The sequence below is a fragment of the Pseudomonas sp. zjy_15 genome (assembly GCF_043101865.1).
GTDB classification, from domain to species: Bacteria; Pseudomonadota; Gammaproteobacteria; order Pseudomonadales; family Pseudomonadaceae; genus Aquipseudomonas; species Aquipseudomonas putida_Y.
In genome coordinates, this window is the sequence record NZ_JBICII010000100.1 from 112,995 (window position 1) to 167,944 (window position 54,950).

Sequence of the window (54,950 nt, forward strand, 5' to 3'; positions counted from 1 at the left end):
CAGAGACGTTCGTGCAGGAAGCGCTGCACACCTTCCGCTGGCACCAGGACGCTACCGTCACGGCCGAGCAATACCAGCAACTGCACGACCAACACCGCCTGATCGCCGATGTGGTGGCCTTCAAGGGCCCGCACATCAACCACCTGACCCCACGTACCCTGGATATCGATGCAATCCAGCGCGGCATGCCGGCCAAGGGCATCCCGCCGAAGGCCGTGGTTGAAGGCCCGCCCACCCGCCGACACCCAATCCTGCTGCGCCAGACCAGCTTCAAGGCCCTGCAGGAAACGGTCGCCTTCAGCGACCAGCAAGGCAGCAAAGGCAGCCACACCGCACGCTTTGGCGAAATCGAGCAACGCGGTGCAGCGTTGACGCCGAAAGGTCGACAGCTCTACGACAAGTTGCTCGACGCTACCCGCGCTGCGCTGGGTGGCGCTCCAGCCGAAGCCAATGCCGAGCGTTACATGGCGCTGCTGAAGGCAAACTTTGCCGAATTCCCGGATGACCTGACGCAGATGCGCGAACAAGGCCTTGCATATTTCCGCTACTTCGCCACCGAGAAAGGCCTGGCCGCACGCGACCAGGAAGGCCGCCCGACCACCCTGCAAGGCTTGATCGACGCGGGCCACGTGCACTTCGAGGCGCTGGTGTACGAGGACTTCCTGCCAGTGAGCGCAGCGGGGATCTTCCAGTCCAACCTGGGCGACGATGCGCAGGCCGAGTACGGTAGCAACGCCAACCGCGAAGCGTTCGAAGCGGCGTTGGGGTTGCAGGTACAGGATGAGCTGGCGCTGTATGCGCAAAGCGAGCGCCGGTCGCTGCAGGCCTGCGCACAAGCGTTGAATCTGGGCTCGATGTAAATCTGTACCGGCCTCTTCGCGGGCTTGCCCGCTCCCACAAGACCTATGGGAGCGGGCGAGCCCGCGAAGAGGCCGGTGCAGGTGATCAAAGACGCGGCAAGATTTCCACATCCGGCAAATCCATCGCCGCCACCTCGTCTTCCAGAAACGCACTCAACCGCCGCAAACGCTCGCCACCCGGGCGGGTACGCGGCCACACCAGGTAGTAATCCATGCCGCTGGGCACCGCCGTCGGCCATGGCAGGCTCAAGCGCTTCTGCGCCACATCTTCGGCCACCATCAGCAAGTCGCCCATGGATATCCCGTAGCCACGCGCTGCGGCAATCATGCCCAGCTCCAGGGTGTCGAACACCTGGCCGCCCTTGAGCGATACCTTGTCGCCAAGCCCCATACGCTCCAGCCACTCCCGCCAGTCACGCTTGTCCACCGTGGGGTGCAGCAGTTCGACAGAGGCCAGCCTGCACACATTCCAGGGTTCCTCGTCGAGCAGGTCCGGCGCGCCGACCGGGATCAACAACTCAGGGAACAGCTTGCGCACCTCCCACTCCGGCGGGAATACCCCGTCGCTGAGCAACACCGCGCAATCGAACGGCTCCTGGTGGAAGTCCACATGGTCGACATCCATCCAGGCACTGGTCAGCTGCACCTCATTGCCCGGTTGCAGGTGGCGAAAGCGACTGAGGCACGCCAGCAACCAGCGCATGGTCAGGGTCGAGGGGGCTTTCATGCGCAGTATGTCGTCTTCACCACTCAAGGTTTCGCAGGCCCGCTCAAACGCCGCAAAGCCCTCGCGCACGCCCGGTAGCAGTACCCGCCCCGCTTCGGTAAGTTGCAGGCTGCGGCCACTGCGCACGAACAGGCGGCAGGCAAAATGCTCTTCCAACGTACGGATATGCCGGCTGATGGCGCTTTGGGTAATAGAAAGCTCTTCGCCCGCACGGGTGAAGGAGCTTAGCCGCGCGGCAGCTTCGAATGCGCGCAGTGCATACAGCGGTGGTAGCTGGCGTGGCATGAGGCACCTGCAATATAGGCGTGTGAGGCAAATCACCGAGAAACCTATATACATGAGTTCAACTCATGCCAACTATCGCTTTTATCCTTTTGTGCAAAGTTGACCGAAGCCTCAGAATCGCCGTTCGTTGATCACTCCAGAATGAAGGACCGCCCCATGCACGTCGCGCCCACCACAGAACTCAAGGCTTTGCTGCGCCTGGCCGGGCCGCTGATTGCCTCGCAGTTGGCGCACATGCTAATGGTGCTGACCGACACCCTGATGATGGCCCGCATCAGCCCTCAGGCTCTGGCGGGTGGTGGTCTGGGGGCAGCCAGCTATTCGTTCGTATCGATCTTCTGCCTGGGCGTGATCGCCGCAGTCGGCACGCTGGTGGCCATTCGCAAGGGTGCCAACGACATCGAGGGCGCTACCCGCCTGGCGCAGAACGGTCTGTGGCTGGCCTGGGGCCTTGCACTGTTCGCCGCGCTGGTGCTGTGGAACCTTGAACCGGTGCTGCTGCTGTTCGGGCAAAAGCCCGAGAACGTGGCCTCGGCTGCGCAATTCCTTACCCTGCTACCGCTGGCCCTGCCCGGCTACCTGACCTTCATGGCCTTGCGCGGCTTTACCAGCGCGCTGGGCCGCTCGACCCCGGTGATGGTCATCAGCCTGGTAGGCACGGTGCTCAACTACCTGTTCAACGTGGCGCTGATCGAGGGCATGTTCGGCCTGCCCAAGCTGGGGCTGATGGGCATCGGCCTGGTCACTGCAGTGGTGTCGATGGGCATGGCCATCGCCCTGGCGCTGTACATTCGCTGGCACCCGGCCTACGCCGCCTACCCGCTGCGCAAGGGCCTGTCACGCCCATCACTGGCGGCCTTGCGCGAACTGTGGCGGCTGGGCCTGCCGATTGGCGGCACGTACATGGTGGAAGTGGGCCTGTTCGCCTTCGCAGCGCTGTGCATGGGCGTGCTGGGCAGCACCGAACTGGCGGCGCACCAGATTGCCCTGCAGATCGTGTCCACGGCATTCATGGTGCCGACAGGCTTGTCCTATGCGGTGACCATGCGCGTAGGCCTTTACTACGGCGCCGGTAACCTGCTGGCAGCACGCAGCGCCGGGCGGGTGGGCATCGGCTTCGGGGCAATGATCATGTTTGCCTTCGCCGCCCTGTTCCTGCTGCTGCCCGAAGCGCTGGTAGGGCTGTTTATCGACCGCAATGACCCGGCCTTTGCCGCGATCTTCCAGGTGGCCGTGCAGTTGTTGATGGTAGCGGCGTGGTTCGAACTGTTCGACGGCATGCAGACGATTGCCATGGGCTCTATCCGAGGGCTGAAAGATGCCAAGACCACCTTCCTGATCGGGCTGGTGTGCTACTGGCTGGTGGGGGCGCCGAGCGCCTGGTTGTTCACCTTTACCCTGGGCGGTGGTGCAGTAGGGATCTGGTGGGGGCTGGCGCTGGGGCTGGCATGTGCGGCGGTGGCGCTGACCTTTGGCTTTGAGTGGCGGATGAAGCGGTTGCTGGGGAAGGCTTGGGCTACCGGAAAGGCGACGGCTTCGGCCTGACTTGGGGGCCTATTCGCGGGTAAACCCGCTCCTACAACGGCCTGTGCCCAACCCCCGGTGTGTGTCCACCGCAGATCAGTGTGTAGGAGCGGGTTTACCCGCGAAAACGATGGTGGCGGCAACGGTGAACGCCTGGTGGAGATTGGCCAGCAGGCCCGGCCCATTCGCGGGTAAACCCGCTCCTACAGGATTGCGCAGGCTCAAAACTGCGCGGTCCCTGTGGGAGCGGGCGTGCCCGCGAAGAGGCCCTAAAGGACAGCCTCCAACTGGCGGCCGGGCGCCTGCAGCAAATACGCCATCAATTCCTCTATCGGCAGCGGCTTGCTGACCAGGAAACCCTGCACCTGGTCGCAGCCAAACCCGCGCAACAACGCCAGCTGCTCTTCACTCTCCACCCCCTCGGCCACTACCTCAAGGCTGAGGTTGTGTGCCAGGTTGATCATGGCGTGCACCAGCTTGCGGTTCTCTTCACGCATTTCCATTTCCGCAACAAAGCTGCGGTCCACCTTGAGCAAGGCGATCGGCAGGCTGTTGAGGTGCACGAACGAAGAAAACCCGGTGCCAAAATCATCGAGCGAGAAGCGCACGCCCAGGCGACCCAGCGCGTCCATGGTCTGGCGCACCACCTCGTTGCGGCGCATCACCGCCGTCTCGGTCAGCTCGAACTCAAGCCAGCGGGCATCCACACCGTGCTCGAGGATCAGGCGACTCAAGGTGGCCAGTAGCTGGCTGTCCTGGAACTGGCGGAAACTCAAATTGACCGCCATGTGCAGCGGTTCCAGGCCGCGCTCGCACAGTGCCTGCATGTCACTCAAGGCACGGGAAATAACCCAATAGCCCAAGGGCACGATCAGGCCGCTCTGCTCGGCCAGTGGCACGAACTCGCTGGGCGGCAGCAGCCCGCGCTCGGCATGGCGCCAGCGCACCAGCGCCTCCAGCCCGACAATGCGCCCGTCGGCCAGGTTAAGGCGGGGCTGATAGTGCAGCTCCAGCTCGTCGCGGCGCAGGGCGCGGCGCAATTCGCTTTCCAGGTCGGCAAGGCTGCGGGCGTTGCGGTTGATGCGTTCATTGAACACATGGAAGGTGCAGCCTTGGCTGCCCTTGGCCTGACGCATGGCGATGTGCGCGTGCCACATCAGCGGATCGGCGCCGCTCTGTGCGCGAGCATGGGCCAGGCCCAGGCTGCAGCCCAACAACAGGCTTTCGCCGTCGATCCAATAAGGTTCGGCCAAGGCCTCGACGATGCGGTCGGCCATCCATTCGGCGCGGTTGGCATCGCGGCGGGTGTCGATCAGCAGGGCAAACTCGTCGCTGCCCAGTCGTGCCAACTGGTCGCCCGCTTCCAACTGATGCTTCAGCCGTGCCACGACCTGCAGGATCAACCGGTCACCGCACTGGTGGCCGAGGGCATCGTTGACGTGGCGGAAGTTGTCCAGGTCCAGGTGGCCAAGCGCAACACCACGGCCGTCGTTTTCGGCCAGGCGCGCATTGAGCAAAGCCTGGAAGCCCTGGCGGTTGGCGATGCCGGTCAGCGGGTCCTGCTCGGCCAGGCGCTGCAAGGTGGCGACCAGCACACCGCGCTCTCGCACATGGCGCAGTGAGCGGCGCAGGGTATCGGCGTTGAGCTGGTCGCGTACCAGCCAGTCGCTGACAGCGCTGGGCGCCGCCTCAGGCTCGTGGTCAAGCAGCAGGATGGTCGGCAGCTCGCAACGCCCGGCGGCGGGCTGCAAGCCTGGCGTTGCCAGTACGACGGCCTGGCGATCATGACTGAACAGGCTGTCGACCGCCTCCCAGTTTGGCGCAGTCAGTAGCACGGCGCTGCCACCCAGTGCAGGCATGCAGGCGTGCAACAAGGCGGCCCATTCCGGCTCATCGGCCAACAGCAGCAAACGCAAAGGTTCGACAGGCGTGGACAAGCGGGCTCCTTAGGGCTTCACGGTGCAACGAGACTGGCGGATATGCCACTGCGTTCAATGAAAATGATTTTCAATTTTATACATGTTTCTCGGGCGTAGCATCCCGACGTATTTTGTCGTGCATCCTGCGCGAAACGGCACAAACCGGCAAATATGATTTTTTCAGCCACTAGCATTAGTAGCACTAATAGTGAGACGGACAAAAGTCTGACTCAGACGTCAGACGGTCGCGCCACAACGGCCCCATGCCTGTTAGAATGCGCGGCTATTTTCTGGCGACCCCCGGTTTCTAGCATGTCCCGACTCAATCCCCGGCAGCAGGAAGCCCGTGACTATGTCGGCGGCCCTCTTTTGGTGCTCGCCGGTGCAGGTTCGGGCAAGACCAGCGTGATCACGCGCAAGATTGCCCACCTCATCCAGAACTGCGGCATCCGCGCCCAGTACATCGTGGCGATGACCTTTACCAACAAGGCCGCGCGCGAGATGAAGGAGCGGGTTGCCACCTTGCTGCGCCCGGGAGAAGGCCGTGGCCTGACCGTGTGTACGTTCCACAACCTGGGCCTGAACATCATCCGCAAGGAACACGAGCGCCTGGGTTACAAGCCGGGGTTCTCGATCTTCGACGAGTCCGACATCAAAGCGTTGCTGTCGGACATCATGCAGAAGGAATACTCCGGCGACGACGGCATCGACGAGATCAAGAACATGATCGGTGCCTGGAAAAACGACCTTATCCTGCCACCAGAGGCCCTGGAAAAAGCGCGCAACCCACGCGAGCAGACCGCAGCCATCGTCTACACCCACTATCAGCGTACGCTCAAGGCGTTCAACGCAGTGGACTTCGATGACCTGATCCTGCTGCCAGTCAAACTGTTCCAGGAGCACCCCGAGGTGCTGGAACGCTGGCAAAACCGTGTGCGCTACCTGCTGGTAGACGAATATCAGGACACCAACGCCAGCCAGTACCTGCTGGTGAAGATGCTGATAGGCATGCGCAACCAGTTCACCGTGGTAGGCGACGACGACCAGTCGATCTACGCCTGGCGTGGTGCACGCCCTGAGAACCTGATGCTGCTCAAGGAGGACTACCCCTCCCTGAAGATCGTCATGCTCGAGCAGAACTACCGCTCCACCAGCCGCATCCTGCGCTGTGCCAACGTGTTGATCGCCAACAACCCGCATGCGTTCGAGAAACAGCTATGGAGCGAAATGGGCGTGGGCGACGAGATCCGCGTGATCCGTTGCAAGAACGAGGAAGCCGAGGCCGAACGCGTGGCCATGGAAATCCTCACCTTGCACCTGCGCACCAACCGCCCGTACAGCGACTTCGCCATCCTCTACCGCGGCAACTACCAGGCCAAGCTGATCGAACTGAAGCTGCAGCACCACCAGGTGCCGTATCGCCTGTCGGGTGGCAACAGTTTCTTCGGCCGCCAGGAGGTCAAGGACCTGATGGCCTACCTGCGCCTGCTGGTGAACCCGGACGACGACAACGCCTACCTGCGTGTGATCAACGTACCGCGCCGGGAAATCGGCTCCACCACCCTGGAAAAGCTCGGCAACTACGCCACCGAGCGCGGTATATCGATGTACGCCGCCAGCGAGGAACTGGGCCTGGGCGAGCACCTGGACGCGCGCTACACCGAGCGTTTGCAGCGCTTCAAGCATTGGCTGGATGGGGTGCGCCACAAGGTCGCCCTGGAAGACCCGATTGCCGCGCTGCACGAGATGATCCGCGACATCGACTACGAGAACTGGATCCGCCAGCAGACCGCCAGCGACAAGGCTGCAGAATTCCGCATCAGCAACGTCTGGTTCCTGGTGGAAGCGCTGAAAAACACCCTCGAGAAGGACGAAGAGGGTGACATGACCATCGAAGACGCCATCGGTAAGCTGGTGCTGCGCGACATGCTCGAGCGCCAGCAGGAAGAAGAAGAGAACGCCGAAGGTGTGCAGATGATGACCCTGCATGCCTCCAAGGGCCTGGAATTCCCCTACGTGTTCATCATGGGCATGGAAGAGGAAATCCTCCCGCACCGCTCCAGCATCGAGGCCGACACCATCGAAGAGGAACGCCGCCTGGCCTACGTGGGCATCACCCGCGCGCGCCAGACCCTGGCCTTCACCTTCGCCGCCAAGCGCAAGCAGTACGGTGAAATCATCGACTGCACGCCCAGCCGGTTCCTCGACGAACTGCCTCCGGACGACCTGGCCTGGGAGGGCCTGGACGATGCGCCGGTCGAGGTGAAGGCCGCACGCGGCAACAACGCCCTGGCCGATATCCGGGCAATGCTCAAACGCTGATCAACCATTACTCTTTAACTTTGCCGCTTTTAGCGGCCACGGTGGTTTGTATGGCCGATTTGAGCTCACAGATCGGCCATACAGACCACTATCTACATCGAGGAAATCACAGTGGAAGCACTGCATCAGAAGATTCGCGAAGAAGGCATCGTGCTTTCCGATCAGGTTCTCAAAGTCGACGCGTTTCTCAACCACCAGATCGATCCGGCGCTGATGCAGCTGATCGGTGACGAGTTCGCTCGCCTGTTCGCCGACGCCGGCGTGACCAAGATTGTCACCATCGAAGCCTCGGGCATTGCCCCGGCGGTGATGACCGGTCTGAAACTGGGTGTGCCGGTCATCTTCGCTCGCAAGCACCAGTCGCTGACCCTGACCGAGAACCTGCTGACCGCCTCGGTGTATTCCTTCACCAAGCAGACCGAGAACACCGTGGCCATCTCGCCGCGTCACCTCAACAGCAGCGACCGTGTGCTGGTGATCGACGACTTCCTGGCCAACGGCAAGGCCTCGCAGGCGCTGATCTCGATCATCAAGCAGGCAGGTGCCACCGTGGCGGGCCTGGGTATCGTGATCGAGAAGTCGTTCCAGGGCGGCCGTGCCGAACTGGACAGCCAGGGCTACCGCGTTGAATCGCTGGCCCGGGTGAAGTCGCTGGAAGGTGGTGTAGTCAGCTTCATCGAATAAACGCGACACCTGCTTCGCGGGCACGCCCGCTCCCACAGGGACAGCACAGGTCTCGAACGCTGTGCCGTACCTGTGGGAGCGGGCGTGCCCGCGAATGGCCGCAACCCTTTTATCTGGTTGCCGCCAGCCCCGCCAACAACAAGCGCTGGTAAAGTTCTTCTTTAAGCCCCTGCGGCTGCCCCAACTGCATCCGCTCCAGGTGGCTTTCATACCCCTCCGGCCCCGGTGCATCCAACGCTGCCTTGCCCAGCTCCAGCACCTCGCTCAGCTTGAACTTGCTCTTCAACCAGTTCAGCGCCCGCAACAGATCCCGCTCTTCGGCCGTAAAGTCGGTGCCCATCGGATACTCCGGGAACAGCCGCGCATGCTGTGCCCTGATTGCCTCCAGACGTTGCGGGGTATTGTCGGTAAAGCGCGCCTCCAGCTGAAAGTCGTCGGCAAGCTTGCCAGCTTCTTTGGCCTGCTTGATCAGGCCCGGCTGGAACCGTGAATCGCTCACCGCCAACAACCGCGCTATCACCTCGCTGTCAGTCTGCCCACGCAAGTCCGCAATGCCGTACTCGGTCACCACGATATCGCGCAGATGCCGAGGAATGGTGCAGTGGCCATAGGTCCAGAACAGGTTCGAGGTCACCTCCCCGCCTGCCTCGCGCCAGCTGCGCAATAGCAGGATCGAACGCCCGCCCTCCAGCGCATGGCCCTGTGCAACGAAGTTGTACTGCCCGCCCACGCCACTGAGCACGCGGCCGTCTTCAAGCTGGTCGGCCACCCCGGCGCCGAGCAGGGTCATGCCGAACGCGGTGTTGATGAAGCGCGCATCACGACGTTGTCGGCGCTTGAGTGCCTCCTGCCCATAGAGCTCGTTGATGAAGCTGATACGGGTCATGGCAAACTGCGCGCGCTGCTCCAGCGGCATCTCGCGCAAGCGCTGGTAGAACGCTTGCGGGCCGAGGAAAAAGCCGCCATGCAGTATTGTGCCCTGCTCGTCCGCCGGGCGTCGTAGCAGCCCTGCTTCAGCCAGCACCAGCAGGCCGTTGACGAACATCTCGCTGCAGCCGTACAAGCCGTGGACAAAGGTGCCCAGGCCCCCTTCTCGCTCGATCAATGCCTGCCACGGTCCGACATCCAGCGCCTTGAGCACCGCACGGTAACCGGCGTTGTCGCCCTGACGCGCCAGCAATGCCGCGGCAACCGCATCGCCCATGGCACCAATGCCGATCTGCAGCGTACCGCCATCGCGTACCAGGCTGCTGGCGTGCAGACCGATGCAGTGGTCCTGGATGCCGACCGGCATATTTGGCGTGGAAAACAACCGGCGTTGCTCGGCTTCGTCGAGCAGCAGGTCGAAGGAATCGATGGGCAGCTCGGCATCGCCTGGCATGTAGGGCAGCTCGGCATGCACCTGCCCCAGCATAAGGATGGTTTCGCCAGCCGCGCGGCGCTTAGCGATCATCGGCAGCAGGTCGAGGGTGATGTCTGGGTTGCAGGCCAGGCTCAAGTGCACGGGCTTTTCGGGGGTGGCGGCCACCAACTGGGCGATCAGGTTCAGGCCTTTGGCGTTGATATCCCGTGCGGCATGGCTGTAGTTGCTGCTGATGTAGTCCTGCTGGGCCGATTCGCTGTGCAGCAGGCTGCCGGGTTGCATGAAGAACTGTTCGACCCGAATATTGGGTGGCAACGTGTCGTTGCGCAGGTCTGCGAGGTAACTGAGCTCTTCGTAGTCAGCGAAGACTCGCTCGACGAAGGGTTCGAGAAAGCGCCGCTGCAGGCCATCGCCCAGTGGCGGGCGGCCGAGGGAAAGTGCGGTATAGATGGTCAGGCGCCGTTCGGGCAGCTCGCGTACGCGGGCGTAAAGCGCGTTGACGAAGGCATTGGGTTTCCCCAGACCCAAAGGCAGGCCCATATGGATATGGGCTGGCAGCCGGGACAAGACCTGCTCGACAGCCTGGTCGATGGAGCAGAGGTGCATGGGGCCTCCTGAAACATCCGTGGGTTCAGGGGTTGGACATGAGCTCAAGCGGGTTGGTTGCCTAGGGCATACTCCGGTCAACCCCATCTTACTTTAAGCGTCTTACTAATTAAAAATGGAAATACCACTTCTTCGTTCACATGAACCTTGTGATACGCGCTCTTATCGATCGCTATCGCATTTTTATGAACATACCAATAGTCCTTACCGCGAACCCAGGACTCAGACTCATGCACGTAAAACCCTACTATAGATCCGTCCTGGCCTGTGTAGTTGCTGGCCGCATCAATATTCGTTGTGCCATAAACGTACGCGCCGTAGGATCCATTCTTTTTATAGCCAGGATCGAGCCCGCTCAACAATGATTGAACATGCTCTTCCTGAGTACCATGCACCATCCTCAATACATAGCCATTCGGCACACTTTTCGGCGATTTGACCACCTTGATCTTGGTATCGGAAGGTATATCACTGTAGGTCTTGGTAATTACTTCGGTTTCAACAACAATCGCCCGGTGCAACTTACCAGACGTCGTAGGCTTTTTCTTTGGAAAAAAATACCTGAACAATCGCGAGATAGGTTTGATTAAAGAGAAATAACCGCTCGGGTCTTCCCGGTTAACCGGGTCTCCTAGGCAGTAGACATAAGAGTTCAGACCACCCGCTGCGAACGGGCTCATGCTGTCCGGGCTAATAAAGCGCATCAATGATGGGTTAAATGCTCGACGACCGTTACCCAGTAGATAACAGCCGGTAACAGGGTCCTGTCGGCCACCATTAAAGCCGAGCACGGCCTGGAAAATCGAGAGATAGCCATAAGGCGAATAGGCCAGATGCCGAGGGGCGCTGCCGGGGATCAGCTTTTGCGGCTGTGTTCGACCGGCTGCATGTTGCTCGGGACAGTTATCGCCCAGATCCATTGTTAGCCACCACTGCAATCAGAAGCGTCAGTGTTCTTCAGAACCCTGAAAAATAGAACTGGTAAAAATGCTAGTTCTCATGGAATCAGGCTCAGCCCGATCGGGGCTTCTGGAGACATCCATGGACATGGCTCTAGCGGGTTGGTTGCCTGTACTGGACCTTTCGCGGGCACGCCCGCTCCCACAGGTTAACCATAATCCTCAGGTTCTGAGGGGGGCTTGTGGGAGCGAGTGTGCCCGCGAAAGGGCCAGCACAGGCACCACAAAAACAAAGCCCGCCATCAACGGCGGGCCTCATGCAATTCAGCTGTAAATCACAGCCCGGACATTTTCTTGATCGCTTCTTTCAGGTCTTCATCCGAGCAGTCTGCACAGGTCCCCTTCGGCGGCATGGCGTTGATGCCGGTAATGGCCTTGGCCAGGATGCCGTCCAGGCCGCCCTGATGGTCGGCGCGTTCTTTCCACGCGGCGGTGTCACCAATTTTAGGCGCGCCGAGCAAGCCGCTGCCATGGCAGGCATTGCAGTGCTTGGCGATGATTTCATCCGGCGTCTTGGCTCCCCCGCCACCTGCTGCAGCGGCCACTTCCATGCCTTTGCATTCCTGACCCTGGACGCATACCTGGCCAACCGGCTCCAGGCGTTTGGCGATGTCGTCATCGGTCGCAGCGGTTGCGCTCATTGCCCAGAGGGCGAATACGGCTGCTGGTACGGCCAGCATCTTCTTGATTTGATTCACGCGAACACCCTCATGGTGGCTAATCACGCTCGCGGCCACGGATCGGCGAGCGTTGAAAAGTATAGCGGGAACCCAGAAGCCGTGAAACGACCCCACACAGGAAAGGGGTATTGCCGAATCAATGCACTGCGCTGGATCAAAAGTTTGAAGGCGTCGCCGCACTGATCAGCCGCGCCGGCTGGTCGAATGGGTTGCGAAAGCGGTGCGGGCGGGTGCTTTCGAAGTAGTAGCTGTCGCCCTCTTCGAGAACGAAAATCTCGTTGCCGACCACCAGTTCCAGGCGGCCTTCAAGCAGGATACCGGTCTCCTCGCCGTCGTGGGTCAGCATTTCGGCACCGGTGTCGGCGCCTGGCGGGTACACCTCGGTCAGAAAAGCGATGGCACGGTTGGGGTGCGACTTGCCAACCAGCTTCATGGTTACCGCACCGTCCGAGATATCAATCAGCTCGTGGGCCTTGTAGACGATCTGAGTGGGGCTTTCGGGCTCCAGCTCGACCGAAAAGAATTCGACCATGGACATGGGAATGCCGCTCAGCACTTTGCGCAGCGAGCTGATAGAGGGGCTTACGCTGTTCTTCTCGATCATCGAGATGGTGCTGTTGGTCACGCCTGCACGCTTGGCGAGTTCGCGCTGGGACAGGCCCTTGAGCTTGCGGATGGCTTGCAGTCGTTCGCCGACGTCCAAAGCTGGAGCCTCCTGAAACAGTGGGAAAGGGGTGGTTGTGAACGATATCATGGCAATGCCGTTCAGTATTTACAACACACCGCCCCCAACCTGTCCGCTTCAGCGTGTCATTCGCCGATGTAGTCCCGTGGTACTCGCTTCAGGTTGCAGAAGATCTGGTACGGAATGGTGCCCGCATGCGCGGCCACCTCACTGGCCAGCACCTGCTTGCCCCATAGCTCTACCGGGCTGCCGACAGCGGCTTCCGGTACGTCGGTGAGGTCGATGCTGAGCATGTCCATCGACACCCGGCCGATCAGCTGAGTGCGCTTGCCGGCGACCAGCACCGGAGTGCCGTTGGGCGCCTGGCGCGGGTAGCCATCGGCATAGCCCATGGCAACCACACCCACGCGGGTCGGCCGAGGGCTGACGAACTTGGCACCATAGCCCACCGGCTCGCCGGCAGGCAGCTCGCGCACGCTGATCACCCGCGATTGCAGGGTCATCACCGGTTGCAGGCGTGCGGCCTCGGCCTGCGCCACTCCGAACGGCGTGGCACCGTACAGCATCAGGCCTGGGCGCACCCAGTCGCTGGGCGCTTGCGGCCAACCCAGCACGCCGGGCGAGTTACGCAGGCTGCATTCGGCGGCCAGGCCCTGTCGGGCAGCTTCGAACACGGCGATCTGCTGGGAGGTGGCGTCAGCGTCCAGTTCATCGGCGCGAGCGAAGTGGCTCATCAACACGATGCGCGAAACCTTGCCACTGGCCAGCAGTCGCTGGTAGGCGTCGTGGTAGTCCTTGGGGTGCAGGCCAACGCGGTGCATGCCACTGTCCAGCTTCAGCCAGGCGGTGAGCGGCTTGTGCAGCGGTGTTTTCTCGATGGCTTCCAGTTGCCACAGCGAGTGCACCACGCACCACAGGTCGTGCTCGGCGATCAGCGCCAGTTCGCTGGCTTCGAAAAAACCTTCCAGCAGCAGCACCGGGGCTTTGATACCGGCAGCGCGCAGTTCCAGCGCCTCTTCGATGCAGGCCACGGCAAAGCCGTCGGCTTCGGCCTCCAGGGCCAGGGCGCAGCGCACGGCGCCGTGGCCATAGGCGTCGGCCTTGATCACGGCGAGGGCTTTGGCACCCGTCAGTTCACGGGCCAGACGGTAGTTGTGGCGCAGGGCCTGGAGGTCGATCAGGGCGCGGGCGGGACGCATGGCGGCTGCCTTATGGTGTTCGGGTTGAAATCGGTGGTGGATTCTTCGCGGGCCTGCCCCTCCCACAGATAGCGCACAGCGTTGAAAAGCTGTGGTGTTCCTGTGGGAGCGGGCAAGCCCGCGAATGGGCCGGCACAGGCTATTACTGCTGGTGAGCCGGCGCGCTTTGCCTGTGCTTGGCCACTTCCCCGCTATTGCCATAACGAGAGATATCCAGGCCTTCGGCACTGATCTGCGGCTTCTTGCGCGCAATCAGGTCGGCCAGCAAGCGACCGGAACCGCACGCCATGGTCCAGCCCAAGGTACCGTGACCGGTGTTCAGGAACAGGTTGCGGAACGCCGTGGCACCCACGATAGGCGTGCCGTCCGGGGTCGCCGGGCGCAAGCCGGTCCAGAAGCTGGCCTGGCTCAGGTCACCGCCGCGAGGATAAAGGTCGTTGACGATCATCTCCAGCGTTTCGCGCCGACGCGGGTTCAGCGACAGGTCAAAACCAGCGATCTCAGCCATGCCCCCAACGCGGATGCGGTTGTCGAAACGGGTGATGGCAACCTTGTAGGTCTCGTCGAGAATGGTCGAAGTCGGGGCCATGTCGCTGTTGGTGATCGGCACGGTCAGCGAATAACCTTTCAGCGGGTATACCGGGGCCTTGATGCCCAGCGGCTTGAGCATCTGTGGCGAGTAGCTGCCCAGTGCCAGCACGTAGCGGTCTGCCGTCTCCAGCTTGCCGTCGATCCACACGCCATTGATGCGGTCACCCGCAACGTCCAGGCGCTGGATGTCCTGGCCGAAGCGGAACTCCACGCCCAGCTTCAACGCCATGTCGGCAAGCTTGCTGGTGAACAGCTGGCAGTCGCCAGTCTGGTCGTTCGGCAGGCGCAGGGCGCCGGCCAGGATGTCTTTCACGCCAGCCAGGGCAGGTTCGACGCGGGCAATGCCGTCGCGGTCGAGCAGCTCGTAGGGCACGCCGGACTGTTCAAGCACGGCAATGTCCTTGGCCGCAGCATCGACCTGGGCCTGGGTGCGGAACAGCTGGGTGGTGCCCAGGCTGCGGTTTTCGTAGTTGATGCCGGTTTCAGCGCGCAGTTCGTCGAGGCAGTCACGGCTGTACTCGGACAGGCGCACCATGCGTTCCTTGTTCACCGCGTAACGGCTGGCGGTACAGTTGCGCAGCATCTGTGCCATCCACAGGTACTGGTCAACGTCGCCCGTGAGCTTGATGGCCAGGGGTGCGTGCCGCTCCAGCAGCCACTTGATGGCCTTCAGCGGCACACCTGGGGCAGCCCAGGGCGAGGCATAACCAGGCGAGATCTGGCCGGCGTTGGCAAAGCTGGTTTCCATGGCCACCGCCGGCTGGCGGTCGACCACCGTGACTTCGAAACCTTGCCGGGCCAGGTAGTAGGCACTGGCGGTTCCGATTACACCGCTACCAAGTACCAGAACTCGCATCGTTTTATCCCTCACACGCGGCGCGCCGCACACTTTTATTGAAATGGCATGAATGAGCGCAGTATAGGAATTTGAGACCAGTGCAATTCACTATATAAAAGCCTATTATTGGCGAGAATTCTCGGCAAAAACGCCTTTCACGGAGGGGCATCCCCTATGAGAACCCAGCACCAGACCAAGCGTGAACTGGACAAGATCGACCGCAACATCCTGCGTATCCTGCAGAATGACGGGCGTATTTCCTTCACCGAACTGGGCGAGAAAGTTGGGCTGTCCACCACCCCTTGCACCGAGCGGGTTCGCCGCCTGGAGCGCGAGGGCATCATCATGGGCTACAACGCACGCCTGAACCCGCAGCACCTCAAGGGCAGCCTGCTGGTGTTCGTGGAAATCAGCCTGGACTACAAGTCGGGCGACACCTTCGAGGAGTTCCGCCGAGCGGTCTTGAAGCTGCCCCACGTGCTGGAATGCCACCTGGTGTCGGGCGACTTCGACTACCTGGTGAAAGCGCGTATTTCGGAAATGGCCTCGTACCGCAAGCTGCTCGGGGACATCCTGCTGAAACTGCCGCACGTGCGCGAATCGAAGAGCTACATCGTGATGGAAGAGGTGAAGGAGAGCCTCTGCCTGCCGATCCCGGACTGAGGCTAGACCAGCACCTGGCGGGTGGTGGCAATGAACTGGTGGACCAACTGTTCAGCGGCGGGGTCGATCATCGGGTCAGGGCCACGACCACGCGGGCAGGCCATACGCGGGGTGGTACCGAACAGCCGGCAGATCATCGGCCGCTCTTCATACACCGTGCAGCCGTTGGGGCCCAGGTGCACGCAGTCCAGGCGCTCCAGAGCAGCGTCCTGCTCCGCCTGGGACTTGCGCGGCAGGCGGGCCATTTCCTCCGCTGAGGTGGTGACCGGGCCGCAGCAGTCATGGCAGCCGGGCTCGCACTCGAATGAAGGGATGAGTTCGCGCAGGAAGTGGATCTTGTGGCGGTTGCAGGACATGGCTGTAATATTTGCGTAACGCTTGTGCTGGATGGAAGCAGTGGACCTGATAATTTTGGCAGTTGTGGGAAAGCCTACTCATTCTACAAACTGACGAGACATCCCCCTTCAGCTAAGCGAGCCCCAGCTGATGAAGAACCACATTCTGTTCTTTTACAGCGGACTGAAGCTTATCGTGCTGAAAAGCACTCGGGAAACACAACGCATCTTCCGGGCATCAGATTTCTCCCTCGCCGAAATTAAGCCCACAGTCACCAATCTGCAAGCTATTGATCATCGGAAAACACCTTTGATGGGAAACTCGGATGGTGCGGGTCGACCATTAACCTTTACTCCTTTTGGCCATATTTTCGCTAACTGCTCAACAAACATTGGCTTCACCGGGGAACGTTTGGATCTTGCCAGTGGATGCTATCCGCTCGGCGCCGGTCGCCGCAGCTATAGCCCTGTGTTGATGCGCTTCCTTAGCGGTGACTCACAGAGCCCGTTCTTCAAAGGTGGGACCAATGCTTATGCCTATTGTTTGAACGACCCCATCAACTACACCGACCCGTCGGGGTGCGCTGGAGAGTTCGGGAACTGGATCAGTTCAAAAGTCCTGCGCCGCCATCACCGGGCCCCGGCTACTCCGCCTCCCTACTCACCAACCCCTCCCGGCGTGCCAGCTCAACCGCTTGGGGCCGCAAACAATGAACAAGCTCCTCCTTCCTACTTTGGCTGGGGGGAAGCTCCCCCCCTGTACGATCAAGATGCGCCGCCCATCAACAGCAGCAATCGATCACGGCCATACAGCAGTACACCGCAGCCAAGGGAGTCGGTTCTGGAACTGCGTGAAGGCAAACTGATAATGGTCAACTCACTCGCCGAGATTACTCAGGCGAAGTCGCAAGCCAATGACCCAGCGCTTTCAGCGACTATCCGCCTCAGTGCATCAAACACGCTGATACGCATGAGTCGCAACAATCTGCCCACACAAACCGACAGCGGAATACTTGCCGCAATCCGTACCGCTCATCAGCTATACGACATTCGTGGTGCCGGCACTATGGATGCGCCTGAGCCAACGCAGGCCTTTGCCTTGCCGGTTGAGAGAGCCAGACGCCCCTGAATGGGCCGTTTGGTTGCCCCCTTCTTGATCCCGAGCTTATCCTCCATTTTTGGCCGATAACAACTCAGGACCTACCCAATGATCCACAGCGCGCAGCACGCCGCCTCCTATTACGCCGCCAGCAGCGCGCCACACCCCGACCACGCCTTCCTGCAAGGCGAACACAACGCCGACGTGTGCATCATCGGCGGCGGCTACTCGGGCCTGAACACCGCCATCGAGCTGGCCGAGCGTGGTTTCTCGGTCATCCTGCTGGAAGCGCGCAAACTTGGCTGGGGTGCCAGTGGGCGCAATGGCGGTCAACTGATCCGTGGAGTCGGTCATGGTCTGGAGCAGTTCCTCCCGGTCATCGGCGAGGAAGGCGTGCGCACCCTGAAGCTGATGGGCCTGGAGGCCGTACAGATCGTGCGCGAGCGGGTAGAAAAGCATGCCATCGCCTGTGACCTGGCCTGGGGCTACTGCGACCTGGCCAACAAACCCGCCGAGCTGCTGGGCTTCGCCGAAGACGCCGAGGAGCTGCGCAGCCTGGGCTATGCACATGAGTTGCGGCTGGTCGGCAAGGACGATATCCACAGCGTGGTCGGTGCCGACTGCTATGTGGGGGGGCTGGTCGACATGGGCTCCGGGCATCTGCATCCGCTCAATCTGGCATTGGGTGAAGCCGCCGCAGCCGCCCGCCTGGGCGTGAAGTTGTTCGAGCAATCCGAAGTCACCCGCATCGACTACGGCACTGAAGTGCAGGTGCATACAGCCCAAGGCCGGGTACGCGCAAAGACCTTGGTACTGTGCTGCAACGCCTACCACAACGACCTCAACCGCGAACTGGGCGGCAAGGTGCTGCCGGCCGGCAGCTACATCATCGCCACCGAGTCGCTGGGCGAAGAACGCGCACGCGCCTTGCTGCCGCAGAATATGGCGGTGTGTGACCAGCGCGTGGCGCTGGACTACTACCGCCTGTCCGCCGACCACCGCCTGCTGTTTGGCGGTGCCTGCCACTATTCAGGCCGCGACCCGAAGGACATCGCCGCCTACATGCAGCCGAAGATGCTCAAGGTGTTCCCGCAGCTTGCCAACGTGCGCATCGACTACCAGTGGGGCGGCATGATCGGCATTGGTGCCAATCGCCTGCCGCAGGTTGGCCGCCTGGCCAGCCAGCCGAACGTGTATTACGCCCAGGCCTACTCGGGCCATGGGCTCAACGCCACCCACCTGGCCGCGCGCCTGCTGGGTGAAGCCATCAGTGGCCAGGAAAGCGGGCGCTTCGACCTTTTCAACAAGGTGCCGCACATCACCTTCCCTGGCGGCAAGCACCTGCGCTCGCCATTGCTGGCGCTGGGGATGCTGTGGCATCGCCTGAAAGAGCTGGCCTGAAAGTCCCCATCCTTGTGGCAGCAACTGTCTTGCTTAAAATCTAAAAGCTGACTAGCCCCCTGTGGGAGCGGGCGTGCCCGCGAACACGGGCGAAGCCCGTGCCATCCTCCGCGACGCCTGCTTCGCGGGCATGCCCGCTCCCACAGGGTCGGTGCAAGTTTCAAGTCTGGGGCACAACAGGCCCTCCAGCGACCACCGTGTCAGTCCTTCCAGAAGGCTTTCCGCCCTTCGATCCGGGCCTGCTCCCAGCTCAGCCCGACATCGCGCAACTCGTCATCGGTCAGCTGCAGCAACGCCCTGCGGGTATGCCAGCGATGCAACATCAGCCCCCAACGCCCCAAACCCTCTGGCGCGTTGAACACCTTGGCCTGCTGCCCGGCTTCCAGTTCCTTGGCCAACAGTTGCAAGCGCACATCGCTCATGCCACCCATCACCGCATCCTCCCGTTCAGTTGTTACCGTGGAGAAAGCATGCGCGTCGGCACCCTCGACAATACAGATCCAATACAGCCTTATTATTCCCATACAGAATTGGCCGCTGGCCGACTGAATGCTGTATTTTCAGCCCAACTGTACCGGTCGCTATGCCAATGCAGCGCAGGAGTATGCCGTGACCCTCTACCTGAATCTCGCCGAAATACTCGGCGCCCGCATCGAGCAGGGCCTCTATCGCCCCGGCCAGCGCCTGCCGTCTGTGCGCGCACTGAGTGAGGAGCACGGGGTCAGCCTGAGCACCGTGCAGCAGGCCTATCGCATGCTCGAAGACAGCGGCATGGTCTTGCCGCGGCCCAAGTCCGGCTACTTCGTCAGCGACCAACGGCAGTTGCCGGCACTACCCGCAATCAGCCGCCCGGCCCAGCGCCCGGTGGACATCTCCCAGTGGGAGCAGGTGCTGGAACTGGTACGAAGCAACCCGCGCCAGGACGTGGTGCAGCTCGGTCGCGGCATGCCCGACATCGACAGCCCTACCCTGAAGCCGCTGCTGCGCAGCCTCGCCCAGTTGAGCCGGCGCCAGGACATGCCTGGCCTGTACTACGACAACATCCACGGTAACCTGGCCCTGCGCGAACAGGTGGCCCGGCTGATGCTCGACTCCGGCTGCCGCCTGGGGCCCGCCGACCTGGTGATCACCACCGGCTGCCATGAGGCGCTGTCATGCAGCATCCGCGCGGTCTGCGAGCCAGGCGACATCGTCGCAGTCGACTCGCCCAGCTTCCACGGCGCCATGCAAACCCTCAAAGGCTTGGGCATGAAGGCGCTGGAAATCCCCACCGACCCGGTCACCGGCATCAGCCTGGAGGCGCTGGAGCTGGCCTTGGAGCAGTGGCCGATCAAGCTCATACAGATCACTCCCAGCTGCAACAACCCGCTGGGCTACATCATGCCCGAAGCACGCAAGAAGGCCCTGCTGAGCCTTGCCCAGCGCTATGACGTGGCGATTCTGGAAGACGATGTGTACGGCGACCTGGCCTATACCTACCCACGCCCACGCACCCTGAAGTCGTTCGACGACGATGGCCGCGTGCTGCTCTGCAGTTCGTTCTCCAAAACCCTCGCACCCGGCCTGCGGATCGGCTGGGTGGCACCCGGGCGCTACCTGGAGCGAGTGCTGCACATGAAGTACATCAGCACAGGCAGCACCGCCAGCCAGCCTCAGCTGGCCATTGCTGACTTCATCGCAGGCGGGCACTACCAGCCCCATGTGCGGCGCATGCGCAGCCAGTACCAACGTGGCCGCGACCTGATGAGCGACTGGGTGACCCGCTACTTCCCGGCGGGGACCCGGATCAGCCGGCCCCAGGGTGGCTTCATGCTCTGGGTGGAGCTACCCGAACATCTCGACACGCTTCGGCTGAACCGCGCTTTACTGGAGCAGGGCGTGCAGGTTGCCGTGGGCAGCATCTTTTCGGCCTCGGGCAAGTTCCGCCACTGCCTGCGCATGAACTTCGCCGCCAGGCCAACGCCACAAATCGAAGCCTCCGTGCGCAAGGTCGGTGAAACCGCCCTTCGTCTACTGGATGAAGAAAGCGTCGACGCGTAACTTTGCGCCGCCCGTCACGGTCAAATCCCTAAAGCCCTTGCTGTACAGGACGGTTCACCTTTGAGACTCCAGCGAGCGTTGCCTCTGCTGCTGGTGTTGTTGCTCGGCCTTGCCGGTTGCACAAGCATCAGCGTGCCCCGCGAAACCAGTCAGGCGTTGCCTGCCAACGACTCGGCCTTTGGCCGCTCGGTGCTGCGCCAGGCCGCGCCCTATGGCGGCCGCTCGGGCTTTCGCTTGCTGCCCAACAGCAACGAGGCCTTTCGCGCCCGTGCTGAACTGATCCGCAACGCCCAGGCGAGCATCGACCTGCAGTACTACATCGTCCACGACGGCCTCAGTACCCGCGCCCTTGTGCATGAACTGCTACGCGCTGCCGACCGTGGCGTGCGCGTACGCATCCTGCTCGACGACACCACCAGCGATGGCCTGGACACCGTCATGGGCACCCTCGATGCCCACCCGAACATCCATATCCGTGTGTTCAACCCACTGCACCTGGGGCGCAGTACCGGCGTCACGCGCGCCGTGGGCCGGCTGTTCAACTTGTCGCGCCAGCACCGGCGCATGCACAACAAGCTGTTCCTGGTGGACAACAGCATGGCCATCGTCGGCGGGCGCAACCTGGGCGACGAGTATTTCGATGCCGAGCCCAACCTCAACTTCACCGACATCGACCTGCTGGGCGTGGGCCCGGTGGCCGAGCAACTGGGGCACAGCTTCGACCAGTACTGGAACAGCGCCCTCAGCCGGCCGATCACCGACTTCCTCTGGCATGACCCGGATGCCAACGACCTGCGTGCCAGCCGCCATCGTCTGGAAGTGTCGCTGGCCGAAGCAAGGACCCAGCGCAAGGCCCTGTACGACCGGTTGATGGCCTATCAGTCGCAGCCGCACCTGGATGTGTGGCGCAACGAGCTGATCTGGGCTCACGCTCAGGCGCTATGGGATGCGCCCAGCAAGGTGTTGGCCGAAGACGAGCCGGACCCGCAATTACTGCTGAGCCAGCAACTGGCACCGGACTTGGCTAACGTGCACCGCGAACTGGTCCTGGCATCGGCCTACTTTGTACCGGGTGAGCCGGGGCTGCTGTACCTGACCGGCCGCGCCGATGCAGGGGTTTCGGTAAAGCTGCTGACCAACTCGCTGGAAGCCACCGACGTGCCGGCAGTGCATGGAGGCTACGCACCCTACCGTCGTGCCTTGCTTGAACACGGTGTGCAGCTTTACGAGCTTCGCCGCCAGCCAGGCGACCCCAGCGCGGGACGATTGAGTTTCCGTGGCAGCTCGGATTCAAGCCTGCACACCAAAGCGATCGTGTTCGACCGACGCAAGACCTTCATCGGCTCGTTCAACTTCGACCCGCGCTCCGTGTTGTGGAACACCGAGGTCGGGGTACTGGTGGACAGCCCGGAACTGGCCGAATACACCCGCGAGCTGGCCCAGCAGGGTATGGCGCCTGCGCTGAGCTATCAGGTGAAACTGATAGGTGACAAGCTAGTGTGGGCGACCGAGGACAATGGCCAACGGCACGTGCTGACGTCTGAGCCGGGTGGGATCTGGCGGCGGCTCAATGCCTGGATCAGCAAGGCGGTTGGCTTGGAGAAGATGCTGTAACTGCGACTTCCGGGGGCCTTGCGCTCCAAAAACCATCAGGCAGAGACCGGCTCGAAGGCTCCGCGCCGCCGGGTCAATACCACCAGCCCTGCAGCCCCGGCCGCCATCAGGAACAGCAACGCATGCCCGCTGATCCACTGGCTCCCCGCACCCGCCAACAACGGCCCGAGCAAACAGCCGATACCCCACAGCTGTGCCACGTGGGCATTGGCACGCACCAACTCATCATCGCGGTAGCGCTCACCGATCAGCACCAGCGACAAGGTGAACAAGCCGCCGGCACTGGCGCCGAACAACACCCACAATGGCCAGATAACCGGCGTGTGCAACAGCAGCGGGATTGCCAGGCTGGACACCAGCAGCGTCACCGCACAGCCAGTGAACAGGGTGCGTCGCGACATATGGTCGGCCAGCGCGCCGATGGGCAACTGCAGCACCGCATCACCCACCACCACGGTACTTACCATGAACAAGGCGATTTCGGTGGTGAAGCCCTGCTGCAGGCAGTACACCGGCAGTAAAGTGAGGATCATCGCCTCGAACGAGGCGAACAGGGCAATGGCCCAGGCAATTACCGGCAAGCGTCGGCAGAAGGCGAACAGGTCGCCAAAGGTGACACTACAGGCCTCCGTGCTCGGTGCTCCACCACGCCCCAGCAGAACCAGCGGCGCGGCCAGCAGCAGACCGGTCGCTGCCCAGAAGCCGAAGTCGTCATCAGAGCCGAGGAAGCCCAGCACCAACGGCCCGGCCAACTGGCTCAGGGCGTAGCTGCTGCCATACAGCGCCACCAACCGGCCACGCCACTGTTCGACCACCAGTTGGTTGATCCAGCTTTCGCCGAGGATGAACACCACGGTCAGAGACATGCCGATCATCAGCCGCAGCAGCAGCCACAACGGGTAACTAGGCAGCAGCGCGAGCAGACCAATCGACATCGCCCCGCCCCACAGGCACAGGCGCATCGCCGAGGGCACGCCAACCCAGCCTGCCAGGCGGCTGGCCAGGCTGGCCCCGGCCAATACACCCAACGCCGGCATTGCCGCCATCACGCCGATGGCGAAGCTGCCGTAGCCCCAGGCCTCCAGGCGCAGGGACACCAGCGGCATGCTCACGCCGAGCGCCAGCCCGACACTGAGCACCGATGCCAGTACGGCGAAGTAGGTACCCCAACGCATTGCAGCCTCCCAGCCAATATTTCTAGAGGCCCATTCGCGGGCAAGCCCGCTCCTGCACGGTCGCGAAGACCTGCAGGAGCGGGCTTGCCCGCGAAAAGGACCTACTGGATTACAGCTTGATCCAGGTCGCCTTCAGCTCAGTGTATTTCTCCAGCGCGTGCAGCGACTTGTCACGGCCGTTGCCCGACTGTTTGAAACCACCGAACGGCGCGGTCATGTCGCCACCGTCGTACTGGTTGACCCAGACGCTGCCTGCACGCACGGCACGGGCGGTCTTGTGGGCCTTGGAGATGTCCGAAGTCCAGATGCCCGCCGCCAGGCCATACGGCGTGTCGTTGGCAATGGCCACAGCTTCTTCGGCAGTGTCGAAGGCAATCACCGACAGCACCGGGCCGAAGATTTCTTCCTGAGCAATGCGCATGGCGTTGGTCACGCCGTCGAAGATGGTCGGCTCGACGTAGGTGCCGCCGGTCTCTTCCAGGGTGCGCTTGCCGCCGGCCAACAGCTTGGCGCCGTCCTTGTGGCCAGCCTCGATGTACGACAGCACGGTGTTCATCTGCTGGGTATCGACCAGGGCACCGACAGTGGTCTGTGGGTCCAGCGGGTTACCTGGTTTCCAGCCTTTCAGGGCCTCTACAACCATCGGCAGGAACTTGTCCTTGATCGAACGCTCGACCAGCAGGCGGGAGCCTGCGGTGCACACTTCGCCCTGGTTGAAGGCAATGGCGCTGGCGGCGGCTTCGGCGGCAGCTTGCAGGTCCGGGGCGTCGGCAAAGACAATGTTCGGGCTCTTGCCGCCGGCTTCCAGCCAGATGCGTTTCATGTTCGACTCGCCCGCGTAAACCATCAGCTGCTTGGCGATCTTGGTCGAACCGGTGAACACCAGGGTGTCGACGTCCATGTGCAGGGCCAGCGCCTTGCCCACAGTGTGGCCGTAGCCTGGCAGCACGTTCAGCACGCCAGCCGGGATACCGGCTTCGATCGCCAGCTGGGCGATGCGGATGGCGGTCAGCGGCGATTTTTCGGACGGTTTGAGCACGACCGAGTTACCGGTGGCCAACGCTGGGCCAAGCTTCCAGCAGGCCATCAGCAGCGGGAAGTTCCACGGTACGATCGCACCGACCACACCCACTGCTTCGCGGGTAACCAGGCCAAGCTGGTCGTGCGGGGTCGGGGCGACTTCGTCGTAGACCTTGTCGATGGCTTCGGCAGTCCAGTGAATGGCATTGGCCGCGCCCGGGATATCGATACTGGAGGAGTCGCCGATCGGCTTGCCCATATCCAGCGTTTCCAGCAGTGCCAGCTCTTCGACGTTCTTGCGCAGCAGGTCGGCAAAGCGGATCAGCTTGGCCTTGCGCTTGGCGGGGGCCAGCTGCGACCACACGCCGGAGTTGAAGGTGGCGCGGGCGTTTTCCACAGCGCGGTTGGCATCGGCCAGGTCGCAGCTGGCAACCTTGGCCAGGAAGCGTCCGTCGACCGGGCTCAGGCACTCGAAGGTTTCACCGGATGCGGCATCGGTGTATTCGCCGTTGATGAAGGCACGGCCTTCGATCTTCAGTTGCTGGGCACGTTGTTCCCAGTCCGCACGGGTCAGGGTGGTCATACGAAACTCCTCCTCTTGTTTAGGTGCAACGCCGCACTGAGGACTCACAGGCGTTGTCAGAATTCTGGCCGGGCGCCGAGCGCACACTGGCAAGCGATACCCTAAACCAGCCGGTGTAAACTATCAATATATTTGACACGGAAGGCTCAAAAGCCTACTGATGTTCATTTTATTAAACAACAACAGGAGCCGAACCATGAGTATTGATAGCATCATCGACTTCGCGCAGGTCATCACCGAAGCTGAACGCTACCGCCCGGCAGCGGAGAAAATTCTCAAGGGCGAGCCGGACCAGGCTGTCTACAACCACTATTCCAGCCCGTGCGGGCAGTTTGCCGCTGGCGTATGGGAAGGTGAGGTGGGCCAGTGGACAGTGAACTACACCGAGCACGAATACTGCGAGATCGTCCAGGGCGTTTCGGTGCTGCGCGACGAGGATGGCGGGGCGAAAACCCTGCGTGCCGGCGATCGCTTTGTAATCCCCGCCGGCTTCAAAGGCACTTGGGAGGTGCTGGAGCCTTGCCGCAAGATCTATGTGATGTTCGAGCAGAAGTAACCACAGCAGTATCTATGTAGCGCAGGCAATTCGCAGGCATGCGTGAGGATGGCCCTGCCCATGTCGGGCCATCCAACTTCAACAGGAAGAACACCATGACCAACGAAGAAGTGCTGCGAACCCTCGCCCACCTGGTCGGCACCCCTTACGCGCCAGCGCTCAAAGACACCATCCGCACCCTTACCGGCCGCACCCGGGTGGTCGGCCCCAACGAAATGTGCACCCGCGAGTACGACGTCGAGCGCATCCAGATCAAGGCCGGTGCCGACCTGCTGATCCAGGGCTTCGACTTCAACTGACCCGGCAGCAGGCATAAAAAAACCCGCCTCCTTTCGGAAGCGGGTTTTTTCAGGTCGCCGATCAATTACTTGATCTTGGCTTCCTTGTACACCACGTGCTTGCGAACAACCGGATCATATTTCTTGATCTCGATTTTGTCCGGGGTGGTGCGCTTGTTCTTGTCGGTGGTGTAGAAGTGGCCGGTACCGGCACTCGAAACCAGACGGATCAATTCACGCATGATGCTCTCCCTTAAACCTTGGCGCCAGCTTTACGGATGTCAACCAGAACGGCGTCGATGCCGCGCTTGTCGATGATACGCATGCCTTTGGCGGAAACGCGCAGACGCACGAAACGCTTCTCGGATTCAACCCAGAAACGGTGGTGCTGCAGGTTCGGCAGGAAACGACGACGGGTTTTGTTGTTTGCGTGGGAAATGTTGTTCCCGGTTACTGGACCCTTACCAGTAACTTGACAGACTCTCGACATGACTCAGCCCTCTAAAACCACATGCCCAACCCGGCATGGGTTGGCCGCTTAATCTCTCAGTCTTTGGCGCCTGGGCGCCGTGATTCTGGAGGCCTTATCGACCGGATCCGCTTATGCGACAGGCCGAGCCCCTAGAAAAGAGCGCTGCTTTATACCAGAAAGACTTGGCTGCAACAACAGTAGATGCACATTGCCGCAAGCCAGAACGCGCCGGGCCAGCATAGCGGCAGGCCCCGCCAGTCGTCGACCGCTCGTCGCAACATTTGCAAAAAAGGGTGTGGTCATTTACCGGCGGGCGCACTAGGGTAGGCCTTTTCCAGACTGCACTGGCAGATGGGCCACTGACAGCCAAGGAGCCACCATGCGTGCCGCCGCACTTTCCTTATTGTTCACTTCCCTGTTCGCCGCCGGCGTTGCCCAGGCCGCTCCGCTGAGCGTTTGCAGCGAGGCCAGCCCCGAAGGCTTCGACGTGGTGCAGTACAATTCGCTCACCACCACCAACGCCACCGCCGACGTACTGATGAACCGCCTGGTGGAGTTCGACGCGGCGCAAGGCAAGGTGGTGCCGAGCCTGGCGACCAGCTGGACGGTATCGGCCGACGGCCTGGTGTATGACTTCACCCTGCGCGATGACGTGAAGTTTCACAGCACCGCCTATTTCAAGCCAAGCCGCAAGCTGAATGCCGACGATGTGCTGTTCAGCTTCCAGCGTATGCTCTACCCGGCCCATGCCTGGCACAAGACTGCGCCGGGCGGCTACCCGCATGCCCAATCGCTGCAGTTGGGCAGCCTGATCAAAGCGATCGATGCACCCGCGCCGAACACCGTGCGCTTCACCCTCAGCCACCCGGACGCCACCTTCCTGGCCACCCTGAGCATGGGCTTCGCCTCGATCTACTCCGCCGAATATGCCGACAAGCTGCTGAAGGCCGGCACGCCGGAGAAGCTGAACAGCCGACCGATCGGCACCGGGCCGTTCGTGTTCCAGCGTTTCCAGAAAGACGCCGTGGTACGCTACCGCGCCAACCCGGACTACTTCGCCGGCAAGCCGGCGGTCGACCCGCTGATCTTCGCCATCACAACCGATGCCAACGTTCGCCTGCAGAAGCTCAAGCGTGGCGAGTGCCAGGTTGCCCTGTCGCCCAAGCCGTTGGACATTGCCGAAGCGGGCAAGGACGGCAACCTCAAGGTGGCCGCTACACCGGCATTCATGACGGCCTTCGTCGCCATCAACAGCCAGCACCCACCCCTGAACAAGCCGGAAGTGCGCCAGGCCATCAACCTGGCCTTCGACAAGCAGGCCTACCTCAAGGCCGTGTTCGAAGACTCTGCAGTGGCAGCCAACGGCCCCTATCCGCCCAACACCTGGAGCTACGCCAAGGACCTGCCCGGCTACTCGCTGGATGTGAAGAAAGCCAAGGCCCTACTGGCCAAGGCCGGCCTGGCAGAAGGCTTCAGCACCACCATCTGGACCCGGCCCTCGGGTAGCCTGCTCAACCCCAACCCCAGCCTTGGCGCGCAGATGCTGCAAGCCGACCTGGCCAAGATTGGTATCAAGGCGGAAATCCGCGTGATCGAATGGGGCGAGCTTATCCGCCGCGCCAAGGCTGGCGAGCATGACTTGCTGTTCATGGGCTGGGCAGGCGACAACGGCGATCCGGACAACTTCCTCAGCCCGCAGTTTTCCTGTGCGGCGGTCGAGTCAGGGACCAACTTCGCACGCTTCTGCGACAGCCGCCTCGACCAGTTGATCAGCGCCGGGCGCACCACCAACGACCAGAGCGTGCGCAGCCGGCTGTACCAGCAGGCGCAGACGCTGATCCAGCAGCAGGCGCTGTGGGTGCCACTGGCGCACCCGACGGCGGCGACCTTGCTGCGCCAAGGCGTCGAGGGGTACCAGGTGAGCCCGTTCGGGCGGCTGGATTTCAGCAAGGTGTCGGTCACCAGGTAAGCCTGTACCGGCCTCTTCGCGGGTAAACCCGCTCCTACAGGACAGCGCCAGCCTGGCAGTTGACGCTACCCCTGTAGGAGCGGGTTCACCCGCGAAAGGGCCCGTACTGACCCTACAAGGCGCTCAGTACTCCCTCAGGCCACAATCCACCCATGCTCGACCATCGACAACGGCTCCCCGTCACCAATGATGATGTGATCCAGCACCCGCACGTCGATCAACGCCAACCCCCGCTTCAACGACAGGGTCAAATGCACATCGTCCTGACTCGGTTCACTGATCCCTGAAGGATGGTTGTGGCACAGGATCAATGCCGCAGCGTTGTGCACCAACGCCCGCCGCACCACCTCTCGCGGATAGACACTCGCCCGATCTATCGTGCCCCTGAACAGGATCTCAAATGCCAGTGGTCGGTGCTTGGTATCGAGAAACAGACACCCGAACACCTCGCTGGCCTCATGCCTGAGCATGGCTTTCAAGTAGCGTCGCACCGCTGCCGGGTTGTCCATGGCAGACTCCCGCTCAATCGACGTTGCAAGGTGCCTGCGGCCGATCTCAAGCAGTGCCTGCAGCTGGCTGTACCTCACCGGGCCCAACCCAAGCTCGCCGACGAAGGCCTCGCGGTCAGCCTCCAGCAACCGGCGCAAGCTGCCGAACTTCACCAACAAGCCTCGCGAAAGCTCCACGACATTACGCCCACGTACGCCTGAGCCGAGAAAAACGGCCAGCAGCTCCGTATCTGTCAGGCTCCCTGCCCCTCGCTGCAACAGCTTCTCCCTAGGCCGTTCTTCCGCCGGCCACTCCCTGATGTTCATTCCACCCCTGCCTTTGCTGCGGCCCATTTCGGCCCTGTGTTAATCTATTTCGCCTCGTACATGCGACGTTCCGCCGCAGGCATTTCAAACGTCGTCGCCCGCTCTCACTGGAAAAAGGCAAGCCTATGCAGCGGCTGTATCGCAAGCGCATCGTTCTCGGCGTGGGTGGCGGCATTGCCGCCTACAAAAGCGCCGAGCTGATTCGCCGTCTCCTGGAGCACGGCGCGCAGGTGCGCGTCGTCATGACCCGGGGTGGTGCAGAATTCATCACCCCGCTGACCCTGCAGGCACTGTCGGGCCACCCGGTACACATGGACCTGCTCGACCCGGCCGCCGAAGCTGCCATGGGCCATATCGAACTGGCCAAGTGGGCAGACCTGGTGCTGATCGCCCCAGCCACCGCCGACCTCATGGCACGCATGGCCCAGGGCATGGCAGACGACCTGCTGACCACGCTGGTGCTGGCCACTGACGCCACCGTCGCCGTGGCGCCGGCGATGAACCAGGCCATGTGGCGTGACCCGGCCACCCAGGCCAACCTCGAGCAGCTCAAGAGCCGTGGCATTCAGGTGTTCGGCCCGGCATCCGGCAGCCAGGCCTGTGGTGACGTCGGCCTGGGGCGCATGCTCGAAGCCACCGACCTGGCCTGGTGCGCCGCAGAAAGCTTCAAACGCCAGGCTCTGACCGGCAAGCACGTGCTGATCACCGCCGGGCCGACCCAGGAAAACATCGACCCGGTGCGCTACATCACCAATCATAGCTCCGGCAAGATGGGCTTCGCCTTGGCCGAAGCGGCCGCCGAAGCAGGAGCTCGGGTTACCCTCGTCACGGGCCCTGTGCACTTGCCAACCCCTGACCGGGTCAGCCGTATCGACGTCGTCAGCGCGCGAGACATGCTCGCGGCCTGTGAAGCGGCCATGCCGTGCGACCTGTTCATCGCCTCGGCAGCGGTTGCGGACTACCGCCCCGAAGTGGTTGCCACACAAAAACTGAAGAAAGATCCTACGACCGGCGACGGCATGCTGCTGCAGATGGTGCGTAATCCCGATATCCTTGCCACCATTGCTGGCCGCGCCGACCGCCCGTTCAGCGTCGGCTTTGCCGCCGAAACCGAACACTTGCTCGATTACGCCACGCGCAAGCTCAAGGACAAGAACCTCGACTTGATCGTCGCCAATGATGTGGCCAACCCCAGCATCGGCTTCAACAGCGAAGAAAACGCCTTGACCGTGATCGACCGCCAGCAGCACCAGACCCTCTTCGCGCAGACCAGCAAGGGCAAGATCGCCCGGCAACTGGTCGCCTTCATCGCCGAACGGCTCAACCAGGTTCAATAAGTTACATGCACGCTCTTCAAGCCAAGATCCTCGACCCACGCCTGGGTAGCGAATTCCCGCTACCCGCGTACGCCACCCCCGGCTCCGCCGGCCTCGACCTGCGCGCCCTGCTCAAGGAAGACACCGTCCTCGAGCCAGGCCAGACCATTCTGATTCCTACCGGCCTGTCGATCTACATCGGCGACCCAGGCCTGGCGGCAGTCATCCTGCCACGCTCGGGCTTGGGCCATAAGCACGGCATCGTGCTGGGCAACCTGGTCGGCCTGATCGACTCGGACTACCAGGGCGAGCTGATGGTGTCGTGCTGGAACCGCGGAAACACGCCGTTCACCATCGCGGTTGGCGAGCGCATCGCCCAGCTGGTGCTGGTACCGGTGGTGCAGGCTCACTTCGACATCGTCGAAGCGTTCGACGAAAGCCAGCGTGGCGCTGGCGGCTTCGGTCACTCCGGCAGCCACTGAGCCGGCAGATGACCGTTCAGGCCAAGGATGGCGAACTCTCTGGCGAAACCACCGTCCAAGCGTTCAGTTTGCGCCTGCCCAGAAAGCCTTTGACTAATGGAGCTTCCAGAGATGAACGACATGGCCCACCTGGTCCCCGCCGCATTGCCCGACAGCATTTTCCGCGCCTATGACATACGTGGTGTGGTCGGCAAGACCCTTCACGCCGAAACCGCCTACTGGATCGGCCGTGCCATCGGCGCGCAAAGCCTGGCCCAGGGCGAACCGCAGGTATCGGTAGGGCGCGATGGCCGCCTGTCGGGCCCGATGCTGGTGGAACAACTGATCAAAGGCCTGGTCGATGCGGGCTGCCATGTCAGCGACGTCGGCCTGGTGCCCACTCCGGCGCTGTACTACGCCGCCAACGTGCTGGCCGGCAAGTCTGGTGTGATGCTGACCGGCAGCCATAACCCGTCGGACTACAACGGTTTCAAGATCGTCATCGCCGGTGACACCCTGGCCAACGAACAGATCCAGGCCCTGCTGACCCGCCTGAAAACCAACGACCTGACGCTGGCCCAGGGCCGCGTGGAAAAGGTCGAGATCCTCGACCGCTACTTCCAGCAGATCGTCGGCGACGTGAAGCTGGCGAAAAAGCTCAAGGTGGTGGTGGACTGCGGCAACGGCGCCGCCGGTGTGATTGCACCGCAATTGATCGAAGCCCTGGGCTGCGAAGTGATCCCGCTGTTCTGCGAGGTCGACGGCAACTTCCCCAATCACCACCCGGACCCGGGCAAGCCAGAGAACCTCGAAGACCTGATCGCCAAGGTCAAGGAAACCGGTGCCGACATCGGCCTGGCATTCGACGGTGACGGCGACCGCGTCGGCGTGGTGACCAACACCGGCAGCATCGTCTACCCCGACCGCCTGCTGATGCTGTTTGCCCAGGATGTGCTGTCGCGCAACCCGGGCGCCGAGATCATCTTCGACGTCAAATGCACCCGCCGCCTGACCCCGCTGATCGAACAGCACGGTGGCCGCGCCTTGATGTGGAAAACCGGCCATTCGCTGATCAAGAAAAAGATGAAGCAGACCGGTTCGCTGCTGGCAGGCGAGATGAGCGGTCACATCTTCATCAAGGAACGCTGGTACGGTTTTGACGACGGCATCTACAGCGCCGCGCGCCTGCTGGAGATCCTCAGCAAGACCGAGCAGAGCGCCGAAAACCTGTTCGCCGCCTTCCCGAACGATATTTCCACGCCGGAAATCAATATTGATGTGACCGACGAGGGTAAATTCAGCATCATTGATGCACTGCAACGCGACGCCGACTGGGGCGAAGCCAGCCTGACCACCATCGACGGTGTGCGGGTCGACTACGCCAATGGTTGGGGCCTGGTTCGCGCCTCCAACACCACCCCGGTGCTGGTGCTGCGTTTCGAGGCCGACAGCGACGCCGAATTGCAACGTATCAAGGATGTTTTCCGCACCCAGTTGCTGCGGGTAGAGCCTGAGCTGCAACTGCCGTTCTGACCGACTATCTGTTCCTTACAGGAGCCCTGCATGACCCTCGATCGCGATGCCGCTTCCCATGTAGCCGAGGTATTGTCCGAAGCACTGCCTTACATCCGCCGCTTTGTCGGCAAGACCCTGGTGATCAAGTACGGCGGCAACGCGATGGAGAGCGAGGAGCTCAAGACGGGCTTCGCCCGTGACATCGTGCTGATGAAGGCTGTGGGCATCAACCCGGTGGTGGTCCACGGCGGTGGCCCGCAGATCGGTGACCTGCTCAAGCGCCTGTCGATCGAAAGCCACTTCATCGACGGCATGCGCGTCACCGATTCGGCGACCATGGACGTTGTCGAGATGGTGCTGGGCGGCCAGGTCAACAAGGACATCGTCAACCTGATCAACCGCCACGGCGGCAGCGCCATCGGCCTGACCGGCAAGGACGCGGAGCTGATTCGCGCCCGCAAGCTGACTGTCAGCCGCCAGACGCCTGAGATGACCACTCCGGAAATCATCGACATCGGCCACGTGGGCGAAGTGGTAAGCGTGAACACCGACCTGCTGAGCATGCTGGTGAAGGGCGATTTCATTCCGGTGATCGCGCCGATCGGCGTAGGCGCCAACGGTGAGTCGTACAACATCAACGCCGACCTGGTGGCGGGCAAGGTGGCCGAGGCGCTGCAAGCCGAGAAGCTGATGCTGCTGACCAACATCGCCGGCCTGATGGACAAGCAGGGCCAGGTGCTGACTGGCCTGACCACCGAGCAGGTCAACGAACTGATCGCTGACGGCACCATCTATGGCGGCATGCTGCCGAAGATCAAGTGCGCGCTGGATGCGGTGCAGGGCGGCGTGAACAGCTCGCACATCATCGATGGCCGCGTGCCGAATGCGGTGCTGCTGGAGATTTTCACCGACAGCGGTGTGGGCACCCTGATTACCAATCGCAAGCCGCGCTGATTGATCGGTTAGCCTGCACTGGCCTCTTCGCGGGTAAACCCGCTCCTACAAAGGGAATCGCCGACCTCGAGTCTGGCGCTGCCCCATGTAGGAGCGGGTTTACCCGCGAAAGGGCCAGATCAGGCGGCACAAAAAAAGGCGACCCTCTGAAGAAGGTCGCCTTTTTCATTCCTGGGCCAGGATCAGATCCCGTACTGCGCCCGGTAGGCCTCGACAGCCGGCAGGTGCTGCTTCAACTGTGGATCGTCAGCCAGGAACTCCAGCACCTGGGTCAGCGAAACAATGCTGACCACCGGGATACCGAAGTCGCGTTCCACTTCCTGGATCGCCGACAGTTCGCCATTGCCGCGCTCTTCACGGTTCAGCGCGATCAGTACACCAGCGGCCTTGGCCTGCTGGGCGTTGATAATCTGCATGACCTCACGAATGGCGGTACCGGCAGTAATCACGTCGTCGATGATCAGCACGTCACCGGCCAGCGGCGCGCCGACCAGGCTGCCACCTTCGCCATGGTCCTTGGCTTCCTTGCGGTTGAAGCACCATGGCACGTCCAGCTGATGCTGGTCGGCAAGGGCCACGGCGGTAGTCGCCGCCAAAGGGATACCCTTGTAGGCCGGGCCGAACAGCACATCGAACGGGATCTTGCTGTCGACGATGGCGGCGGCGTAGCAACGCCCCAGCTCAGCCAGTGCGGAGCCGGTGTTGAACAAGCCGGCATTGAAGAAATACGGGCTGGTACGCCCCGATTTCAGGGTGAATTCACCGAAACGCAGTACCCCGCGATCGATGGCAAAACGGATAAAGTCGCGCTGATACGGCTGCATGAATAGTCCCGGACACCACGGATTTAGCTAAATGGGTTGAGCTCGGGTATCATACACGCACGAGATTTTTGGGGCCATTTATGCGGATCATCAGTGTGAACGTAAATGGCATTCAGGCTGCGGCCGAGCGTGGTTTGCTCAGCTGGCTGCAAGCCCAGAATGCCGACGTCATCTGCCTTCAGGATACCCGCGCCTCGGCCTTTGAACTCGACGACCCAGCTTTCCAGCTCGATGGCTATTTCCTTTATGCCTGCGACGCGGAAGTGCCTGCCCAAGGTGGTGTGGCCCTTTACTCGCGCATGCAGCCCAAGGCAGTCATCACCGGCCTGGGCTTCGAGACAGCCGACCGCTACGGGCGTTACCTGCAAGCAGATTTCGACAAAGTCAGTATTGCCAGCCTGCTGCTGCCTTCGGGCATGAACGGCGACGAAGACTTGAACCAGAAATTCAAGTTGATGGACGACTTCGCCAAGTACCTGGACAAGCAGCGTCGCAAGCGTCGCGAATACATCTATTGCGGCTCGTTCTACGTGGCGCAGCAGAAGCTCGACATCAAGAACTGGCGTGACAGCCAGCAGTCGCCGGGCTTCCTGGCGCCAGAACGCGCCTGGATGGATGCGATCACTGGCGAGATGGGGTATGTCGATGCCTTGCGCGAAGTCAGCCGTGAAGGCGACCAGTACAGCTGGTGGCCGGACAACGAGCAGGCCGAGATGCTCAACCTGGGGTATCGGTTCGACTACCAGATCCTCACCCCGGGCCTGCGCCGCTTCGTGCGCAACGCCCGCCTGCCGCGTCAGCCACGCTTCTCCCAGCATGCGCCGCTGATCGTCGACTATGACTGGACGCTGACCATCTAAAAGGCCATTGGGGCTGCATTGCAGCCCCAATGGTTATTTGATCGGCCGCCAGATCATCGGGTAGCGATAAGGCTTGCCCTCATTCGCCCGCACCGCCGCAATGATAATCAGGATCATCACGGCCACTGCGAGCATGGCAAACAGCACCAGCCCGATGACCACGAACATCAGCAGGAAGCAGATGAGCCCGGCAATGGTCACGCTGATCTGAAAGTTCAGCGCCTCTTTGCCCTGGGCGTCGATAAAAGGGTCTTGCTCGCGCTTGAGGTGCCATAGCACCAGCGGGCCCAGCAGGTGGCCAAGCGGCACTACCAGGCCCAGAAGCGCGGAGAGGTGGCAGAGCATCGCCCATTGCCGCACTTCGGCATTGGGCGGGGTGACCGACAGGTTCGAATCGCTCATGCCCCGCACCTCCTGGGCTGGCTTCAGTCAGCCAGTGCCGCCTGCTGCAGCTCGAAAATCTCGTCCATGCCCTTCTGCGCCAGAGCGAGCATGGCGTTGAAATCTTCCGGCTGGAACGGTGCACCTTCGGCAGTACCCTGCACTTCGATGAAGCCACCGGCGCTGGTCATGACCACATTCAGGTCGGTTTCGGCTGCGGAGTCTTCCAGGTAGTCGAGGTCCAGCACCGCTTCGCCCTGGTACATGCCGACAGATACGGCTGCGATCATGTGCTTGAGCGGGTTGCCGCCCTTGAGGCCGCCGCGCTTCTTGATCACTGCCAAAGCGTCGCACAAGGCGACCATGGCGCCGGTAATGGACGCGGTGCGGGTACCGCCATCGGCCTGGATCACGTCGCAATCGACGTACAGGGTGATGTCACCGAGCTTGCTCATGTCCAGCGCGGCGCGCAGCGAACGGCCGATCAGGCGCTGGATTTCCAGGGTGCGGCCACCCTGCTTGCCACGGCTGGCTTCGCGTTGGTTACGTTCGCCGGTGGAGCGCGGCAGCATGCCATACTCGGCGGTCAGCCAGCCTTGGCCCTGGCCTTTGAGGAAGCGCGGTACACCGTTTTCAACGCTGACCGTGCAGATGACCTTGGTGTCACCGAACTCGACCAGTACCGACCCTTCGGCGTGCTTGGTGTAGTTGCGGGTGATGCGGATCGAGCGGAGCTGATCGGCGGCGCGACCACTTGGACGTTTCATCTGGGATACCTGTACTGGGACTTTGAATCTGCCGAGCATTATAGAGCCCGTAGCCCAGGGAAGACATGCCTATTGTCGCGCCCGGCACAGCCCGTCGCCTTTTCCTACCCCAGTAGCCACCCGTCGGTAACATAGGTGGATTGGGCGCCACGGCGACACTGCGCTACAATCCTGCGCCTTGCAGCCGAGAGGCTCCCACCGTTCATTCATCTACGCGAGGTACTCCCATGGTGCACAGCATGACCGCTTTTGCTCGTGTCGAGCGCGCCGGCAGCCAAGGCACCCTGGTCTGGGAGCTGCGTTCGGTCAACCACCGTTACCTGGAGCCGCATTTGCGTCTGCCTGAGGCCCTGCGCGACCTCGAAGGCGGCGTACGTGAAGGCCTGCGCCAGGGCCTGTCACGCGGCAAGGTGGAATGCACCTTGCGCCTCAACGAAGACAGCAACGGCAAACCGCTGAAGGTGGACCATGAGCGCGCCGCGCAACTGGTTGCCGCCGCCGAGGAAGTGGCCGGCCTGATCAAGCAGCCGGCCCCCCTGAACCCGCTGGAAGTGTTGTCATGGCCAGGCGTACTGGTGGCCGACACCAGCGACCCACAGGCACTGAATGCCGAAGCCATGGCGCTGTTCGACGAAGCGCTGGCCGAACTCAAGGCCGGGCGCCAGCGCGAAGGCCTGGAGCTGGCCCGGCTGATCAACGAACGCCTGGACAACATGGCCAGCGAAGTCACTACCCTGCGCGCCCTGGTGCCGCAGATGCTGGCGGCGCAGCGGCAGAAGATTCTCGACCGCTTCGGCGACATGCAAGCCGAGCTCGACCCGCAGCGCCTGGAGCAGGAGATGGTCCTGCTGGCCCAGAAAAGCGACGTGGCAGAGGAGCTCGACCGCCTCAGCACCCACGTCACTGAAGTACGCCGAGTGCTCAAGGGTGGTGGGGCCGCTGGCCGGCGCCTGGACTTCCTGATGCAGGAACTCAACCGCGAGGCCAACACCCTCGGCTCCAAGGCCTTCGACCCGCGCAGCACGCAAGCGGCGGTCAACCTGAAGGTATTGATCGAACAGATGCGTGAACAAGTACAGAACATCGAGTAAGGCCACCCCGACCATGAACCACAGCAGCGGCACCCTCTACATCGTTTCGGCCCCTTCGGGCGCCGGCAAGACCAGCCTGGTCACCGCCCTGACCAAGGACGACCAGCAGATCCGCGTCTCGGTCTCGCACACCACCCGCGCCATGCGCCCGGGCGAACAGCACGGGGTGAACTATCACTTCGTCGTCCATGAGGAATTCAAGGCGCTGATCGCGCAAGGTGACTTTCTGGAGCATGCCGAAGTGTTCGGCAACTTCTACGGTACTTCGCGCAGCGCGCTGCAGCAGACCCTGGACCAGGGCTACGACCTGATCCTGGAAATCGACTGGCAAGGTGCCCAGCAAGTGCGCAAGCTGATGCCACAGGCGCTGTCGGTGTTCATCCTGCCGCCAAGCCAGGAGGCGCTTCGCCAGCGCCTGGACGGACGCGGGCAGGACAGCGAAGAGATCATCGCCGGGCGCATGAAGGAAGCGGTCAGCGAGATGGTGCACTATGACGAGTATGACTACGTGATCATCAACAATGATTTCGACGTGGCGCTGGAAGATTTGAAAGCAGTGTTCCGCTCGAATCGGCTGCTGCTGAAGAAGCAACAGCAGCGCCATGCGGCGCTGCTGAAGCAAATGATCGGCTAAAGATCGATGGGGCTGCATTGCAGCCCTTCGCGGGCACGCCCGCTCCCACGGGTTAATCACTGCCTTGAGGCTTGTGCCGTACCTGTGGGAGCGGGCGTGCCCGCGAAGGGCCGCAAAGCGGCCCCAATGATTTATTCCTGCAGAGGCAAGGTAGCCTGCTGGCGCAGGGTAGCCCCGAGGAAGTACGCCGGCGCACGCATGCGCGACAGGATCATCAGCCCGATACCCAGCACCGAGATGATCGCAGCAATCACGAACACCAGCCCCACCCCACCCACATGCGAGCCGCTGCCGAAGTCCGGCGAGGCACTGTCGATGGCGGTACGCACGAAGATCACCGACAAGATCACCCCGCCCACCAGCGGGCACAGGCCGCGCATGATGAAGTGGCGCAGGCTGTCGAACAGGCTGTCGCGGAAATACCAGACGCAGGCAAACGCGGTCAGCGAATAGTAGAAGCAGATCATCATGCCCAGTGCAGTGATGGTATCTGCCAGTACGTTCTCGCTCAGCGTACGCATGGTCACGTAGAACAGGCCTGCGGCCACGCCGGCGCAGATGGTGGCATAGCGTGGCGTTTGCGAGCGCGGGCAGACGCTGGCGAACTTCTGTGGTACCGCACCGTAATAACCCATGGCCAACAAGGTGCGCGCCGGCGCCACGAAGGTGGACTGCAGCGACGCCGCCGTACTGGCCAGCACGGCGATGGACATCAGGATCGCCAGCGGCCCCATGACCGGGCCGGCCAGGTGGGCAAAGACGTTCTCCTGGATGCGCGGGTTGTTCAGGCCCAGGCCCGTTTCGCTGATACCGGCAAACTGCAGGGTGGCGATGGCGGTGAACAGGTACAGGCCGAGGATCAACATCACTGTCCAGGTGGCGGCCTTGCCCGGCACCTCTTCACTGCCCACCGACTCTTCACTGACGGTCAGGCATGTGTCCCAGCCCCAGAAGATGAAGATCGACAGTGACAGGCCAGCGGCAAAGGCCGAGAACGACTCGACACCGAACGGGTTGAACCAGGCGAAATCGAACGCCAGCGGTGGAGGCGCGGTGGTGCCGCCGAAAGCGGCGAAAGCAAAGCCGACCAACACCAGCAACTGCAGTGCCACCAAGCCGTACTGCACAGTCATGGTGGTGGCGATACCCCGACAACAGATCCACACTGCCAGGCCAATGAACACGCAACAGGTAATGATGTTGATCAACAGGTTGTCGGCCAATGCTGCCAATTCGTGCTTGCCGGTGATCTGCCCAAGGAACAGGTAGAAGAAGTCCACCGCGACCCCTGCCAGGTTCGACAACACGATCGTGGTGGCAACCACCAGTCCCCAGCCGCCGATCCAGCCGATCATCGGGCCGAATGCACGCGCCGACCAGGTAAACGAAGTACCGCTGTCCGGCTCCGCCGAGTTCAGCTCGCGATAGCCCAGGGCCACCAGCAGCATCGGCAGGAAGCCTACGATGAACACGGCAGGCAGGTGGGCACCCACCTCACGCACGGTAGGGCCAAGGGCGCCGGTCAGGGTATAGACCGGGGCGATGGTGGAAATGCCCAGCACCACGCTGGCCAACAGGCCCAAGCGGCCCTTGGCCAGGCCTTTGCTGCGCTGAGTGTTGCCCGCGTCGGCCGCCACATCGGGTGGGCGACCGGCTTCTGTGTAATTGCTCATGAGTATTTGCCGTAGATTTTGGAATTGTTTTCACAAGCCTTGAGTGCAAGGCTCGCTTTCACTCATTGAAATTTTGCTATCGGGGACGAGTCATCCGAGACCTTCGGCTGACGTCAGAATCATTCCTGCCGTAAGCCCTCCCGTACTGCGTAGGCAATGCAGGCCTCGCGAAACGCCTGAAACAGACGCAGCGAGACCGGGTTTTCGTTGAAGCGCCATTCCGGATGCCACTGCACGCCGAGCACAAAGCCCGGCGCCGCCGGCATGGACACCGCCTCGATCAGGCCATCCGGGGCCCGCGCCTCAACGCGCAGGCCAGGGGCCAGACGGTCGATGCCCTGACTGTGCAGCGAATTGACCTCGAACTGCGCCGCCAGGCCCAAGCGCTCGAACAACCCGCCAGGCTCGATACTGACCGAGTGGCGAGGGCTGTATTGCACCTCCAGGGGGGCGTCCTCAGGTTCGCGGTGGTCAAGGTAGCCAGGCAGTTCCTGCACACGCTGGTGCAGGCTGCCGCCAAGGGCTACGTTCAGTTCCTGGTAGCCACGGCAGATGCAGAATACGGGCACACCGGCGGCAATGGCTGCCTGCAGCAGCGGCAGGGTCAGGCGATCACGCGCCAGATCATGCCGGGTACCCGACACACTGGGGGCGCCATTGTAATGATGCGGCTCGATATTTGAAGGCGAGCCGGTAAAAACAATGCCGTGCAGGCTGGCCAGCAGCGCATGCGAGTCGCTGCCACCATCACGGGCCGGCAAGATCAGCGGCAAGCCGGCAAAGCCGGCCGCCTCGACATATTTGTCGCCGACCGTGTGCGATGAGTTCTTCCCTACCTGCTGGCGGCAGGCGCTGACACCGATCAAAGGGACCGCATTTGCGCTCATGGGCTTACACCGTGTGCAGGTACCAGTTGTACTCGAGGTCGGAAATCGACACTTCGAACTCGGCCAGTTCGCTTTCCTTGCAGGCCACGAAGATATCGATGTAGTCCGGGCTGATGTATTGGTTGAGGACTTCGCTGTCATCCAGCGCGCGCAGGGCATCGCGCAGATTGTTCGGCAGGCTTTGCTCCAACTGTTCGTAGGAGTTGCCTTCGATCGGCGCCTCGGGCTCGACCTTGTTGGTCAGGCCGTGGTGAACCCCGGCAAGAATCGCTGCGAGCATCAGATACGGGTTGGCATCGGCGCCAGCTACACGGTGTTCAAGGCGCACATTGTCGCTGCTGTCGGTGGGCACACGTACGGCCACGGTGCGGTTGTCCAGCCCCCAGCTCGGCGCATTGGGCACATAGAACTGCGCACCGAAGCGGCGGTACGAGTTGATGTTAGGGCAAAGGAAGGCCATCGACGCCGGCATGGTTTCCAGCACGCCACCGATGGCGTGGCGCAGCGTATCGCTTTGCAGCGGATCGTCACTGGCGAAGATGTTCTTGCCGGTTTTCTTGTCCAGCAATGAAATGTGCACATGCAGGCCGTTGCCTGCCTGGCCCGGGTAGGGCTTGGCCATGAAGGTGGTGTCCATTTCATGGTCGTAGGCGATGTTCTTGATCAGGCGCTTGAGCAGGATCGCATAGTCGCAGGCCTTCAGCGGATCGGCCACATGGTGCAAGTTGACCTCGAACTGCGCTGGTGCGCTTTCCTTGACGATGGCGTCGGCGGGCAGGCCCTGTTCCTTGGCCGCTTCGAGCATGTCCTGCAAGCAGTCGGCGTACTCGTCGAGGTCATCGATCAGGTACACCTGGGTCGAATGCGGGCGCTTGCCGGAAATCGGCGAGCGCGGTGGCTGCGGGCGACCGTTGAGGTTGTCCTGGTCGATCAGGTAGAACTCCAGCTCGAACGCGGCGCAGATAGTCAGGCCCAGTTCGTCGAACTTGCTCACCACCTGACGCAGCACTTCACGCGGGTCGGCGAAGAACGGCTGGCCATCCAGTTCGTGCATGGTCATCAGCAGCTGGGCGGTGGGGCGCTTCTGCCACGGCTCGTCCGACAACGTGCCGGGGATCGGGAAGCAGATGCGGTCGGCGTCGCCGATGTCCAGGCCAAGGCCGGTGCTTTCGACAGTGGAGCCGTTTATATCAAGGGCGAACAGCGATGCGGGCAGGTTGATGCCCTTCTCGTACACCTTGTGCAGGCTGGCCCGCTCGATGCGCTTGCCACGCACCACGCCGTTCATGTCGGAGATCAGCAGGTCTACGTACTGCGTGTCCGGATGGGCCTGGAGGAAGTCATTCATCTCGCTGGAAGAACTGGCGCACGGGGTTACCGACGTCATGGTGTACATCCTTTGATGTGCTGCGGCGATGTGGGATACGGCTGGCGCCTCACGGGCGACGATGGTTGCAGCTGTTGTTGTTTTCACTTTCCCATCGTGGGGACTGGTTACCCGACCGGGCGCATTGATTCCGGGGGGCCGTTTCACTATAAAATGGCTCAGACGCAACAGACATTGGCAATTTGGCAAGCAGAGCGTGCATCAATGCAATATCAGATTACCCACGCCGACCTCTCTCTGGTCCTGGCACTGGAACGTGGCCGCTCGCTGGCCAAAGCCGCCGAACTGCTCAAAGTCGACGTTTCGACCGTGTTCCGCTCGATCCGCCGATTGGAGTCGGCGCTGGGCACCGCCTTGTTCGTCAAGAGCCGAAAGGGCTATCTGCCGACTGACACCGCCCAGGCCTTGGCAGAGCAGGCCGAACGTGCCGAGCAGGCGCTGGAAGCGGCGCGCATTGCCATGACCAGTGGCGAGCAGGTGGTCAGCGGCACGGTGCGCCTGACCTGCACCGAGGCGGTGATGCACAGCCTGTTGCTGCCGGCACTGGCCGAGTTCATGCCCAACTACCCGGCCTTGTCGCTGGAAATGGGTACCTCCAACACCTTCGCCAACCTCAGCCGGCGCGACGCCGACATTGCCCTGCGCCTGACCAACACGCCACCGGAGCACCTGGTGGGCCGCAACCTGGGCTCTACCTCCTATGTACTCTGCGGTCAGCCACAGTGGCGCGAGCGCCTGAGCGAGTCGCCCGCCAGCGTGCCATGGATCGCACCTGACGACTCGATGCAGGACCACCCTACGGTGGTCTGGCGCAACCAGCAGCACCCGGGCCTGAGCCCGCGCTACCAGTGCAGCAGCATGTCGACCATTGCCCAGTTGGTCACGGCCGGCCTGGGCGTGGCAGCACTGCCAGACTACATGGTGCATGCGCTGCCCGGGGTGGATGCACTGAGCGGCCCCCTGCCCGGCTGCGACACCCAGTTGTGGCTGCTGACCCGGCCGGATTGTCGGGCGTTGCGCTCGGTGCAGACCTTGTTCGAAGAGCTGACCCCGCGGTTGCGTGACGCGATGCTCTGAGGTTATCGTCGGGACAAAGCGTCGAGGGTGTCTGTTGCGACCCTTTCGCGGGTAAACCCGCTCCTACGAGGTAAGTGGTACCTGTAGGAGCGGGTTTACCCGCGAAGAAGCCGACGCGGGCCTGAAGGTACCACCCGGCAAAACAGCGCTTCCCTATTGGCTGGTGAATTTTTATACTATCGAGTCCGCCTGCCCACTAATGGGCTGCACGCCCACCGCAATTGCTACTGAGGAAGACCATGGCCCGCGTAACTGTTGAAGACTGCCTGGAACACGTGGATAACCGCTTTGAGCTGGTCATGCTCTCGACCAAGCGCGCTCGCCAACTGGCGACCGGCGGCAAAGAGCCACGCGTTGCGTGGGAAAACGACAAGCCAACCGTTGTTGCCCTGCGTGAAATTGCCGAAGGCATCGTCACCAACGAGTTCATCGCCGCTGAAGAGATCGTCACCGAGGATCCGGTGTTCGCCGCGTTCGAGGACGAGAACAACGAGGCTGTCTGATTGATGCCAGGTCGACGTCGTACGGCGCAAGGCCCTCTTCCTCGGCAGGAGGTGAACCCATGCCGGGTATAGAAGCCTTGGCCGAACGGCTTTCGACCTATCTTGGCCCCGAACAGGTCAACCTGGTCCGGCGTGCCTATTTCTACGCCGAACAGGCCCACGATGGGCAACGCCGCCGCAGCGGCGAGCCCTACGTGACCCACCCGCTGGCCGTGGCCAGCATCCTCGCCGACATGCACATGGACCATCAGAGCCTGATGGCGGCCATGTTGCACGATGTGATCGAAGACACCGGCATCGCCAAGGAAGCCCTCAGCCAGCAGTTTGGCGAGACCGTGGCCGAACTGGTCGATGGGGTCAGCAAGCTGACCCAGATGAATTTCGAGACCAAGGCCGAGGCGCAGGCGGAAAACTTCCAGAAAATGGCCATGGCCATGGCCCGCGATATCCGCGTGATCCTGGTCAAGCTGGCGGACCGCCTGCACAACATGCGCACACTGGAAGTGCTGTCTGGCGAAAAACGCCGGCGCATCGCCAAGGAAACCCTCGAAATCTACGCCCCCATCGCCAACCGCCTGGGGATGCACAATGTGCGGGTGGAGTTCGAAGACCTTGGCTTCAAGGCCATGCACCCGATGCGCTCGTCGCTGATTCACCGTGCAGTGAAGAGCGCACGCGGCAACCGCAAAGAGATCGTCGCCAAGATCGAACACTCGCTGGCCAACTGCCTGGCCGCCGACGGCATCGAGGGCGAGGTCAGCGGTCGACAGAAACACCTCTATGGCATCTACAAGAAGATGCGCGGCAAGCGCCGTGCCTTCAACGAGATCATGGACGTGTATGCCTTCCGCATCATCGTCGACAAGGTGGATACCTGCTACCGCGTGCTCGGCGCCGTGCACAACCTCTACAAGCCGCTGCCCGGACGCTTCAAGGATTACATCGCGATCCCCAAGGCCAACGGCTACCAGTCGTTGCACACTACCCTGTTCGGCATGCACGGCGTGCCCATCGAAATCCAGATCCGCACCCGCGAAATGGAAGAGATGGCCAACAACGGCATCGCTGCACACTGGCTGTACAAGTCCAACGACGACGAGCAGCCCAAGGGCAGCCACGCGCGTGCCCGCCAGTGGGTCAAGGGCATCCTCGAACTGCAGCAACGTGCCGGCAACTCGCTGGAATTCATCGAGAGCGTGAAGATCGACCTGTTCCCGGACGAGGTCTACGTATTCACCCCCAAAGGCCGGATCATGGAGTTGCCCAAAGGCTCCACGGCCGTCGATTTCGCCTATGCGGTGCACACCGACGTTGGTAACAGCTGTATCGCGTGCCGCATCAACCGCCGCCTGGCGCCACTGTCCGAACCGCTACAAAGCGGCTCGACAGTAGAAATCGTCAGCGCCCCGGGCGCTCGGCCAAACCCGGCCTGGCTCAACTTTGTGGTCTCCGGCAAGGCGCGCACGAATATCCGCCACGCGCTCAAGCAACAGCGCCGCTCGGAGTCCATCAGCCTGGGCGAGCGCCTGCTGAACAAGGTGCTCACAGGCTTCGACAGCAGCCTGGAGAAAATCCCTCAGGAACGTGTCCAGTCTATTCTCGCCGAATACCGCCTGGAGCTGATAGAAGACCTGCTCGAAGACATCGGCCTGGGCAACCGCATGGCCTACGTGGTCGCGCGCCGCCTGCTGTCGGCCGAAGGCGAACAGCTGCCGGCGCCAGAAGGCCCGCTGGCGATCCGCGGTACCGAAGGCCTGGTGCTGAGCTACGCCAAGTGCTGCACGCCGATCCCGGGTGACCCGATTGTCGGCCACCTGTCGGCCGGCAAGGGCATGGTCGTGCACCTGGAGAACTGCCGCAACATCAGTGAAATCCGCCACAACCCCGAAAAGTGCGTGCAGCTCTCCTGGGCCAAGGACATCACTGGCGAGTTCAATGTCGAACTGCGTGTTGAACTGGAACACCAGCGCGGGCTGATCGCCCTGCTGGCCAGCAGCGTCAACGCCGCCGACGGCAACATCGAAAAGATCAGCATGGACGAACGCGACGGCCGTATCAGCGTGGTCCAACTGGTGGTCAGCGTGCACGACCGCGTGCACCTGGCGCGTGTGATCAAGAAGCTGCGTACCCTGACCGGTGTGGTCCGCATCACCCGCATGCGTACGTAGTCCGCCAACCGCAAGGAGTCATCATGAGCAAAACCGTCATCAACAGCGACAAGGCCCCTGCCGCCATCGGCACCTACTCGCAGGCGATCAAGGCCGGCAACACCGTGTACATGTCGGGCCAAATCCCTCTGGACCCGAAGACCATGGAACTGGTCGAAGGCTTCGAAGCCCAGACCGTGCAGGTGTTCGAGAACCTCAAGGCCGTGGCTGAAGCCGCTGGCGGTTCGTTCAAGGACATCGTGAAACTGAACATCTTCCTCACCGACCTGAGCCACTTCGCCAAGGTAAACGAGGTGATGGGCCGCTACTTCGAACAGCCCTACCCAGCCCGCGCTGCCATCGGCGTTGCCGCGCTGCCGAAAGGCTCTCAGGTCGAAATGGACGCCATCCTGGTCATCGAATGATGCCCGGGTGACGGGCCCTGCCCGTCACCCTTCTTACTCCGCAAGGTTACCCCGTCATGCGTCAAGCACTGCCCTTCGCGCTGGCAGCCCTGCTACTGGGCGGCTGCACCAGCCACAAACCCGAAGACTTCAACGGCATCTGGATCAACCAGGAAGCCATCACTGCGGCGGTCAAAGCCGGTAGCCTGCGCCAGGCCCTGAATGAGCATGGCCCAGTGTTCGAGTGGAAGCTCGACGTGGCCAATCAGCAAGCCAGCTATAGCAATGGTTTCGAGGCCGCTGACGGCCAGCTGAGCGCCAGTGACAAGCAATGGCAGGCCCGCTTCCAAGGCGGCCAGACCGAGCAGCTTTCGCTCGATGGCGACGAGCTGCTGGCCGTCGACCAGAACGGCGCCAAGCAAACCTTCGTGCGCGCCAAGGCGTCGGTGTCAGCCAACGCACCACTTGGCAGCAGCTTCGAGAAGGCGCTGTACCAGGCCTACCTGGGTGGTAACTGGAAGATCGTCGAAGGCCAAGGCAAAGGTGCCAGCGTGCGCTTCAGCGACACCGGCAACGTCACCGGCCTACCCGGGCCGGACCGCTTCGCCCTGTGCCTGGCGGGTGATTGTGCGACCATGGGTGGCAGCAATGACAGCCTGTGGCTGGAGCGCAACCAGCGCGGTGCACCGTTCATCATCAAGCGCGATGGCGACAAGCTGGAGATTTTCCAGGCAGTGAACCGTGCGCAGCCGGATGAAATGCCGGAGCTGGCAGCCGGCAAGCGTCAGTGGACGCTGGAGCGCACCTGAGATGATGCGCGCCCCCTGTAGGAGCGGGTTTACCCGCGAAGAAGACACCGCGGTGGATGGCACGGGCTTCGCCCGTGTTCGCGGGCAAGCCCGCTCCCACAGGGATCGCGCCAGCTTTTAGAAATTGAGCAAGACAGTTGCTCCCACAAGGCATCGCGCCAGTTGCCAGCTAGGCTTTTCCTGCCAGGATCGCGGCGTAGCCTTCCTTGTAGCTCGGATATACCGGCGCCCAACCCAGCGCCCGCGCCCGGGCATTACTGCAGCGCTTGCTGCCGGTACGCCGTACCCGTTGCTCATCGGACCACTCGGTAACCCCCATATACGCCCGCAGCCAGGCCACCACATCGGCCAGCGGCGCCGGGTCATCGTCGACACCGATGTAGCAATCATCCACTGCCTTGCCATCAGCATCGGCCTGCAGCAGAAACGCCAGCAGGCTGGCGGCATCTTCGGCATGAATGCGGTTGCCATACAGCGGCGGCTCCTCGGCCACGCGGTAACCCTGACGCACCTGGCTCAGCAACCACTCGCGCCCCGGGCCATAGATACCGGTCAGGCGGACCACGCTCGCCGGGATGCCGCTGCCCAATGCCAACCGTTCAGCCTCCAGCATCACCCGCCCGGAATAGCCCTCAGGCTCGGTGGCAGCGCCCTCCTCTATCCACTCGCCGCCCTTCTGCGCATACACGCTGCTGCTGGAGACGAACAACAGCCGGCGCGGGCGTTGGCCACGTTCGGCCAACCAGGCCAACACATGGCGCAAACCATCGACATAGGCTGCCTGGTAACCCGCCTCATCGTGCTGGCTGGCTGCCACGCAGTACACCAGGTAGTCCAGCGCGCCCTGTGGCCAGGCCTGCGGTATCGACGGTTCGGCCAAGTCTGCAGCAACCGGCTGAACCCCAGAGGGCAGCTGATCAACAGAACGGCGCAGGCCGCTCACCTTCCAACCTTTAGCCAACATCTGCCTGGCCAGACGCCCACCCACATCACCACAACCCACCACCATCACGGAAAGGTCTGACATCTCTAAACTCCCCTAGACCAATTGATCAGCCTGGCCACGCTACACGATGGGCGGCTAGACCATAGGCGAAAAAAGCTACAATATTACTTTTGTTAACAAGAATTACTTGCAATAATGGCCGCCAATTTGTTCTCGGCCTGCATCGAGGCCTTGGAGAACGTTCACTTTTTCTTCATCAGGTCCGGCCAGCATGACACGTACTCAATCTTCCGCTTCGCCAACCCCGTCGCGCGCCTGGCGCGCCATCGCCGCGCTGACACTTAGCCTGGTGCTGGCCCCGGTGGCCATGGCCGATGAGCCAACCACCAACGCCGCCACACCTGCTGCTGCCACTGCTCCGGCCGCACCCGCTGCTGCCCCAGCCGATGCGCCGGCGCCTGATGCCACTGCCACCAACCCGGCAGATGCACCGGCCGCGGCAGACCCGAGCGTTCAAGCCCTGGTCGAAGACACCTCGCTGGGCATGGCCCATGACCTGTCGCCATGGGGCATGTACAAGAACGCCGACATCGTGGTGAAGATCGTCATGATCGGCCTGGCCATCGCCTCCATCATCACCTGGACCATCTGGATTGCCAAAGGCTTCGAGCTGATGGGCGCCAAGCGCCGCCTGCGTGGCGAAATCGCCCAGCTGAAGAAGTCCACCACCCTCAAAGAAGCCAGCGAAGTCTCCAACAAGGCAGGCACCCTGGCCCATACCCTGGTCCATGATGCCCTCGAAGAGATGCGTCTTTCGGCGAACGCTCGCGAAAAAGAAGGCATCAAGGAACGCGTCAGTTTCCGTCTGGAGCGCCTGGTGCATGCCAGCGGCCGTACCATGAGCAGCGGCACCGGCGTCCTCGCCACCATCGGCTCCACCGCGCCGTTCGTCGGTCTGTTCGGTACCGTATGGGGCATCATGAACAGCTTCATCGGCATCGCCAAGACCCAGACCACCAACCTGGCCGTAGTTGCCCCAGGTATCGCCGAAGCGCTGCTGGCCACTGCTCTGGGCCTGGTCGCGGCAATCCCGGCCGTGGTCATCTACAACGTCTTCGCCCGCTCCATTGCCGGTTACAAGGCGCAGGTGTCCGATGCCTCCGCCCAGGTACTGCTGCTGGTCAGCCGTGATCTGGACCACCAGGGCAGCGAGCGCGCCGCCCCGCACATGGTGAAAGTGGGGTAAGCCATGGGCCTGCATCTCAACGAAGGTGGCGACGACCTCGCCGAAAACCACGAAATCAACGTTACGCCGTTCATCGACGTGATGCTGGTGCTGCTGATCATCTTCATGGTCGCCGCCCCCTTGGCAACGGTCGACATCAAGGTCGACCTGCCGGCCTCAACCGCCAAACCAGCGCCAAGGCCCGAGAAACCGGTGTTCGTCAGCGTCAAGGCCGACCAGAAGTTGTATGTCGGCGACGATCTGGTTGCTGCACCCGACCAGCTTGGCCCGATGCTCGACGCCAAGACCAAGGGTGACAAGGAAACCACCATCTTCTTCCAGGCTGACAAAGGCGTGGATTACGGCGACCTGATGGAAGTGATGAACAACATGCGCGCGGCCGGCTACCTGAAAGTCGGTCTGGTAGGTCTCGAGACGGCAGCCAAGAAATGATGAAAACGCGCTCTAACATGGCGCGCTACGGTGGCAGCCTGGCGATCGTGCTGGGCGTGCACGTGGTCGCCGTGCTGCTGACGCTCAACTGGTCGGTGCCCCAGGCCATCGAGCTGCCCCCGGCAGCGATGATGGTCGAACTGGCACCGTTGCCGGAGCCTGCGCCACCACCACCCCCAAAGGCAGCTCCGCAGCCACCGGCCCCGGTCGAGGAACCGCCGATGCCGAAGCTGGCAGAAGCGCCCAAGCCCAAGATTGCCATCCCCAAGCCGCCCAAGCCGAAGGCCAAGCCCCAGCCGCCCAAGCCCGAGAAAAAGCCTGAGCCGCCGAAGGAAGCCCCCCCCACCGAGCAAACGGTGGATGCGCCGCCCAGCAACACGCCACCGCAGAAGTCCGCGGCACCGGCACCGAGCATTGCGTCCAACAGCAACGCCCTGCCAACCTGGCAGAGCGACCTGCTGCGCCACCTGGCCAAGTACAAGCGCTACCCGGAAGACGCGCGCCGTCGCGGCTTGCAAGGTATGAACCGCCTGCGCTTCGTGGTCGACGCCGAAGGCAAGGTCGTGTCGTACTCCATGGCCGGTGGTTCAGGCAGTGCTTCACTGGATCGGGCGACCTTGGAAATGATCCGTCGGGCCGGCACGGTACCCAAGCCGCCACCCGAGTTGCTGAACAATGGCACGATTGAAGTCGTGGCACCGTTCGTCTACTCACTGGACCGCCGCTGAGACTTTTGTTTCTGTCACAATTCGGCAAGTCTGATAACGTGCGTCTATCGATTGCAGCCGCTATGCTGGGCCCGCAACTTCATGGACGCACGTTATGACCCTCACAGAATTACGCTACATCGTCACACTCGCCCAGGAACAGCACTTCGGCCATGCCGCCGAGCGTTGCCACGTGAGCCAACCAACCCTGTCGGTCGGTGTGAAGAAGCTCGAGGACGAGCTTGGCGTTCTGATCTTCGAGCGCAGCAAAAGCGCAGTACGTCTGACCCCGGTCGGCGAAAGCATCGTCGCCCAGGCGCAGAAGGTACTGGAGCAGGCCCAAGGCATTCGCGAGCTGGCCCAGGCCGGCAAGAATCAGCTGACCGCCCCGCTCAAGGTCGGCGCCATCTACACCGTCGGCCCCTATCTGTTCCCGCACCTGATCCCGCAGCTGCACCGCGTGGCGCCGCAAATGCCGCTGTACATCGAAGAAAACTTCACCCACGTACTGCGCGAAAAGCTGCGCAACGGCGAACTGGACGCGGTGATCATCGCCCTGCCGTTCAACGAAGCCGACGTGCTGACGCTACCGCTATACGACGAACCGTTCTGCGCCCTGATGCCTGCCGACCACCCATGGACGGCGAAGAAGACCATCGACACCGCCATGCTCAACGACAAGAGCCTGTTACTGCTCGGTGAAGGCCACTGTTTTCGCGACCAGGTACTGGAAGCCTGCCCGACCCTGAACAAGGGGGGTGAAGGCTCAAGGCATACCACGGTAGAGTCCAGCTCGCTGGAAACCATCCGTCACATGGTGGCTTCGGGCCTTGGCGTTTCGATCCTGCCGCTGTCGGCAGTGCACAGCCATCACTACGCCCCCGGCGTCATCGAAGTGCGCCCGCTGACGGCACCGGCACCGTTCCGCACGGTAGCCATCGCCTGGCGCGCCAGCTTCCCGCGGCCAAAGGCGATCGAGATCCTCGCCGATTCGATCCGCCTGTGCTCGGTCGCCAAAAACCCTGCGGAACAACCGGCCTGAGTCATGAGTGAGCTGTCGAAGGTCCCGGTCACAGTACTGAAAGGTGTGGGCGAGGCAATGGCGGAGAAACTCGCCAAGGTTGGCCTGGAAAACCTGCAGGACGTGTTGTTCCACCTGCCCCTGCGCTACCAGGACCGCACGCGCGTGGTGCCAATCGGCCAGCTGCGTCCGGGCCAGGATGCGGTTATCGAGGGAGTGGTCAGTGGTACCGATGTGACCATGGGCAAGCGCCGCAGCCTGGTGGTGCGCCTGGGCGACGGCAGCGGTGTGCTGACATTGCGTTTCTACCACTTCAGCAACGCGCAGAAGGAGGGCCTGAAGCGGGGCACCCACCTGCGCTGCTACGGAGAAGCCCGCCCCGGCGCTTCGGGCCTGGAAATCTACCACCCGGAGTACCGCGCGCTGAACGGCAGCGAGCCGCCGCCACCGGTGGAGCAGACTCTGACGCCGATCTACCCGTCCACCGAAGGCCTTACCCAGCAACGCCTGCGCCTGTTGTGCCAGCAGAGCCTTGCCCTGCTTGGCCCGCGCAGCCTGCCCGACTGGCTGCCTGACGAACTTGCCCGGGACTACCAGCTGGCACCCTTGGACGAAGCCATCCGCTACCTTCACAATCCGCCGGCCGATGCCGACCTCGACGAACTCGCCGAAGGCCAGCACTGGGCCCAGCACCGCCTGGCCTTCGAAGAGTTGCTGACCCATCAGCTGTCGCAACAACGCCTGCGCGAAAGCCTGCGCAGCCTGCGTGCGCCGGTACTGCCCAAGGCCACGCACCTGCAGGCGCAGTACCTGGCTAACCTGGGCTTCCAGCCGACCGGCGCGCAGCAACGGGTAGCCAACGAAATTGCCTACGACCTTAGCCAGCACGAACCGATGATGCGCCTGGTGCAGGGCGACGTGGGTGCCGGCAAGACCGTGGTCGCTGCACTGGCAGCGTTGCAGGCGCTGGAAGCTGGCTACCAGGTGGCATTGATGGCACCCACCGAGATCCTCGCCGAGCAGCACTACATTACCTTCAAGCGCTGGCTGGAACCGCTGGGCATCGAAGTCGCCTGGCTAGCCGGTAAACTCAAGGGCAAGGCCCGGGCCGCTTCCCTGGAGCAGATCGCCAACGGCGCCCCCATGGTGGTCGGCACCCACGCGCTGTTCCAGGAAGAGGTAAGGTTCAAGCACCTGGCCCTTGCGATCATCGACGAACAGCACAGGTTTGGCGTGCAGCAACGCCTGGCCCTACGCAAGAAGGGCGTGGCCGGCGAGCTGTGCCCACACCAGCTGATCATGACCGCCACGCCTATTCCGCGCACCCTGGCCATGAGCGCCTACGCCGACCTGGACACTTCGGTGCTCGACGAATTGCCGCCAGGGCGTACGCCTGTGAACACCGTGCTGGTGGCCGACAGCCGCCGCTTCGAAGTGGTCGAGCGGGTACGTGCCGCCTGCGCCGAGGGGCGCCAGGCCTATTGGGTATGCACGCTGATCGAAGAGTCCGAAGAACTCACCTGCCAGGCCGCCGAAAGCACCTACGAGGAGCTTGGCAGCGCGCTTGGCGAGCTGAGGGTAGGGTTGATCCACGGGCGCATGAAACCGGCAGAAAAAGCCGAGATCATGGCCGAGTTCAAGGCTGGCAACCTGCAGCTTCTGGTCGCCACCACGGTCATCGAGGTGGGCGTGGACGTGCCCAACGCCAGCCTGATGATCATCGAGAACCCCGAGCGCCTGGGCCTTGCACAGTTGCACCAGCTGCGTGGCCGGGTTGGTCGGGGCAGCGCCGTTAGCCATTGCGTACTGCTGTACCACCCACCGCTGTCGCAGATCGGCCGCGAGCGCTTGGGGATCATGCGCGAGACCAACGATGGCTTCATCATCGCCGAAAAAGACCTTGAACTGCGTGGCCCGGGCGAGATGCTTGGTACCCGCCAGACCGGTCTGCTGCAGTTCAAAGTCGCCGACCTGATGCGCGACGCCGACCTGCTGCCAGCCGTGCGCGACGCGGCCCAGGCCCTGGTATCACGCTGGCCGGAACACGTCAGCCCGCTGCTGGACCGCTGGCTGCGCCATGGCCAACAATATGGCCAAGTGTGACGCCAGTCCCAGAATGGATCCAGATTTGCTCGCAGGCTGGTTATACTTCGCGTTTAAAAGAAACAGTGGATACGGACCATGACTGAAGTTGCCCTGGACACCGCAACCCCACACGCCCCCTCTGTCATCAGGCTGCTGCTCGACAAGCTCGGCGTGCCCTACCGCCAGGTGGTCGAACACCCGTACCTGCCAGCGGCTTCGCGGGTGCAGGCTGTCCTTCTCGACGACGAGGTCGGCGCCCTCATGGTGCTGTTCCCGCAGAGCCACCTGCTGGACCTCAACCGCCTGGCCGAGCTGACCGGGCGCAAGCTGACCGCCGTGTCGGTACCGCGCCTGAAGCAGATGCTCGACAAGCACCACCTCAAGGCGCTGCCGGGCATCCCGGCGCTGACCAGCTCGCCATGTCAGTACGAAAAGGCCCTGCTCGACGCCGAAACGGTCTTTATCCAGTCCGGCGAAGCCGGCCTGTTGCTGGAAATCGAACGCGCACACTTCAAGCGCATGCTGGCCAAGGCCAGCGCCAGCAGCTTCGGCCAGCAAGTCGAAGCCATCAGCCCCAACCTCGACCGCCCCGATGACGACACCCGGGAAATCACCAATGCGGTCCAGGCCTTCACTGCCCGACGCATTCAGAAGCGCCTGGAAGAAACCATCGAAATCCCACCGCTCGCCGACAGCGCGCAGAAGATCATCAAGCTGCGGGTAGATCCCAACGCCAGCATCGACGACATCACCGGCGTGGTCGAAACCGACCCGGCGCTGGCGGCACAGGTGGTGAGCTGGGCTGCATCGCCCTACTATGGTTCGCCGGGCAAGATCCGCTCGGTTGAAGACGCCATCGTGCGTGTGCTGGGTTTCGACCTTGTGATCAACCTGGCCTTGGGCCTGGCGCTAGGCAAGACCTTGAGCCTGCCCAAGGACCACCCGCAGCAGGCCACGCCCTACTGGCAACAGTCGATCTACACCGCTGCGATCATCGAAGGCCTGACCCGCGCCATGCCTCGCGCAGAACGCCCCGAGGCCGGGCTGACCTACCTGGCCGGGCTACTGCACAACTTCGGCTACCTGCTGCTGGCGCACGTGTTCCCGCCGCACTTCTCGCTGATTTGCCGCCACCTTGAGGTCAACCCGCATTTGAACCACACCTATGTGGAGCAACACTTGCTGGGCATCAGCCGTGAACAGATCGGTGCCTGGCTGATGAAGCTGTGGGACATGCCGGAAGAGCTGTCGACTGCCTTGCGCTTTCAGCACGATCCGGCCTACGACGGCGAATATTTCGCGTTCCCCAACCTGGTATGCCTGGCCACCCGCCTGCTGCGCTTGCAAGGTATAGGCTCAGGGCCGCAGGAAGAGATTCCTGACGAGCTGCTGGAACGCCTGAGCATTACCCGGGACAAGGCCGAGGATGTGGTGAACAAGGTGCTCGAAGCCGAGAACCTGTTGCGTGAGCTGGCTTCGCAGTTCCACGCACCGCATTAAGCATTAACGCATACCCTGTGGGAGCAACTGTCTTGCTCAATTTCTAAAAGCTGGCGCGATT

51 protein-coding genes and 1 pseudogene (1 of these 52 only partly in view) are annotated in these 54,950 nt (G+C 62.3%); 30 read left to right on the top strand and 22 right to left on the bottom strand.

The annotated features are described in order from the left end of the window. On the top strand, window positions 1-860 hold the 3' portion of the coding sequence (locus tag ACF8EF_RS18630) for a VOC family protein (RefSeq protein ID WP_392461506.1). It extends 535 nt beyond the left edge of the window; the window shows 860 of its 1,395 coding nt (coding positions 536-1,395); the start codon falls outside the window, past its left edge; it ends in the stop codon at window positions 858-860. A gap of 85 nt (window positions 861-945) precedes the next feature. Here ACF8EF_RS18630 and ACF8EF_RS18635 read toward each other — a convergent pair whose 3' ends face one another. Then, window positions 946-1,872, bottom strand: coding sequence for a LysR substrate-binding domain-containing protein (locus tag ACF8EF_RS18635; protein ID WP_176682861.1), 927 nt, complete (start codon window positions 1,870-1,872; stop codon window positions 946-948). 156 nt (window positions 1,873-2,028) lie between these two features. Between ACF8EF_RS18635 and ACF8EF_RS18640 the strand changes: the two genes are divergently transcribed. Further along, entirely contained in the window at window positions 2,029-3,417 is a 1,389-nt protein-coding gene (locus ACF8EF_RS18640; protein ID WP_209969168.1) for a NorM family multidrug efflux MATE transporter, read from the top strand. 248 nt (window positions 3,418-3,665) lie between these two features. Here ACF8EF_RS18640 and ACF8EF_RS18645 read toward each other — a convergent pair whose 3' ends face one another. Further along, window positions 3,666-5,333: a putative bifunctional diguanylate cyclase/phosphodiesterase gene (locus ACF8EF_RS18645; protein WP_392461504.1), complete on the bottom strand. Its 1,668-nt coding sequence runs from the start codon at window positions 5,331-5,333 to the stop codon at window positions 3,666-3,668. A 294-nt stretch (window positions 5,334-5,627) separates the two neighbouring features. Between ACF8EF_RS18645 and rep the strand changes: the two genes are divergently transcribed. Then, window positions 5,628-7,637, top strand: a complete 2,010-nt coding sequence (gene rep, locus ACF8EF_RS18650; protein ID WP_021785228.1) for a DNA helicase Rep — start codon at window positions 5,628-5,630, stop codon at window positions 7,635-7,637. A gap of 111 nt (window positions 7,638-7,748) precedes the next feature. After that, the gene (locus ACF8EF_RS18655; RefSeq protein WP_003253535.1) at window positions 7,749-8,321 is read left to right on the top strand and encodes a xanthine phosphoribosyltransferase; all 573 of its coding nucleotides are present in this window, start codon (window positions 7,749-7,751) and stop codon (window positions 8,319-8,321) included. A gap of 109 nt (window positions 8,322-8,430) precedes the next feature. Here the strand turns inward: ACF8EF_RS18655 and ACF8EF_RS18660 are convergent, their stop codons facing one another. From ACF8EF_RS18660 to dadA, 6 genes are all read right to left on the bottom strand, one after another. Continuing rightward, entirely contained in the window at window positions 8,431-10,290 is a 1,860-nt protein-coding gene (locus ACF8EF_RS18660; RefSeq protein ID WP_392461502.1) for an acetyl-CoA hydrolase/transferase C-terminal domain-containing protein, read from the bottom strand. A gap of 77 nt (window positions 10,291-10,367) precedes the next feature. Then, window positions 10,368-11,210, bottom strand: coding sequence for an RHS repeat-associated core domain-containing protein (locus ACF8EF_RS18665; RefSeq protein WP_392461500.1), 843 nt, complete (start codon window positions 11,208-11,210; stop codon window positions 10,368-10,370). A 314-nt stretch (window positions 11,211-11,524) separates the two neighbouring features. Then, window positions 11,525-11,929: a cytochrome c5 family protein gene (locus ACF8EF_RS18670; protein WP_176683050.1), complete on the bottom strand. Its 405-nt coding sequence runs from the start codon at window positions 11,927-11,929 to the stop codon at window positions 11,525-11,527. Window positions 11,930-12,083: 154 nt separating this feature from the next. After that, a complete protein-coding gene (locus ACF8EF_RS18675; protein WP_021785230.1) occupies window positions 12,084-12,632 on the bottom strand; it encodes a cupin domain-containing protein in 549 nt (182 codons plus the stop codon). A gap of 107 nt (window positions 12,633-12,739) precedes the next feature. Beyond that, entirely contained in the window at window positions 12,740-13,813 is a 1,074-nt protein-coding gene (gene alr, locus ACF8EF_RS18680; RefSeq protein ID WP_392461499.1) for an alanine racemase, read from the bottom strand. A gap of 142 nt (window positions 13,814-13,955) precedes the next feature. After that, window positions 13,956-15,260 carry a D-amino acid dehydrogenase gene (gene dadA / locus ACF8EF_RS18685; protein ID WP_392461498.1) on the bottom strand — a complete coding sequence of 435 codons (1,305 nt, stop codon included), beginning with the start codon at window positions 15,258-15,260 and terminating at the stop codon, window positions 13,956-13,958. A gap of 156 nt (window positions 15,261-15,416) precedes the next feature. On the opposite strand from dadA, the gene ACF8EF_RS18690 reads away from it, so the two are divergent. After that, window positions 15,417-15,905: an Lrp/AsnC ligand binding domain-containing protein gene (locus ACF8EF_RS18690; RefSeq protein WP_003253520.1), complete on the top strand. Its 489-nt coding sequence runs from the start codon at window positions 15,417-15,419 to the stop codon at window positions 15,903-15,905. A 2-nt stretch (window positions 15,906-15,907) separates the two neighbouring features. Here the strand turns inward: ACF8EF_RS18690 and ACF8EF_RS18695 are convergent, their stop codons facing one another. After that, entirely contained in the window at window positions 15,908-16,261 is a 354-nt protein-coding gene (locus ACF8EF_RS18695) for a YkgJ family cysteine cluster protein (protein WP_176682868.1), read from the bottom strand. A 130-nt stretch (window positions 16,262-16,391) separates the two neighbouring features. Here ACF8EF_RS18695 and ACF8EF_RS18700 point away from each other — a divergent pair, with 130 nt between their 5' ends. Further along, window positions 16,392-17,369, top strand: coding sequence for an RHS repeat-associated core domain-containing protein (locus ACF8EF_RS18700; RefSeq protein ID WP_392461496.1), 978 nt, complete (start codon window positions 16,392-16,394; stop codon window positions 17,367-17,369). A 78-nt stretch (window positions 17,370-17,447) separates the two neighbouring features. Beyond that, entirely contained in the window at window positions 17,448-18,740 is a 1,293-nt protein-coding gene (locus ACF8EF_RS18705) for an NAD(P)/FAD-dependent oxidoreductase (protein WP_392461495.1), read from the top strand. A 200-nt stretch (window positions 18,741-18,940) separates the two neighbouring features. On the opposite strand, the gene ACF8EF_RS18710 is transcribed toward ACF8EF_RS18705, so the two are convergent. Beyond that, window positions 18,941-19,171 carry a DUF1127 domain-containing protein gene (locus ACF8EF_RS18710; protein ID WP_176682871.1) on the bottom strand — a complete coding sequence of 77 codons (231 nt, stop codon included), beginning with the start codon at window positions 19,169-19,171 and terminating at the stop codon, window positions 18,941-18,943. Between the two features lie 178 nt (window positions 19,172-19,349). On the opposite strand from ACF8EF_RS18710, the gene ACF8EF_RS18715 reads away from it, so the two are divergent. Beyond that, window positions 19,350-20,780: a PLP-dependent aminotransferase family protein gene (locus tag ACF8EF_RS18715; protein WP_176682872.1), complete on the top strand. Its 1,431-nt coding sequence runs from the start codon at window positions 19,350-19,352 to the stop codon at window positions 20,778-20,780. Window positions 20,781-20,840: 60 nt separating this feature from the next. Further along, a complete protein-coding gene (locus tag ACF8EF_RS18720; RefSeq protein ID WP_209969152.1) occupies window positions 20,841-22,394 on the top strand; it encodes a phospholipase D family protein in 1,554 nt (517 codons plus the stop codon). Between the two features lie 35 nt (window positions 22,395-22,429). Here the strand turns inward: ACF8EF_RS18720 and ACF8EF_RS18725 are convergent, their stop codons facing one another. Both ACF8EF_RS18725 and ACF8EF_RS18730 read right to left on the bottom strand, forming a co-directional pair. Beyond that, on the bottom strand, window positions 22,430-23,569 hold the full coding sequence (locus ACF8EF_RS18725) for an MFS transporter (RefSeq protein WP_392461493.1): 1,140 nt from the start codon (window positions 23,567-23,569) through the stop codon (window positions 22,430-22,432). Window positions 23,570-23,678: 109 nt separating this feature from the next. Then, a complete protein-coding gene (locus ACF8EF_RS18730) occupies window positions 23,679-25,172 on the bottom strand; it encodes an aldehyde dehydrogenase (RefSeq protein WP_021785237.1) in 1,494 nt (497 codons plus the stop codon). Window positions 25,173-25,368: 196 nt separating this feature from the next. Between ACF8EF_RS18730 and ACF8EF_RS18735 the strand changes: the two genes are divergently transcribed. Together ACF8EF_RS18735 and ACF8EF_RS18740 are read left to right on the top strand one after the other, a co-directional pair. After that, window positions 25,369-25,728, top strand: coding sequence for a cupin domain-containing protein (locus tag ACF8EF_RS18735; RefSeq protein WP_010955786.1), 360 nt, complete (start codon window positions 25,369-25,371; stop codon window positions 25,726-25,728). A gap of 95 nt (window positions 25,729-25,823) precedes the next feature. Continuing rightward, the gene (locus ACF8EF_RS18740) at window positions 25,824-26,027 is read left to right on the top strand and encodes a hypothetical protein (protein WP_020190325.1); all 204 of its coding nucleotides are present in this window, start codon (window positions 25,824-25,826) and stop codon (window positions 26,025-26,027) included. Window positions 26,028-26,092: 65 nt separating this feature from the next. On the opposite strand, the gene rpmG is transcribed toward ACF8EF_RS18740, so the two are convergent. Together rpmG and rpmB are read right to left on the bottom strand one after the other, a co-directional pair. Further along, window positions 26,093-26,248, bottom strand: a complete 156-nt coding sequence (gene rpmG / locus ACF8EF_RS18745) for a 50S ribosomal protein L33 (protein ID WP_003253507.1) — start codon at window positions 26,246-26,248, stop codon at window positions 26,093-26,095. A gap of 11 nt (window positions 26,249-26,259) precedes the next feature. Beyond that, complete coding sequence (rpmB, locus tag ACF8EF_RS18750; protein ID WP_003253504.1) at window positions 26,260-26,496, bottom strand: 50S ribosomal protein L28; 237 nt, start codon at window positions 26,494-26,496, stop codon at window positions 26,260-26,262. A 361-nt stretch (window positions 26,497-26,857) separates the two neighbouring features. On the opposite strand from rpmB, the gene ACF8EF_RS18755 reads away from it, so the two are divergent. Next, on the top strand, window positions 26,858-28,447 hold the full coding sequence (locus ACF8EF_RS18755) for an ABC transporter substrate-binding protein (protein WP_392461491.1): 1,590 nt from the start codon (window positions 26,858-26,860) through the stop codon (window positions 28,445-28,447). Window positions 28,448-28,581: 134 nt separating this feature from the next. Here the strand turns inward: ACF8EF_RS18755 and radC are convergent, their stop codons facing one another. Further along, the gene (gene radC / locus ACF8EF_RS18760; RefSeq protein ID WP_176682877.1) at window positions 28,582-29,262 is read right to left on the bottom strand and encodes a DNA repair protein RadC; all 681 of its coding nucleotides are present in this window, start codon (window positions 29,260-29,262) and stop codon (window positions 28,582-28,584) included. Between the two features lie 125 nt (window positions 29,263-29,387). On the opposite strand from radC, the gene coaBC reads away from it, so the two are divergent. The 4 genes and pseudogenes from coaBC to argB all read left to right on the top strand — a co-directional run bounded on the left by coaBC (window position 29,388) and on the right by argB (window position 33,508). Next, window positions 29,388-30,599 (top strand): bifunctional phosphopantothenoylcysteine decarboxylase/phosphopantothenate--cysteine ligase CoaBC, encoded by a 1,212-nt coding sequence (gene coaBC, locus ACF8EF_RS18765; protein WP_176682878.1) that lies wholly within the window; start codon window positions 29,388-29,390, stop codon window positions 30,597-30,599. Between the two features lie 5 nt (window positions 30,600-30,604). Continuing rightward, window positions 30,605-31,060, top strand: coding sequence for a dUTP diphosphatase (gene dut / locus ACF8EF_RS18770; RefSeq protein ID WP_176682879.1), 456 nt, complete (start codon window positions 30,605-30,607; stop codon window positions 31,058-31,060). Window positions 31,061-31,204: 144 nt separating this feature from the next. Beyond that, window positions 31,205-32,572 (top strand): annotated as a pseudogene (locus tag ACF8EF_RS18775) (phosphomannomutase/phosphoglucomutase); the annotation flags it as partial. A 30-nt stretch (window positions 32,573-32,602) separates the two neighbouring features. Beyond that, window positions 32,603-33,508, top strand: a complete 906-nt coding sequence (argB, locus tag ACF8EF_RS18780; RefSeq protein WP_176682881.1) for an acetylglutamate kinase — start codon at window positions 32,603-32,605, stop codon at window positions 33,506-33,508. Between the two features lie 182 nt (window positions 33,509-33,690). Here argB and pyrE read toward each other — a convergent pair whose 3' ends face one another. Beyond that, on the bottom strand, window positions 33,691-34,332 hold the full coding sequence (gene pyrE, locus ACF8EF_RS18785) for an orotate phosphoribosyltransferase (RefSeq protein ID WP_003253405.1): 642 nt from the start codon (window positions 34,330-34,332) through the stop codon (window positions 33,691-33,693). Window positions 34,333-34,412: 80 nt separating this feature from the next. On the opposite strand from pyrE, the gene ACF8EF_RS18790 reads away from it, so the two are divergent. Then, window positions 34,413-35,192: an exodeoxyribonuclease III gene (locus tag ACF8EF_RS18790; RefSeq protein ID WP_003253401.1), complete on the top strand. Its 780-nt coding sequence runs from the start codon at window positions 34,413-34,415 to the stop codon at window positions 35,190-35,192. Between the two features lie 33 nt (window positions 35,193-35,225). Here ACF8EF_RS18790 and ACF8EF_RS18795 read toward each other — a convergent pair whose 3' ends face one another. Both ACF8EF_RS18795 and rph read right to left on the bottom strand, forming a co-directional pair. Further along, the gene (locus ACF8EF_RS18795; protein ID WP_176682882.1) at window positions 35,226-35,594 is read right to left on the bottom strand and encodes a DUF4870 domain-containing protein; all 369 of its coding nucleotides are present in this window, start codon (window positions 35,592-35,594) and stop codon (window positions 35,226-35,228) included. Between the two features lie 23 nt (window positions 35,595-35,617). Beyond that, a complete protein-coding gene (gene rph, locus ACF8EF_RS18800) occupies window positions 35,618-36,340 on the bottom strand; it encodes a ribonuclease PH (protein ID WP_176682883.1) in 723 nt (240 codons plus the stop codon). A gap of 227 nt (window positions 36,341-36,567) precedes the next feature. Between rph and ACF8EF_RS18805 the strand changes: the two genes are divergently transcribed. After that, entirely contained in the window at window positions 36,568-37,431 is an 864-nt protein-coding gene (locus tag ACF8EF_RS18805; RefSeq protein WP_176682884.1) for a YicC/YloC family endoribonuclease, read from the top strand. Window positions 37,432-37,444: 13 nt separating this feature from the next. Then, on the top strand, window positions 37,445-38,065 hold the full coding sequence (gmk, locus tag ACF8EF_RS18810; protein WP_176682885.1) for a guanylate kinase: 621 nt from the start codon (window positions 37,445-37,447) through the stop codon (window positions 38,063-38,065). A gap of 131 nt (window positions 38,066-38,196) precedes the next feature. On the opposite strand, the gene ACF8EF_RS18815 is transcribed toward gmk, so the two are convergent. The 3 genes from ACF8EF_RS18815 to ACF8EF_RS18825 all read right to left on the bottom strand — a co-directional run bounded on the left by ACF8EF_RS18815 (window position 38,197) and on the right by ACF8EF_RS18825 (window position 42,012). After that, window positions 38,197-39,738 carry an APC family permease gene (locus ACF8EF_RS18815; RefSeq protein WP_392461489.1) on the bottom strand — a complete coding sequence of 514 codons (1,542 nt, stop codon included), beginning with the start codon at window positions 39,736-39,738 and terminating at the stop codon, window positions 38,197-38,199. A 119-nt stretch (window positions 39,739-39,857) separates the two neighbouring features. After that, a complete protein-coding gene (locus ACF8EF_RS18820) occupies window positions 39,858-40,625 on the bottom strand; it encodes a gamma-glutamyl-gamma-aminobutyrate hydrolase family protein (RefSeq protein ID WP_176682887.1) in 768 nt (255 codons plus the stop codon). A gap of 4 nt (window positions 40,626-40,629) precedes the next feature. Continuing rightward, window positions 40,630-42,012, bottom strand: a complete 1,383-nt coding sequence (locus ACF8EF_RS18825; RefSeq protein ID WP_176682888.1) for a glutamine synthetase family protein — start codon at window positions 42,010-42,012, stop codon at window positions 40,630-40,632. A gap of 204 nt (window positions 42,013-42,216) precedes the next feature. Between ACF8EF_RS18825 and ACF8EF_RS18830 the strand changes: the two genes are divergently transcribed. From ACF8EF_RS18830 to ACF8EF_RS18850, 5 genes are all read left to right on the top strand, one after another. Further along, window positions 42,217-43,089 carry a LysR family transcriptional regulator gene (locus ACF8EF_RS18830; protein WP_176682889.1) on the top strand — a complete coding sequence of 291 codons (873 nt, stop codon included), beginning with the start codon at window positions 42,217-42,219 and terminating at the stop codon, window positions 43,087-43,089. Window positions 43,090-43,328: 239 nt separating this feature from the next. Then, entirely contained in the window at window positions 43,329-43,592 is a 264-nt protein-coding gene (gene rpoZ / locus ACF8EF_RS18835; RefSeq protein WP_003253383.1) for a DNA-directed RNA polymerase subunit omega, read from the top strand. A gap of 59 nt (window positions 43,593-43,651) precedes the next feature. Next, window positions 43,652-45,760, top strand: coding sequence for a bifunctional GTP diphosphokinase/guanosine-3',5'-bis pyrophosphate 3'-pyrophosphohydrolase (gene spoT / locus ACF8EF_RS18840; RefSeq protein WP_392461488.1), 2,109 nt, complete (start codon window positions 43,652-43,654; stop codon window positions 45,758-45,760). A gap of 23 nt (window positions 45,761-45,783) precedes the next feature. Further along, window positions 45,784-46,164 carry a RidA family protein gene (locus ACF8EF_RS18845; RefSeq protein ID WP_003253379.1) on the top strand — a complete coding sequence of 127 codons (381 nt, stop codon included), beginning with the start codon at window positions 45,784-45,786 and terminating at the stop codon, window positions 46,162-46,164. A gap of 56 nt (window positions 46,165-46,220) precedes the next feature. Then, complete coding sequence (locus tag ACF8EF_RS18850; protein WP_176682891.1) at window positions 46,221-46,952, top strand: hypothetical protein; 732 nt, start codon at window positions 46,221-46,223, stop codon at window positions 46,950-46,952. A 169-nt stretch (window positions 46,953-47,121) separates the two neighbouring features. Here the strand turns inward: ACF8EF_RS18850 and ACF8EF_RS18855 are convergent, their stop codons facing one another. Further along, a complete protein-coding gene (locus ACF8EF_RS18855; protein WP_392461486.1) occupies window positions 47,122-47,979 on the bottom strand; it encodes an SDR family oxidoreductase in 858 nt (285 codons plus the stop codon). Window positions 47,980-48,169: 190 nt separating this feature from the next. Between ACF8EF_RS18855 and exbB the strand changes: the two genes are divergently transcribed. From exbB to ACF8EF_RS18885, 6 genes are all read left to right on the top strand, one after another. After that, complete coding sequence (gene exbB, locus ACF8EF_RS18860) at window positions 48,170-49,144, top strand: tonB-system energizer ExbB (RefSeq protein WP_209969130.1); 975 nt, start codon at window positions 48,170-48,172, stop codon at window positions 49,142-49,144. Window positions 49,145-49,147: 3 nt separating this feature from the next. Then, window positions 49,148-49,576, top strand: coding sequence for a TonB system transport protein ExbD (exbD, locus tag ACF8EF_RS18865; RefSeq protein WP_176682894.1), 429 nt, complete (start codon window positions 49,148-49,150; stop codon window positions 49,574-49,576). Then, window positions 49,573-50,304 (top strand): energy transducer TonB, encoded by a 732-nt coding sequence (locus tag ACF8EF_RS18870; protein WP_176682895.1) that lies wholly within the window; start codon window positions 49,573-49,575, stop codon window positions 50,302-50,304. The genes exbD and ACF8EF_RS18870 overlap by 4 nt, the downstream gene beginning before the upstream one ends. Before the next feature lie 94 nt (window positions 50,305-50,398). After that, entirely contained in the window at window positions 50,399-51,325 is a 927-nt protein-coding gene (locus ACF8EF_RS18875; RefSeq protein ID WP_012274839.1) for a hydrogen peroxide-inducible genes activator, read from the top strand. Window positions 51,326-51,328: 3 nt separating this feature from the next. Next, the gene (gene recG, locus ACF8EF_RS18880) at window positions 51,329-53,407 is read left to right on the top strand and encodes an ATP-dependent DNA helicase RecG (RefSeq protein WP_176682896.1); all 2,079 of its coding nucleotides are present in this window, start codon (window positions 51,329-51,331) and stop codon (window positions 53,405-53,407) included. A 78-nt stretch (window positions 53,408-53,485) separates the two neighbouring features. After that, window positions 53,486-54,889: an HDOD domain-containing protein gene (locus tag ACF8EF_RS18885; protein WP_392461485.1), complete on the top strand. Its 1,404-nt coding sequence runs from the start codon at window positions 53,486-53,488 to the stop codon at window positions 54,887-54,889. Window positions 54,890-54,950: the final 61 nt, after the last annotated feature.

Coding starts and splice junctions, on each gene's coding strand:
- ACF8EF_RS18885 (WP_392461485.1), top strand. CDS start 53,486: ATGACTGAAGTTGCCCTGGACACCGCAACCCCACACGCCCCCTCTGTC.
- alr (WP_392461499.1), bottom strand. CDS start 13,813: ATGCGTCCCGCCCGCGCCCTGATCGACCTCCAGGCCCTGCGCCACAAC.
- ACF8EF_RS18725 (WP_392461493.1), bottom strand. CDS start 23,569: ATGCGTTGGGGTACCTACTTCGCCGTACTGGCATCGGTGCTCAGTGTC.
- ACF8EF_RS18700 (WP_392461496.1), top strand. CDS start 16,392: ATGAAGAACCACATTCTGTTCTTTTACAGCGGACTGAAGCTTATCGTG.
- ACF8EF_RS18830 (WP_176682889.1), top strand. CDS start 42,217: ATGCAATATCAGATTACCCACGCCGACCTCTCTCTGGTCCTGGCACTG.
- pyrE (WP_003253405.1), bottom strand. CDS start 34,332: ATGCAGCCGTATCAGCGCGACTTTATCCGTTTTGCCATCGATCGCGGG.
- dut (WP_176682879.1), top strand. CDS start 30,605: ATGCACGCTCTTCAAGCCAAGATCCTCGACCCACGCCTGGGTAGCGAA.
- ACF8EF_RS18815 (WP_392461489.1), bottom strand. CDS start 39,738: ATGAGCAATTACACAGAAGCCGGTCGCCCACCCGATGTGGCGGCCGAC.
- rpoZ (WP_003253383.1), top strand. CDS start 43,329: ATGGCCCGCGTAACTGTTGAAGACTGCCTGGAACACGTGGATAACCGC.
- rph (WP_176682883.1), bottom strand. CDS start 36,340: ATGAAACGTCCAAGTGGTCGCGCCGCCGATCAGCTCCGCTCGATCCGC.
- rep (WP_021785228.1), top strand. CDS start 5,628: ATGTCCCGACTCAATCCCCGGCAGCAGGAAGCCCGTGACTATGTCGGC.
- ACF8EF_RS18790 (WP_003253401.1), top strand. CDS start 34,413: ATGCGGATCATCAGTGTGAACGTAAATGGCATTCAGGCTGCGGCCGAG.
- ACF8EF_RS18660 (WP_392461502.1), bottom strand. CDS start 10,290: ATGCACCTCTGCTCCATCGACCAGGCTGTCGAGCAGGTCTTGTCCCGG.
- ACF8EF_RS18640 (WP_209969168.1), top strand. CDS start 2,029: ATGCACGTCGCGCCCACCACAGAACTCAAGGCTTTGCTGCGCCTGGCC.
- rpmB (WP_003253504.1), bottom strand. CDS start 26,496: ATGTCGAGAGTCTGTCAAGTTACTGGTAAGGGTCCAGTAACCGGGAAC.
- ACF8EF_RS18635 (WP_176682861.1), bottom strand. CDS start 1,872: ATGCCACGCCAGCTACCACCGCTGTATGCACTGCGCGCATTCGAAGCT.
- ACF8EF_RS18690 (WP_003253520.1), top strand. CDS start 15,417: ATGAGAACCCAGCACCAGACCAAGCGTGAACTGGACAAGATCGACCGC.
- ACF8EF_RS18735 (WP_010955786.1), top strand. CDS start 25,369: ATGAGTATTGATAGCATCATCGACTTCGCGCAGGTCATCACCGAAGCT.
- ACF8EF_RS18875 (WP_012274839.1), top strand. CDS start 50,399: ATGACCCTCACAGAATTACGCTACATCGTCACACTCGCCCAGGAACAG.
- ACF8EF_RS18825 (WP_176682888.1), bottom strand. CDS start 42,012: ATGACGTCGGTAACCCCGTGCGCCAGTTCTTCCAGCGAGATGAATGAC.
- ACF8EF_RS18805 (WP_176682884.1), top strand. CDS start 36,568: ATGGTGCACAGCATGACCGCTTTTGCTCGTGTCGAGCGCGCCGGCAGC.
- ACF8EF_RS18820 (WP_176682887.1), bottom strand. CDS start 40,625: ATGAGCGCAAATGCGGTCCCTTTGATCGGTGTCAGCGCCTGCCGCCAG.
- ACF8EF_RS18795 (WP_176682882.1), bottom strand. CDS start 35,594: ATGAGCGATTCGAACCTGTCGGTCACCCCGCCCAATGCCGAAGTGCGG.
- ACF8EF_RS18850 (WP_176682891.1), top strand. CDS start 46,221: ATGCGTCAAGCACTGCCCTTCGCGCTGGCAGCCCTGCTACTGGGCGGC.
- dadA (WP_392461498.1), bottom strand. CDS start 15,260: ATGCGAGTTCTGGTACTTGGTAGCGGTGTAATCGGAACCGCCAGTGCC.
- rpmG (WP_003253507.1), bottom strand. CDS start 26,248: ATGCGTGAATTGATCCGTCTGGTTTCGAGTGCCGGTACCGGCCACTTC.
- argB (WP_176682881.1), top strand. CDS start 32,603: ATGACCCTCGATCGCGATGCCGCTTCCCATGTAGCCGAGGTATTGTCC.
- ACF8EF_RS18695 (WP_176682868.1), bottom strand. CDS start 16,261: ATGTCCTGCAACCGCCACAAGATCCACTTCCTGCGCGAACTCATCCCT.
- ACF8EF_RS18855 (WP_392461486.1), bottom strand. CDS start 47,979: ATGTCAGACCTTTCCGTGATGGTGGTGGGTTGTGGTGATGTGGGTGGG.
- recG (WP_176682896.1), top strand. CDS start 51,329: ATGAGTGAGCTGTCGAAGGTCCCGGTCACAGTACTGAAAGGTGTGGGC.
- ACF8EF_RS18705 (WP_392461495.1), top strand. CDS start 17,448: ATGATCCACAGCGCGCAGCACGCCGCCTCCTATTACGCCGCCAGCAGC.
- exbD (WP_176682894.1), top strand. CDS start 49,148: ATGGGCCTGCATCTCAACGAAGGTGGCGACGACCTCGCCGAAAACCAC.
- coaBC (WP_176682878.1), top strand. CDS start 29,388: ATGCAGCGGCTGTATCGCAAGCGCATCGTTCTCGGCGTGGGTGGCGGC.
- ACF8EF_RS18710 (WP_176682871.1), bottom strand. CDS start 19,171: ATGGGTGGCATGAGCGATGTGCGCTTGCAACTGTTGGCCAAGGAACTG.
- ACF8EF_RS18755 (WP_392461491.1), top strand. CDS start 26,858: ATGCGTGCCGCCGCACTTTCCTTATTGTTCACTTCCCTGTTCGCCGCC.
- ACF8EF_RS18870 (WP_176682895.1), top strand. CDS start 49,573: ATGATGAAAACGCGCTCTAACATGGCGCGCTACGGTGGCAGCCTGGCG.
- spoT (WP_392461488.1), top strand. CDS start 43,652: ATGCCGGGTATAGAAGCCTTGGCCGAACGGCTTTCGACCTATCTTGGC.
- ACF8EF_RS18665 (WP_392461500.1), bottom strand. CDS start 11,210: ATGGATCTGGGCGATAACTGTCCCGAGCAACATGCAGCCGGTCGAACA.
- radC (WP_176682877.1), bottom strand. CDS start 29,262: ATGAACATCAGGGAGTGGCCGGCGGAAGAACGGCCTAGGGAGAAGCTG.
- ACF8EF_RS18845 (WP_003253379.1), top strand. CDS start 45,784: ATGAGCAAAACCGTCATCAACAGCGACAAGGCCCCTGCCGCCATCGGC.
- exbB (WP_209969130.1), top strand. CDS start 48,170: ATGACACGTACTCAATCTTCCGCTTCGCCAACCCCGTCGCGCGCCTGG.
- ACF8EF_RS18730 (WP_021785237.1), bottom strand. CDS start 25,172: ATGACCACCCTGACCCGTGCGGACTGGGAACAACGTGCCCAGCAACTG.
- ACF8EF_RS18740 (WP_020190325.1), top strand. CDS start 25,824: ATGACCAACGAAGAAGTGCTGCGAACCCTCGCCCACCTGGTCGGCACC.
- gmk (WP_176682885.1), top strand. CDS start 37,445: ATGAACCACAGCAGCGGCACCCTCTACATCGTTTCGGCCCCTTCGGGC.
- ACF8EF_RS18670 (WP_176683050.1), bottom strand. CDS start 11,929: ATGCTGGCCGTACCAGCAGCCGTATTCGCCCTCTGGGCAATGAGCGCA.